The sequence below is a fragment of the Winogradskyella helgolandensis genome, from assembly GCF_013404085.1.
GTDB classification, from domain to species: domain Bacteria; phylum Bacteroidota; class Bacteroidia; order Flavobacteriales; family Flavobacteriaceae; genus Winogradskyella; species Winogradskyella helgolandensis.
This window is the reverse complement of the sequence record NZ_JABFHO010000001.1, coordinates 3,472,819-3,530,489: the sequence shown is the minus strand read 5'-3', so window position 1 is coordinate 3,530,489 and position 57,671 is coordinate 3,472,819. Positions and strand designations below refer to the sequence as shown.

57 protein-coding genes (2 of these 57 only partly in view) are annotated in these 57,671 nt (G+C 32.5%); 29 read left to right on the top strand and 28 right to left on the bottom strand.

Annotated features, from left to right (window positions below; translation table 11 throughout):
• The 5 genes from trmD to HM992_RS14930 form a co-directional block, all read right to left on the bottom strand.
• Positions 1–144, bottom strand: partial view of a tRNA (guanosine(37)-N1)-methyltransferase TrmD gene (gene trmD / locus HM992_RS14950; protein ID WP_179320252.1) — the 5' portion only. Its footprint begins 534 nt before the window's first position; the window shows 144 of its 678 coding nt (coding positions 1–144); its start codon is at positions 142–144; its stop codon lies off the left edge, out of view.
• A 106-nt stretch (positions 145–250) separates the two neighbouring features.
• Positions 251–790: a menaquinone-dependent protoporphyrinogen IX dehydrogenase gene (gene hemG / locus HM992_RS14945; protein WP_179320251.1), complete on the bottom strand. Its 540-nt coding sequence runs from the start codon at positions 788–790 to the stop codon at positions 251–253.
• 259 nt (positions 791–1,049) lie between these two features.
• Positions 1,050–1,673, bottom strand: coding sequence for a tRNA (guanine-N1)-methyltransferase (locus tag HM992_RS14940; protein ID WP_179320250.1), 624 nt, complete (start codon positions 1,671–1,673; stop codon positions 1,050–1,052).
• Between the two features lie 269 nt (positions 1,674–1,942).
• Positions 1,943–3,391 (bottom strand): glyceraldehyde-3-phosphate dehydrogenase, encoded by a 1,449-nt coding sequence (locus HM992_RS14935; RefSeq protein WP_178985757.1) that lies wholly within the window; start codon positions 3,389–3,391, stop codon positions 1,943–1,945.
• Between the two features lie 138 nt (positions 3,392–3,529).
• On the bottom strand, positions 3,530–4,939 hold the full coding sequence (locus tag HM992_RS14930; protein ID WP_179320249.1) for a trypsin-like peptidase domain-containing protein: 1,410 nt from the start codon (positions 4,937–4,939) through the stop codon (positions 3,530–3,532).
• 177 nt (positions 4,940–5,116) lie between these two features.
• Here HM992_RS14930 and dapF point away from each other — a divergent pair, with 177 nt between their 5' ends.
• The 5 genes from dapF (at position 5,117) to HM992_RS14905 (ending at position 9,138) form a co-directional block, all read left to right on the top strand.
• Positions 5,117–5,890, top strand: coding sequence for a diaminopimelate epimerase (dapF, locus tag HM992_RS14925; protein ID WP_179320248.1), 774 nt, complete (start codon positions 5,117–5,119; stop codon positions 5,888–5,890).
• Complete coding sequence (locus tag HM992_RS14920; RefSeq protein WP_179320247.1) at positions 5,884–6,408, top strand: GNAT family N-acetyltransferase; 525 nt, start codon at positions 5,884–5,886, stop codon at positions 6,406–6,408. The genes dapF and HM992_RS14920 overlap by 7 nt, the downstream gene beginning before the upstream one ends.
• Before the next feature lie 2 nt (positions 6,409–6,410).
• The gene (gene mltG / locus HM992_RS14915) at positions 6,411–7,454 is read left to right on the top strand and encodes an endolytic transglycosylase MltG (protein WP_179320246.1); all 1,044 of its coding nucleotides are present in this window, start codon (positions 6,411–6,413) and stop codon (positions 7,452–7,454) included.
• A 3-nt stretch (positions 7,455–7,457) separates the two neighbouring features.
• Positions 7,458–8,363 (top strand): DUF2279 domain-containing protein, encoded by a 906-nt coding sequence (locus HM992_RS14910; RefSeq protein WP_179320245.1) that lies wholly within the window; start codon positions 7,458–7,460, stop codon positions 8,361–8,363.
• A gap of 118 nt (positions 8,364–8,481) precedes the next feature.
• Positions 8,482–9,138, top strand: coding sequence for a peptidoglycan-binding protein LysM (locus HM992_RS14905; protein WP_178985751.1), 657 nt, complete (start codon positions 8,482–8,484; stop codon positions 9,136–9,138).
• Between the two features lie 8 nt (positions 9,139–9,146).
• On the opposite strand, the gene HM992_RS14900 is transcribed toward HM992_RS14905, so the two are convergent.
• The 4 genes from HM992_RS14900 to dnaA form a co-directional block, all read right to left on the bottom strand.
• Complete coding sequence (locus tag HM992_RS14900) at positions 9,147–9,863, bottom strand: SAM-dependent methyltransferase (protein ID WP_178985750.1); 717 nt, start codon at positions 9,861–9,863, stop codon at positions 9,147–9,149.
• Entirely contained in the window at positions 9,863–11,284 is a 1,422-nt protein-coding gene (locus HM992_RS14895) for a PQQ-dependent sugar dehydrogenase (RefSeq protein ID WP_179320244.1), read from the bottom strand. Before HM992_RS14895 ends, HM992_RS14900 begins: the two co-directional genes overlap by 1 nt.
• A 67-nt stretch (positions 11,285–11,351) precedes the next feature.
• Positions 11,352–11,807, bottom strand: coding sequence for a low molecular weight protein-tyrosine-phosphatase (locus HM992_RS14890; RefSeq protein WP_179320243.1), 456 nt, complete (start codon positions 11,805–11,807; stop codon positions 11,352–11,354).
• A 12-nt stretch (positions 11,808–11,819) separates the two neighbouring features.
• Positions 11,820–13,247 (bottom strand): chromosomal replication initiator protein DnaA, encoded by a 1,428-nt coding sequence (gene dnaA / locus HM992_RS14885; RefSeq protein WP_178985747.1) that lies wholly within the window; start codon positions 13,245–13,247, stop codon positions 11,820–11,822.
• Positions 13,248–13,447: 200 nt separating this feature from the next.
• Here dnaA and HM992_RS14880 point away from each other — a divergent pair, with 200 nt between their 5' ends.
• Positions 13,448–13,855, top strand: a complete 408-nt coding sequence (locus HM992_RS14880; protein WP_178985746.1) for an acyl-CoA thioesterase — start codon at positions 13,448–13,450, stop codon at positions 13,853–13,855.
• Here the strand turns inward: HM992_RS14880 and HM992_RS14875 are convergent.
• Positions 13,850–14,455 carry an IMPACT family protein gene (locus HM992_RS14875; RefSeq protein ID WP_179320242.1) on the bottom strand — a complete coding sequence of 202 codons (606 nt, stop codon included), beginning with the start codon at positions 14,453–14,455 and terminating at the stop codon, positions 13,850–13,852. The two genes, HM992_RS14880 and HM992_RS14875, sit on opposite strands and share 6 nt — an antisense overlap.
• 224 nt (positions 14,456–14,679) lie before the next feature.
• Between HM992_RS14875 and HM992_RS14870 the strand changes: the two genes are divergently transcribed.
• Positions 14,680–16,272, top strand: coding sequence for an aryl-sulfate sulfotransferase (locus HM992_RS14870; protein WP_179320241.1), 1,593 nt, complete (start codon positions 14,680–14,682; stop codon positions 16,270–16,272).
• 167 nt (positions 16,273–16,439) lie between these two features.
• Here the strand turns inward: HM992_RS14870 and HM992_RS14865 are convergent, their stop codons facing one another.
• Genes HM992_RS14865 through HM992_RS14850 form a run of 4 tightly spaced genes read right to left on the bottom strand, consistent with a single transcriptional unit; the run spans position 16,440 to position 19,355 of the window.
• Complete coding sequence (locus HM992_RS14865; RefSeq protein ID WP_179320240.1) at positions 16,440–17,291, bottom strand: EamA family transporter; 852 nt, start codon at positions 17,289–17,291, stop codon at positions 16,440–16,442.
• Complete coding sequence (locus HM992_RS14860; RefSeq protein WP_179320239.1) at positions 17,288–17,905, bottom strand: HAD family hydrolase; 618 nt, start codon at positions 17,903–17,905, stop codon at positions 17,288–17,290. The genes HM992_RS14865 and HM992_RS14860 overlap by 4 nt, the downstream gene beginning before the upstream one ends.
• Complete coding sequence (gene ribD, locus HM992_RS14855; RefSeq protein WP_179320238.1) at positions 17,892–18,896, bottom strand: bifunctional diaminohydroxyphosphoribosylaminopyrimidine deaminase/5-amino-6-(5-phosphoribosylamino)uracil reductase RibD; 1,005 nt, start codon at positions 18,894–18,896, stop codon at positions 17,892–17,894. Before ribD ends, HM992_RS14860 begins: the two co-directional genes overlap by 14 nt.
• Positions 18,897–19,355, bottom strand: coding sequence for an LEA type 2 family protein (locus HM992_RS14850; RefSeq protein WP_178985740.1), 459 nt, complete (start codon positions 19,353–19,355; stop codon positions 18,897–18,899).
• A 50-nt stretch (positions 19,356–19,405) separates the two neighbouring features.
• Between HM992_RS14850 and HM992_RS14845 the strand changes: the two genes are divergently transcribed.
• The 5 genes from HM992_RS14845 (at position 19,406) to HM992_RS14825 (ending at position 25,093) form a co-directional block, all read left to right on the top strand.
• Positions 19,406–19,897 carry a GNAT family N-acetyltransferase gene (locus HM992_RS14845; RefSeq protein ID WP_179320237.1) on the top strand — a complete coding sequence of 164 codons (492 nt, stop codon included), beginning with the start codon at positions 19,406–19,408 and terminating at the stop codon, positions 19,895–19,897.
• Positions 19,898–19,899: 2 nt separating this feature from the next.
• Entirely contained in the window at positions 19,900–20,778 is an 879-nt protein-coding gene (gene prmC, locus HM992_RS14840) for a peptide chain release factor N(5)-glutamine methyltransferase (protein WP_179320236.1), read from the top strand.
• Position 20,779: 1 nt separating this feature from the next.
• On the top strand, positions 20,780–22,234 hold the full coding sequence (locus tag HM992_RS14835; protein WP_179320235.1) for a hypothetical protein: 1,455 nt from the start codon (positions 20,780–20,782) through the stop codon (positions 22,232–22,234).
• Between the two features lie 15 nt (positions 22,235–22,249).
• Positions 22,250–24,244 carry an NAD-dependent DNA ligase LigA gene (gene ligA / locus HM992_RS14830; protein WP_179320234.1) on the top strand — a complete coding sequence of 665 codons (1,995 nt, stop codon included), beginning with the start codon at positions 22,250–22,252 and terminating at the stop codon, positions 24,242–24,244.
• Between the two features lie 102 nt (positions 24,245–24,346).
• Complete coding sequence (locus HM992_RS14825) at positions 24,347–25,093, top strand: hypothetical protein (protein WP_179320233.1); 747 nt, start codon at positions 24,347–24,349, stop codon at positions 25,091–25,093.
• A gap of 41 nt (positions 25,094–25,134) precedes the next feature.
• Here HM992_RS14825 and HM992_RS14820 read toward each other — a convergent pair whose 3' ends face one another.
• Together HM992_RS14820 and HM992_RS14815 are read right to left on the bottom strand one after the other, a co-directional pair.
• A complete protein-coding gene (locus HM992_RS14820) occupies positions 25,135–26,049 on the bottom strand; it encodes a bifunctional metallophosphatase/5'-nucleotidase (RefSeq protein WP_178985734.1) in 915 nt (304 codons plus the stop codon).
• 3 nt (positions 26,050–26,052) lie between these two features.
• Entirely contained in the window at positions 26,053–26,811 is a 759-nt protein-coding gene (locus tag HM992_RS14815) for a 5'-nucleotidase C-terminal domain-containing protein (RefSeq protein ID WP_178985733.1), read from the bottom strand.
• Positions 26,812–26,882: 71 nt separating this feature from the next.
• Between HM992_RS14815 and HM992_RS14810 the strand changes: the two genes are divergently transcribed.
• The 16 genes from HM992_RS14810 (at position 26,883) to HM992_RS14735 (ending at position 43,337) form a co-directional block, all read left to right on the top strand.
• Positions 26,883–27,401 carry a DUF6913 domain-containing protein gene (locus tag HM992_RS14810; RefSeq protein WP_179320232.1) on the top strand — a complete coding sequence of 173 codons (519 nt, stop codon included), beginning with the start codon at positions 26,883–26,885 and terminating at the stop codon, positions 27,399–27,401.
• Positions 27,401–28,285, top strand: coding sequence for a 4-hydroxy-tetrahydrodipicolinate synthase (gene dapA, locus HM992_RS14805; protein ID WP_179320231.1), 885 nt, complete (start codon positions 27,401–27,403; stop codon positions 28,283–28,285). Before HM992_RS14810 ends, dapA begins: the two co-directional genes overlap by 1 nt.
• Before the next feature lie 202 nt (positions 28,286–28,487).
• Positions 28,488–29,288 carry an outer membrane protein assembly factor BamD gene (locus tag HM992_RS14800; RefSeq protein ID WP_178985730.1) on the top strand — a complete coding sequence of 267 codons (801 nt, stop codon included), beginning with the start codon at positions 28,488–28,490 and terminating at the stop codon, positions 29,286–29,288.
• Between the two features lie 11 nt (positions 29,289–29,299).
• Positions 29,300–29,626, top strand: coding sequence for a DNA-directed RNA polymerase subunit omega (locus HM992_RS14795; protein WP_178985729.1), 327 nt, complete (start codon positions 29,300–29,302; stop codon positions 29,624–29,626).
• Positions 29,627–29,639: 13 nt separating this feature from the next.
• On the top strand, positions 29,640–30,851 hold the full coding sequence (coaBC, locus tag HM992_RS14790) for a bifunctional phosphopantothenoylcysteine decarboxylase/phosphopantothenate--cysteine ligase CoaBC (RefSeq protein ID WP_178985728.1): 1,212 nt from the start codon (positions 29,640–29,642) through the stop codon (positions 30,849–30,851).
• The gene (gene porD, locus HM992_RS14785) at positions 30,844–31,731 is read left to right on the top strand and encodes a type IX secretion system protein PorD (RefSeq protein WP_179320230.1); all 888 of its coding nucleotides are present in this window, start codon (positions 30,844–30,846) and stop codon (positions 31,729–31,731) included. Before coaBC ends, porD begins: the two co-directional genes overlap by 8 nt.
• Positions 31,732–31,865: 134 nt before the next feature.
• Positions 31,866–33,518, top strand: coding sequence for a DNA repair protein RecN (gene recN / locus HM992_RS14780; RefSeq protein ID WP_179320229.1), 1,653 nt, complete (start codon positions 31,866–31,868; stop codon positions 33,516–33,518).
• A 33-nt stretch (positions 33,519–33,551) separates the two neighbouring features.
• On the top strand, positions 33,552–34,061 hold the full coding sequence (locus HM992_RS14775) for a tetratricopeptide repeat protein (protein WP_179320228.1): 510 nt from the start codon (positions 33,552–33,554) through the stop codon (positions 34,059–34,061).
• A gap of 7 nt (positions 34,062–34,068) precedes the next feature.
• Entirely contained in the window at positions 34,069–34,887 is an 819-nt protein-coding gene (locus tag HM992_RS14770) for an enoyl-ACP reductase FabI (protein ID WP_178985725.1), read from the top strand.
• Between the two features lie 230 nt (positions 34,888–35,117).
• Entirely contained in the window at positions 35,118–37,781 is a 2,664-nt protein-coding gene (locus tag HM992_RS14765; RefSeq protein WP_179320227.1) for a T9SS-dependent choice-of-anchor J family protein, read from the top strand.
• 161 nt (positions 37,782–37,942) lie between these two features.
• A complete protein-coding gene (locus HM992_RS14760) occupies positions 37,943–38,944 on the top strand; it encodes a glycosyltransferase (RefSeq protein ID WP_179320226.1) in 1,002 nt (333 codons plus the stop codon).
• A gap of 7 nt (positions 38,945–38,951) precedes the next feature.
• Positions 38,952–39,914: a YbbR-like domain-containing protein gene (locus HM992_RS14755; RefSeq protein WP_229720508.1), complete on the top strand. Its 963-nt coding sequence runs from the start codon at positions 38,952–38,954 to the stop codon at positions 39,912–39,914.
• Between the two features lies 1 nt (position 39,915).
• Positions 39,916–40,503, top strand: coding sequence for a dephospho-CoA kinase (coaE, locus tag HM992_RS14750; RefSeq protein ID WP_179320224.1), 588 nt, complete (start codon positions 39,916–39,918; stop codon positions 40,501–40,503).
• Between the two features lie 72 nt (positions 40,504–40,575).
• Positions 40,576–42,147 (top strand): sensor histidine kinase, encoded by a 1,572-nt coding sequence (locus tag HM992_RS14745; RefSeq protein ID WP_229720507.1) that lies wholly within the window; start codon positions 40,576–40,578, stop codon positions 42,145–42,147.
• Between the two features lie 9 nt (positions 42,148–42,156).
• Complete coding sequence (locus tag HM992_RS14740; protein WP_092469772.1) at positions 42,157–42,864, top strand: response regulator transcription factor; 708 nt, start codon at positions 42,157–42,159, stop codon at positions 42,862–42,864.
• A 68-nt stretch (positions 42,865–42,932) separates the two neighbouring features.
• A complete protein-coding gene (locus tag HM992_RS14735) occupies positions 42,933–43,337 on the top strand; it encodes a VanZ family protein (RefSeq protein WP_179320223.1) in 405 nt (134 codons plus the stop codon).
• 4 nt (positions 43,338–43,341) lie between these two features.
• On the opposite strand, the gene miaA is transcribed toward HM992_RS14735, so the two are convergent.
• The 9 genes from miaA to HM992_RS14690 form a co-directional block, all read right to left on the bottom strand.
• Entirely contained in the window at positions 43,342–44,259 is a 918-nt protein-coding gene (gene miaA / locus HM992_RS14730) for a tRNA (adenosine(37)-N6)-dimethylallyltransferase MiaA (protein ID WP_179320222.1), read from the bottom strand.
• A 16-nt stretch (positions 44,260–44,275) separates the two neighbouring features.
• On the bottom strand, positions 44,276–45,187 hold the full coding sequence (locus HM992_RS14725) for an ion transporter (protein ID WP_178985718.1): 912 nt from the start codon (positions 45,185–45,187) through the stop codon (positions 44,276–44,278).
• A gap of 24 nt (positions 45,188–45,211) precedes the next feature.
• Positions 45,212–47,152 (bottom strand): DUF3857 domain-containing protein, encoded by a 1,941-nt coding sequence (locus HM992_RS14720; protein ID WP_179320221.1) that lies wholly within the window; start codon positions 47,150–47,152, stop codon positions 45,212–45,214.
• Positions 47,153–47,156: 4 nt separating this feature from the next.
• A complete protein-coding gene (locus HM992_RS14715) occupies positions 47,157–48,521 on the bottom strand; it encodes an exonuclease domain-containing protein (RefSeq protein WP_179321103.1) in 1,365 nt (454 codons plus the stop codon).
• A gap of 90 nt (positions 48,522–48,611) precedes the next feature.
• Entirely contained in the window at positions 48,612–49,271 is a 660-nt protein-coding gene (locus tag HM992_RS14710; RefSeq protein ID WP_179320220.1) for a YggS family pyridoxal phosphate-dependent enzyme, read from the bottom strand.
• Positions 49,272–49,348: 77 nt separating this feature from the next.
• Positions 49,349–50,587: a DUF1015 domain-containing protein gene (locus HM992_RS14705; protein ID WP_179320219.1), complete on the bottom strand. Its 1,239-nt coding sequence runs from the start codon at positions 50,585–50,587 to the stop codon at positions 49,349–49,351.
• 75 nt (positions 50,588–50,662) lie between these two features.
• The gene (locus HM992_RS14700; RefSeq protein WP_178985714.1) at positions 50,663–51,034 is read right to left on the bottom strand and encodes a four helix bundle protein; all 372 of its coding nucleotides are present in this window, start codon (positions 51,032–51,034) and stop codon (positions 50,663–50,665) included.
• 68 nt (positions 51,035–51,102) lie between these two features.
• Complete coding sequence (locus tag HM992_RS14695) at positions 51,103–51,993, bottom strand: 3-hydroxyacyl-CoA dehydrogenase family protein (protein ID WP_179320218.1); 891 nt, start codon at positions 51,991–51,993, stop codon at positions 51,103–51,105.
• 236 nt (positions 51,994–52,229) lie between these two features.
• Positions 52,230–53,189, bottom strand: coding sequence for a Gfo/Idh/MocA family protein (locus HM992_RS14690; RefSeq protein WP_179320217.1), 960 nt, complete (start codon positions 53,187–53,189; stop codon positions 52,230–52,232).
• Positions 53,190–53,422: 233 nt separating this feature from the next.
• Here HM992_RS14690 and HM992_RS14685 point away from each other — a divergent pair, with 233 nt between their 5' ends.
• A complete protein-coding gene (locus HM992_RS14685; RefSeq protein WP_179320216.1) occupies positions 53,423–54,064 on the top strand; it encodes a protein-L-isoaspartate(D-aspartate) O-methyltransferase in 642 nt (213 codons plus the stop codon).
• 78 nt (positions 54,065–54,142) lie between these two features.
• Here the strand turns inward: HM992_RS14685 and HM992_RS14680 are convergent, their stop codons facing one another.
• The 3 genes from HM992_RS14680 to HM992_RS14670 all read right to left on the bottom strand — a co-directional run.
• Positions 54,143–55,984, bottom strand: coding sequence for a Xaa-Pro dipeptidyl-peptidase (locus HM992_RS14680; protein ID WP_179320215.1), 1,842 nt, complete (start codon positions 55,982–55,984; stop codon positions 54,143–54,145).
• A gap of 14 nt (positions 55,985–55,998) precedes the next feature.
• The gene (locus HM992_RS14675) at positions 55,999–57,273 is read right to left on the bottom strand and encodes an alpha/beta hydrolase-fold protein (RefSeq protein WP_179320214.1); all 1,275 of its coding nucleotides are present in this window, start codon (positions 57,271–57,273) and stop codon (positions 55,999–56,001) included.
• Positions 57,274–57,437: 164 nt separating this feature from the next.
• Positions 57,438–57,671 carry the 3' portion of a TQO small subunit DoxD gene (locus tag HM992_RS14670; RefSeq protein WP_179320213.1) on the bottom strand. 780 nt of this gene lie beyond the right edge of the window, so the window shows 234 of its 1,014 coding nt (coding positions 781–1,014); its start codon lies off the right edge, out of view; it ends in the stop codon at positions 57,438–57,440.

Genomic DNA, 57,671 nt, shown 5'->3' with positions numbered 1-57,671 from the left:
AGATTTATAGCCACCTGTTGCGTAATCTCTTAAATTATGACAGTGGACTTCTACTAAACCAGCTTCAATAGCTCGTTTTAAAATTGACGCTTCAAACGGACTTTTTAAAAGTTCTGGTAGTACGGTTATAATGTCTATGCGCATGGCTTGTTTTAATTGAGTGCGAAGGTATAAATAATTGATGTGATTTTAAGATATGTAATTATAGAGATTAATTAATGAATCTTTATAATTAATAATGTAGGGTTTTTTATTGTGTTTTAAGGGTATTGCTTATTCTTAGTCCGAAATCGCTCACCTTGTTCCAATCTGTATATTCTATGGGTAAATCTGAATTTGTTGGCCCATGTGTTAGTTTCATGATTAACTTAATCATAATTCTGTCTAGTATGGGATATGACTTATAGTCTAATTTTCCTGCAAAGACTTCTAGCAAATCAGGTTTCCAAGGCGTCTGTTTTAGAAATTTAATCAGGTATGGATTTGTGTCAGCAGAATTTTTATCTTCTTTTCTTGCGACAAGATTTACTGAGAAAAAAGCGGTTGTTATTTTATTGAGAGCAATGATGTTGGTCTGAATAAAATCATATACGCTTTTATTGTGTTTTCCATACCGAATGCTAGCTCCAAGAATTAAGGTGTTGAATTCTGAGATATCACTATTAAAATCATTGATGGCGTAAAGCTCAGTTTTAATTTGTTTATCATTAAAAAAAGCATTTAATTTTTCGCAGATCTTTTTGGTTTGTCCATCTATAGAAGAATAAATTATTCCGATTTTTTGTCCCATAATTGTTGCTTTCAATACGTGTTTCTCCTATTTTAATACAATACCAGTAAAGATACTTATAGCCTCCTATTGTCTATTATAAAGATAATGATTTTTTGTGCGCGTCTTAAAATTATTCTTCAAGAATTGTTAATCTCTTATTATCCAAATTATTAATTTCAAGAATAAGAGAACCCTTCTATATATGCTTTAATTAGAAGCATAAAAAAATCCGTAATTTTTAATTACGGATTTATATAAGTATAAGCTAATAGTCTTTTTAAGACTTATGCTTATTTAATTCATCTTGTAACTGACGTCTTACTTTTTGCTCGCGTTCTAAAGCGTTACGTCTGTGCTCTTCAAATTCTGTTTCTACCTCTTGTAGTTTGTGTTTAGCTTCACGAGTTGAAGAGTTACTACCTTTAAATTTATAGATAAAAAATAATAAAAAGGCTAATAAAGCAGCTATAATAGACCACATAATAACATTGTAATTGGTCTTACTAGTCTGCATCCCTAATAATGCCATATTATTTTTTTCAGAGTCTGTCTGTTCTAAGTTACTTTCCGTATTTGCAAGTTTCGTTTTTAAATCTTCAATTTCTTTAATTTGATTTCCTACTACTTTTTCAGAGTTTTCTAAATCAGCGTAGGTTGTTTTTAAAGAATCTAGAACATGAGATTTTAAATCTAAAAGCCACGCATATTTCACAGCTTTATAATTCTGTCCATTGGTGCCTTTAAAATTGCCGGATTTTTGAAATACATATTCAAACTGGCTATCAATAGTACCACTATTAAGAGATAATTTATCTTCTTCGTCAGTATCAGTTTGTGCTATTACTGTTTGAAAACTAAATGTAACTAAAAGAATTACAATAACTTTGGTTAAGAACTTCATCTTAGAGGTAATTTTTGGTTGTGTTAGATTAATTGATTGCCAAGATAATAATTTTATGAGGATTTCATAAACAAATTTCCAAACAAATAGCCTTAGTTTTTACTAAGGCAATTTATATACGCTAGAAGTTTTGTTTTAGATGTTGACTTTTTAAGCTATCACTTGAATTGGGAATGAAACTCTACATAAGTAGTTTAAAATCAATCGACTTAATAACAAAAAAATCTTGCCATACGACAAGATTTTTCCTTTTTCCTTTTCAAAATGGTCTAATAATAAGCATAGCGTCTTACCTTAGAAATATACTTAGCTAAACGAATAACTTGTTGGCTATAGCCATATTCATTATCGTACCATATATATAGTATAGCATTTTTTCCATCTTTTCTAACGATGGTTGCTTTACTATCATAAATAGCGGGTGCTGAACTTCCAATAATATCGCTAGATACTAATTCGTCACTCATTTCGTATTTAATCTGTTCTACTAAATCACCTTCTAATGCATACTTTTTCATAATTGTATTTATACTGGCAACGGTAGTTTTAGTTTCTAATTCTAAATTTAGAATTGCTAGAGATCCATTAGGTACAGGAACTCTAATCGCATTAGAGGTTAACTTCCCTTCCAAAGTAGGTAAAGCTTTGCTTACTGCTTTGCCAGCACCAGTTTCTGTAATTACCATATTTAAAGCCGCAGCACGTCCACGTCTGTATTTACTATGGAAATTATCTACTAAATTTTGGTCGTTAGTATATGCATGGATTGTTTCCAAATGCCCTGTTGTAATTCCAAAAGAATCTTCACATGCTTTTAAAATTGGGGTAATCGCATTTGTTGTACATGATGCCGCAGAGAAGATATTTACCTTATCCGGATTGTGTTCTAAATGATTAACACCGTGCACAATATTAGGAATACCTTTACCAGGAGCAGTTAATAAAACTTTATCTACACCCTTTGATTTTAGATGTCTGCTCAGTGCTTCCTTATCTCTAAATGCACCAGTGTTGTCTATAACTAAAGCGTTATTTATGCCATACGATGTGTAATCAATATCCTCTGGAGCATTTGCGGAAATAACATTTACAGTTGTACCATTTATAATTAATGCAGAGTTTTTAACATCGATACTCACCATTCCTGAGAAATCTCCATGTACAGAATCGTTTCTTAATAAGGAAGCGCGTTTTTCTAAAACTGTTTCAGTTATTTCTCCTCTTGTAACAATAGCTCTTAATCGTAATTGCGTACCTTTTCCTGTTCGTGTCATTAATTCACGTGCCACTAAACGTCCAATTCTTCCGAAACCATAAAGGATCACATCTTTAGGCTCAATGGCTTTGTTGTCTTTAGCTTTTCCTAATTTAGAAGCTACAAAAGCAGTAGCGTTGCCATATTTTTGATCTTCTAAATGAAATTCATAAGTTAATTTTCCGATGTCTAATTTAGCAGGTGGGATGTTTAAAGTACTTATGGCTTGTGCAATTTCAACCGAATCAAAAATTGAGATTGGTTTCTGAACAAATTCGCCTGCGTACTCATGTAAGTTTAGAATTTCGCTCACATTTCTATCAATTAATTGATTTCTAAATATGACAAGCTCAATAGATTTATCATACCATAAATCGCTAATGATTTTAATGAATTCGACAGTTGCTCTGCGACGATCGGCTTGAAACGCTAACTCTTTTTCGTAAGTATCGTTAAATCCCATGTTTTTTTAGTTAAATTGATGTTTAATTTTTGCAAAAATAGCATATTTCAAACGTTTTCGTAACAACTTTTACCAAAAATAAAAACCCTTCAAAAAATAGGATTTTGAAGGGTTTAATTCAACTAATTAATCGTGAATTTATCTAAAACTATGAACGACTTTTTCACCTTGATTATTTATGATTTCAATTTGAAGTGGCTCTCTTAAATTTCTTGCTTTCATTGCATTTTGAGCATCTTCAACGGTATAAAGTTTTTTACCATTTATTTTGGTAACAATACTACCTTCTTCAACACCAACACGATTCCAACCGGCTTTATAATTGTCATCAGCAAATTTTGAAATTTTAACACCATATTCTGCGTTATAATTTTTTAATTCTTTTTTTGAGGCATTTTTTACAAAACCGATAGTTTGAATTACCGTAATTGTCGGTTTTAGTAAAGTGACTGGCAATACTTCTTCATGTCCGTCTCTTAATAGGGTGACATCAACTACATCTTCAGGACTTTTAGTTTTTAAATAGCCCGTTAAATCTGAAAACTTATTGATGCGAACATTATCGATTTTATTAATTATATCACCAGGTTTTATACCTGCTTTTTCCGCTCCTGTATCTTCTTGTACTTCGCTAACATAAAAACCTTCGGTAGTAGTTATGCCAAATTCTTTCGCAGCTTCACTATTTAGAGCTCCTCCAGAGACACCAAGAATACCATTTTGTACATTACCGTATTCCATAATGTCATTCACTATTTTTCGGGCAATATTACTTGGTACAGCAAATGAATAGCCTATATAAGAACCCGTTTGAGAAGATATAGCTGTGTTAATGCCTATTAAATCTCCATTTACATTTACCAATGCTCCACCAGAGTTTCCTGGATTTACAGCAGCATCAGTTTGTATAAATGATTGTGAGTGTTGTCCGGATAAATCTCTAGATTTTGCGCTAATAATTCCTGCGGTTACAGTAGAATTTAAGTTGAAGGGATTTCCAACGGCCAAAACCCATTCACCAACTTTAGCATTATCAGAATCACCAAAAGCCATAAAAGGTAGGTCTTCATCAGTTTCAATTTTTAATAAAGCAATATCAGTTGTTTCATCTGTGCCAATTAATTCTGCGATATAAGATTTGTTATTATTTAAGGTAATACTAATTTCGTTAGCGTTTTTAATCACGTGATTGTTAGTTACAATATAACCAGATGGAGAAATAACAACTCCACTACCAGTTCCAACTTGCGCACGTTGCGACTGACGACCAAAGAACAAATCTTGCATTGAGGTTGGTGAACTCACTATCGATGTGTTTTTTACATGGACAACAGCATCCAAAGATTTATCAGCAGCTTCCACAAAATTTGGTGTACTTACCATCTTATTATATGTGTTTGTAGTATTTGTAGGGACAAACACAGGGAATTCAGATGATTGTTCAACGGTTAAAGGTTGTGTATCATTCTCAACAAAAAGTTTATAACCACCTAAAGTCAATAGACCACCTAATGCAGAAACAAATATCAATGTTATTATCTTCTTCATAATTTTCAGATTTAAGTTTTACTATTTTAAAATTATTTTTCTTTCAACTAACGATTAAAATTAGAAATTTATTGAACTCATTTTTCAATTTAACGACTTTTTAACGTCAAATTTAACGCCTTATTAACACCGCAAAATACAGTCTAATATTCTTATATTTGCTCCATAATTAAGACTATGACATTTTATAAATATCAAGGAACAGGTAACGATTTTGTAATTGTAGATAATCGTTTACAAACTATAAACAAAAATGATACCAAGCGTATAGCGACTATTTGCGACAGACGTTTTGGCATAGGAGCCGATGGTTTTATTCTGTTAGAAACTGATGAAAAAGTAGATTTTAAAATGGTCTATTACAATGCAGACGGTAACGAGAGCACGATGTGTGGTAATGGTGGACGTTGTATTGTGGCCTTTGCTAAGTTTTTAAATATCATTGAAAACGAAACTGAATTTATAGCCATTGATGGGCTGCATAAAGCCAAAATTGAAAACGGTTTGGTGCATCTTCAAATGCAAGATGTTTCTGAAATTGAAACTTTTGATAAGCATTTATTTTTAGATACAGGCTCTCCACATCATGTAGAACTTGTTTCAGATTTAAAGGATTTTGATGTCAAAGTCAATGGATCAAGAATTAGGAATGGTGAACCTTACAATGCTGCAGGTAGTAATGTTAATTTTGTAGAACAATTATCTACAGAAAATTTCGCTGTTAGAACTTACGAACGTGGAGTAGAGGATGAAACGCTATCGTGCGGGACAGGTGTTACAGCGGTTGCTATTGCCATGCATGCAAGTGGGAAAACTCAAAATGAAAAAATAAGTTTACAGACACAAGGAGGGGAACTCAACGTTACTTTTAAAAGTGATGGTAGCGGTTACAATAATATTTGGCTAGTTGGACCAGCTCAGCAAGTTTTTAAAGGAGAAATTGAATGGTAAGTCTCAAAGGAAATCATATCTATTTAAGAGCTTTAGAGCCTGAAGATCTAGATTTTGTGTATACTATTGAAAACGATACGACGCTTTGGGAATTAAGTGATACCCAAACACCTTATTCAAGATTTTTAATTAAACAGTATCTTGAAAATGCTCAGCAAGATATTTATGAAGCGAAACAACTTCGGTTAGCCATTTGCGATGCTAATGACTTTACTATTGGTTTGATTGATGTGTTTGATTTTGATGTTAAAAATAAAAGAGCTGGTATCGGAATTCTTATTCAAGATGAGGAAAATAGACATCGAGGTTACGGAAAGGAAGCGCTACAATTATTAGTGGATTATTGTTTTGAAACATTGCTTTTACATCAGGTTTATGCTAATATTTCTGAACAAAATCAAGCGAGTTTAAAACTCTTTGAAACTAATGGTTTTCAAAAAATAGGATTAAAAAAAGATTGGAGTTTCGATGGTAAAACTTATGCCAACGAATTTATTTTACAACGAATTAACGATTAACTATGTATATTAAAAAGATTCTTTGGGCTGTAGCTCTTATTGGTTTATTAGTCTGTGGAGTATTTGCGTATTATATATACGGAACGATGTTTTCACCGAACACCAATTTTGAGAATGACGAGGCCTATATTTATGTGCCAACTAATGCATCATATACCGAAGTAAGATCTCAACTAGAGCCATTACTAAATGATATGGATGCGTTTGATGCCTTAGCACAGCAAAAAAAATACACTACCAATATTAAGGCAGGTCGATATGTCATTTCTAAAGGCATGAATAATAATGAAATTATTAATTCAATTCGAAGTAAGAATCTTCCAGTCAAAATAGCATTTAACAATCAGCATAGTATAAAAGATTTGGCAGGACGAATAAGTATGCAGATTGAAGCTGATAGTTTAACCTTAGAAAAAGTGATGTTAGATGACACTTTTTTAACTAAAAATGGTTTCAATAAAGCTACGGCTCTTGGAATGTACTTACCAAATAGCTATGAATTTTTCTGGAATACATCAGCCGAAGCATTTAGAGATAAAATGTTAGTTGAATACAATCGGTTTTGGACGGACGCTAGAAAAGCAAAAGCTGAAAAATTAAATTTAACTCCTAATGAAGTTATAACATTAGCATCAATAGTACATGAAGAATCCAAACAAGCAGACGAGCAACCAAGAGTTGCAGGTGTGTATTTAAATCGCTTACGAATAGGCATGCCCTTACAAGCAGATCCGACTTTAAAATTTGCAGCCTATCAGTTACCGCAATACCAAAACACAATTATTAGGCGTGTTTTAAATATTCATAAAGACATTAGCTCACCTTATAATACGTATCAAAATACGGGTTTACCTCCAGGACTTATTGCCATGCCAGATTTATCTGCCATTAAAGCCGTTTTAAATCCGGAATCACATAGTTACCTTTATTTTGCTGCAGATGCTAAACGTATCGGTTACCATAAGTTTGCAAAATCATTAGGGCAGCATAACAATAATGCCAGAGAATATCATAGATACTTATCGTCTCAAGGTATTAATAAATAAGGTTTGAAGCGCACTTTTGTTTATATACTAGGTTTTTTTTTAGCAAGTGCTTCGCTCTTTTCACAATCTAAATTCGATCAGTTTTTAAAACCTAGCGATACTTTAAACATCTCACTAAGAAATACTGTTGTGGTAACAGAGGCTGCATTGGCGACAACCACATTAATTGGGTTAAATCAATTATGGTACGCTGATTATCCACGTTCTAATTTTAAAACATTAAACGATAGTGGAGAATGGTTACAGATGGATAAAATGGGTCATGTGTTTTCGTCATATCAATTAGGTAGACTAGGTGCAAACACATTACATTGGGCAGGAGTGAGTAAAAAAGATCAATTGCTTTATGGTTCTACTTTAGGTTTTGGATTTTTAACTGCCGTGGAAATTATGGATGGTTTTTCTGAGGAGTGGGGATTTTCGTGGTCAGATATGGCAGCCAATGCTACAGGAACAGGATTGCATGTTGGACAAGAATTACTTTGGGAAGAACAACGGATTGTATTAAAGTATTCATTTCATAGAACACAATACGCAAAGCAACGACCAAATAAGTTGGGTAGTGGTTTGGCAGAAGAGTTTTTAAAAGATTATAATGGACAAACGTATTGGTTAAGCGCTAATATCAATTCATTTTTAAAAACCGAATCAATTCCCATTTGGTTGAATTTAGCTTTTGGGTATGGAGCAGAAGGCATGCTAACTGGCGATGCCTATGATCCTCTATTTTTAAATCAAAACAGAACACGTCAATACTACCTAAGTTTAGATATTGATTTAACCCGAATTAAAACAAATTCTCACTTCTTAAAAACAGTATTTGACGTTTTCAACGTTATTAAGGTACCATTTCCAACATTAGAACTGAATGGCAATGGTCGTGTAAAATGGCACTATATCTACTTTTAGGTGGATAAACAAGCACTTAATCGGTTGATTTTCAGTTATTGTAAAAATGTTGTATATTTGCACGCGAATTTTGTATGATAGTTTGGGGAAACTATTTTACTGTAAAAATTTAGCTGTTATGATTAAAAGTAGCGTTAAGAATATAGTAATACCATTTTCAATTTGTATACTTATGGCATTAGCCTTGTATCCAGATTCTTCTCTTAATCCTGATACGTATTCAACGAAAGGATTAGAGCTTGATTATAATATTTCTGAAGAATTAGGGATGGTTTCTCAAGACCATACCGTGAAGTACAATTTGTTTACACCACATTTAGGTAAATCTTTTGAAGGATTTAAAGAGGCATTAGCTTTTAAAGAATCTAGAGGAAACTATTTTACGGTAAATACTTTAGGATATTTAGGTAAATATCAATTTGGTACTGAAACCTTAAAATTAATTGGTATTTATACTCCGAATCAATTTTTATACAATCCAGAATTACAAGAGAAAGCATTTATTGCAAATGCAGAGCGCAATAAATGGGTGCTTAGAAAAGATATTAAGCGCTTTGAAGGCCAAAAAATTGCAGGTGTAAAAATCACCGAATCTGGTATTTTAGCTGCTGCACATCTAGCAGGTCCTGGTAATGTTAAGAAGTTTTTACGTAGCTATGGTGTTAATAACCTTTCTGACGCTTATGGTTCTTCTGTAAAGTATTATATGAAAAAGTTTTCAGGTTATGATACCTCTATGATTACTCCAGATAAAAAGGCTAGAGTAACACTCTAACCTTTCTTTTAATTTTTCTGAATAATAAATATTGCAGGTCTCTTGTGAAGATCTTCCTTATTATGCTTCCAATCATTAACCGTCATTGTTTTAATAAACTCTGTTGGTAAAGTTAAATCACAAGCCACACAAAGTCTAGTGTTTGGATGTAGTACATTGATTAAATCTTCAAGCATTTTCATATTCCTATAGGGTGTTTCAATAAAAATTTGTGCCTGATTTAATTCTAACGACAAACGTTCTAATGTCTTTAATTTAGACTTTCGTTCAGATTTGTCAATAGGTAAATAACCATTAAACGTAAAACTTTGTCCATTCATTCCAGAAGCCATTAAGGCCAATAATATAGACGAAGGACCAACAAGTGGCACCACTCTAATATCCATCTGGTGTGCTAAAGCCGCGATATCAGCGCCAGGATCTGCAATTGCTGGACAGCCAGCTTCTGAGAGTAAACCGATAGAAACCCCTTCTAAACAAGGATTTAAAAAGGTATTGCGTTCTGCTTCTGTAGTGTATTTATTAAGTACCTGTAGCTTTAATGATGGTTGTGATTTTCCTGGTGAAATACGTTTTATAAAACGGCGTGCCGTCTTTTCGTTTTCAACAATGTAATAATCAAGATCCTCAACTATTTTTTTTATAGAAATTGGTAAAACCTCAAGAGGTGGATTATCACCTAATCGTGTAGGTATGAGGTATAGTTTTCCTTTGGTATTGCTCATTAATGTATTACTAGTTTATGTGTGCTTTGTTTTCCGTTTTCAATATTTATTTTTAAAATATAAATACCGTTAGATAATTTGGTTGTGTTTATAGTTTGAATAGTTTCGGTAGTCCGATTAATTGACTTTATCTTTTTACCCTGTATATCGTAAATAGCTATTTTGGTTAAGGCATTTGTATTGTTATTTGAACCAAAATTGATATGAATGACGTTATTCGTTGGGTTGGGGTAGACTGTTATTGCTGATAATAAATGATCATTATTGCTTAGAGTTGTGTCTGTAAGTTTATAAATATGACCTCCTGCAAGGTCTGAAACATAAATATCTCCATTCACATCTTCTCCGAATGCAGACCATTGTCCAGAAAATTGCTGAAATGTTCTACTCCAAACGTCATTAGCTTCATCGTAAACCAAATATCCGATTTCTTGACTACATAAGTCTGCAAAGAAATACCAACCATACAAATTAGGATAAGTAGTTGCTCTGTATCTATAACCTCCGGTAATTGAGCATTTAGGATCACCATCTCCAAAATGGCTATAACCATTAATAGGAAACGTATATGTGCTCTGATCTGCACAACCAGACGTGTCATAAGAATTATTACCTTCGTAGCATTTCCAACCGTAGTTTAGTCCTGTTGCTGCATCTTCAGCGGAAACTCTATTGATTTCCTCGTAAGTACCTTGACCAACATCAGCAATCCATTGATCTCCATTAAGACGGTCAAAAGAAAATCTCCAAGGATTTCTAAGTCCGTAAGCCCAAATTTCGGGTAAAGCATCAGAATCATCAACAAACGGATTATCGGAAGGAATGCTGTAGTTTTCAGTTTCAGTTGGAATATCAATATTTAACCTTAATATTTTTCCTAAAAAGCTTAATTTATTTTGTGCTCGATTTTGAGGATCTCCACTAGAACCTCCATCCCCAGAAGATGTATATAAGTATCCATCGGTGCCAAATGCTAAATCTCCACCATTATGATTGGAATACGGCTGATCGTAAGAAAGTATTATAAGTTCAGAATCGGGATCGGCTATTTCTGGGTTGGTGGCATCCATTGTAAATCTAGAAATTACAGTGTCTCCAGAGTTATTAATATAGTTGACGAAAAAGTAACCGTTGTTTGCATAATCGGGATGAAAGGCTAGACCTAAAAGACCTCTTTCGTTTCCCGAATTTATTACAAGACTATTAATATCTAAGAAAGGTGTCGTTTGTAAGGTGCCTGAATTATCAATTATTTTTATAACACCAGCTTGTTCTACGATAAACAACCTATCATCACCTGCGTGTTTAATGCTAACCGGTTTGCTTAAATTAGAAGTGATCAGTTCTAACTCTAATTCTTGAGCATATGTATATTGAAAAAATATGAAGGCTGTAAAAAAAAGTGTTATAGTCGTTTTCATAATTTACGGAGTAGTTAAGGTACTAATTTACAAAAAAAGACGTCTATAGTATTGAAAATGTTCAGTATTAGTCAATTAGTTCTTTAACTAATGCATCGCATGTGTCATTAATAAGTTCAAAAACATATTTAAAACCGTCTTGGCCTCCATAGTAAGGATCGGGTACGTTTTTGTTTTGGATTGAAGAATTCGCTTCAAGAAACATTTTTACTTTTTTAATATCTCTCGTGTTTCTAGCTAAGCTAACGATGTTATTATAGTTTGATTCGTCCATGGCGTAGATTATATCAAAGGCATCAAAATCGGATACTTTAAATTGTCTGGCGCTTTGTGTACTAATATCTAATCCATTTTGTTTTGCAACGTTAATGGAACGTTTATCTGGTGCATTTCCAATATGATAAGCGCCAGTGCCAGCGGAATCAACATAAAAAAGATCATCAGGAAGTTTAGATTGCATGATGCCATGAGCTAATGGCGAACGGCAAATATTACCTAAGCACACCATTAAAATACTAATCATACTAAATTGTAATTAAAGGGCTAATTTTTTAGACAAATCTTCAACATATTTTCTGAATTGCTTATCTGTTGAAGATAAGTTATCTACAGTCTTACATGCGTGTAAGACTGTGGCATGGTCTCGTTGTCCTATTTGAGAACCTATACTAGCTAAAGATGCTTTTGTGTATTTTTTAGCAAAAAACATAGCTAATTGACGTGCTTGTACAATATGACGTTTACGTGTTTTAGACTGAAGTGTATTCACATCCATTTGGAAGTAATCTGAAACTACTTTTTGAATATAATCAATAGAAACTTCACGCTTCGTGTTCTTTACAAACTTCTCTACAATATCTTTTGCTAGATTAATTGTAATTTCTTTTTTGTTGAAAGACGATTGCGCTATTAATGAAATAATGGCTCCTTCTAGCTCTCTAACATTAGTTTTAATATGTTTTGCAACATATTCTATAATGTCATCTTGCATTTCAACACCATCTCTGTAAAGCTTGTTTTTTAAAATAGAAACTCTTGTTTCAAAGTCAGGAGTTTGTAATTCTGCAGAAAGTCCCCATTTAAAACGCGATAATAAGCGTTGCTCAATATCTTGCATGTCTACAGGAGCTTTATCACTTGTTAAAATAACTTGCTTTCCGTTTTGGTGTAAATGATTGAATATATGGAAGAAGACATCTTGCGTACCTGTTTTACCAGACAAGAATTGTACATCATCTATAATAAGGACATCTATAATTTGATAGAAGTGAATAAAATCATTTCTATTATTCTTTTTTACAGAATCTATATATTGTTGTGTGAATTTTTCAGCAGAAATATATAAAACTGTTTTTTCAGGGTATTTATCTTTAATATCAACACCAATAGCATGGGCTAAATGTGTTTTTCCTAAACCAACACCACCAAAAATTAAAAGCGGATTAAATGAGGTTCCTCCGGGTTTGTTGGCAACTGCAATACCTGCATTTCTTGCTAAACGGTTAGAATCACCTTCTAGGAAATTTTCAAAACTATAACTTGGATTAAGTTGCGATTCGATTTTTACATTTCTAATTCCAGGAATTATAAACGGATTTCTTAGTTCAGGACTTTTATTATTGAAAGGTACATCTACATCTTGAGATTTTAAAGCAGAACGGTTTGCACTTGGAATCTTTTCTGTAAAAGGTTGTTTGTTTCCATAGGTGTTTTCCATTTTAATAACGTACACCAATTTAGCTTCTGCGCCTAACTCTTTTGTAAGTGAAACCTTTAAGATTTTTACATAATGCTCTTCTAACCACTCGTAGAAAAATTTACTTGGAACTTGAATACTCAATGCATTACCCGAAAGTTTAACAGCATCTATAGGTTCAAACCAAGTTTTATAGGCTTGTGGTTGTATATTATCTTTTATAAAAGCGAGACAATTACTCCATACAGATTGCGCTGTGATCTCCATTCGTTAAGTTAGATTTTTCGTTGTTAGTTATATTAGCAAAAAAAAAGAGAATTGGAATTCTCTAGTAGTTTTCAAGAGGACAAATATGTGAACAAAATTCTTAATAAAAAAATCAAATAACATTGAATATTTAGAATTTTTTCCTCATGTTTAAAACAATTGAAAATTACAAAATTTTTTCTTAATCAAACCATTTATTTATGAATTATAATGAAACAAGTGTTAGAGTACGTTATGGAGAGACTGACCAGATGGGAGTTGTGTATCATGGTAATTATGCAGTGTATTTTGAAGTGGGTAGAACAGAGTGGTTACGTGAATTTGGGCTGAGTTACAGCGGGATGGAGGCTGATGGAATTATGTTGCCAGTAGTTTCTTTGACTATAAATTACAAAAATTCAGCACGTTATGATGATGTGCTTAAAGTAAAAACGACATTGAAAAAGATGCCAACAGCTACCATTGAATTTGAATATGAATTACGAAATGAATCTGACGTTTTATTGGCGACTGGTAGTACGATTTTAGCATTTGTTAGCATGGAAAGGAATAGACCAACGCGTTGCCCAAAATATCTTTTAGACAAACTGCAAGATTATTCGTTATAATTCTTTGATTTCAACTCCGAAAAATTGGTTGAATAGTTCAAATAATTTTAGGCTGTTGTTTTTTCTGACAGATATTTCTAACAAACAATCGAGTTCGAGAGTTTGATTAATAATTTCAACATCATTTTCTTTTAATAAACGCATCACTTTACTCATGTTTTTATATTCGAAATTGAGTTGAAATTTTTTATTTATAGTGCGTTCAACAATTTCTGAAGCTTCTAATGCTAATTGTGCTCCTGTTCTGTAAGCGTTTATTAAGCCACCAACACCAAGTTTTATACCACCATAATACCTAACGACTATGATTAGAGTATTGGTGACATCAAAAGATTGAATTTGACCATAAATTGGCATTCCTGCAGAATTGTTAGGTTCTCCATCATCATTGGCTCTGTATTGAAAGGTTTCAGTTCCTATCTGATAAGCATAGCACCAATGCCTAGCAGCATAATGTTCTTTTTTTAAATCGTCGAGATGTTGCTTTATCTGCTCTTCATTTGTTACCGGAAAAGCAAAACCATAAAACTTACTATTCTTGTCTTTAAATATTTCGCCTTGCGCTGGTTTTGTTATTGTTTTATATGTGTCGATTTCCATATTGTTAATTTGTAAAAATAAACCTGTAGAGTTTCTATTTATAAATTTTAAAGACTCAGTTTTCTATAAAACAAAACTAAAGGTATTATCTTAAACTTTGAAACAATTCAACTAGGCATTAGTAACTCTTAAATATTTTGGTTTTATGTGTATAGTGATTTATTAACAGGTAACTATTGAAAATAATTATCTTATATTATTAATTATATTTGTTAAAAAAAAAGATGAGGAAAATTCTATTTTTAATTGTAATAATCACCTTTAATTTAACAAAAGCTCAAGAAACGGTTGGCTTAATTTTTAATGATTTCAGTGAAATAAAGTCAAATGGATATACCTTATTTAATCCTTCTTCTGATAATAGGGTATTTCTAATTAATAATTGTGGTGAAGTTGTAAATCAATGGGAGTTTGAGAGTCTTGATAGTAGAAATGGTTATCTCTTAGAGAATGGTAATCTTTTAGTAGGTAGTGAGTTGACCACCGAAATTAAAGATTGGGATGACAATTTAATTTGGAGTATTAATTACCTAGATTTTCTTGGGACTTCAATTCATCATGATATTGAGCCACTACCCAATGGTAATTATTTAGTATTGGTGAGAGATGTGTATAGTAAGTTAGATTTAATTGAAGAAGGTTTAGATCCTACGTATTTTTTGGACACCATGGTGCTTGATAAGGTTTTAGAAATTGAACCCGTAGGTACAAATTCAGCTAATATAGTATGGGAGTGGAAGTTATTTGATCATTTAGTTCAGGATTATGATAGTTCTAAACCTAATTATGGTGTAATCTCTTCAAACCCTCGATTATGGAATCTTAATTATGATGGTGGTCAGGGCTCCAATCCCATACACGCTAACGCAATTGACTATAATGCAGAATTAGATCAAATAGTAATTTCATCTAGGCACTTAAGCGAAGTGTTCATTATTGATCACAGTACGACAACAAATCAAGCATCAACGAATAGTGGTGGTATATATAATAGAGGGGGTGATTTTTTATGGAGATGGGGAAATCCTCAAGTATATAATCAGGGAACAGCTTCTGATCAGAAGCTTGGTAGACAGCATGATATTAAGTGGATTACTGAAGGACCTAACCAAGGTAAGTTGTCAGTATTTAGTAATGATGGCTACGGTAGTAATCTATCTGCTTCTTCTGTTCATATCATTGATCCAAACGCTATTAATGGTGTTTACAGTCTAAGTTCAGGTACGTTTTTGCCACAAAGTTATTTTTGGTCATGGGATGGTATCATTATGAACGAAGTTATGCATGGAGGAGCACAATGTGGTGTTCAAATTATGTCTAATGGAAATGCTTTAATTAATGAATCTGATATTGGGAGACTTTCAGAAATTGATAGCTCAGGTAAAGTGATATGGGTTTACATGATTCCTGTTAGTAATAATTCTAATTTCGACCAATTTGAACAACCAATAGGTAATGGTTCTTTTAGAGCTCATCGATATCCTGAAGATTACAGTGGTTTTGATAACTTAGTTTTTAATACTTCCGGAATTATTGAAGATGTAAATTCAATCTCTCAAGAGTGTATAGATTTAGAGATGTTATCGGTTGATGATACAAATTTTAATATCCTAAATGCTTACCCTAATCCTACAAGAGACGTTTTAAATTTTAATATTCCTATTGATCATATTAAGGTTTATGATTTGTCGGGAAAAATGGTATTAAGTAAAGAACACTCTGAAAATATAAATTTAGAGAATCTAGCAAATGGATTATATATTGTTAGTCTATTAAATGCTGAAAATTCTAAATTTATTAAAATATCAAAAAAATAACATTAAAGGATACCGCTTAATTTATCCTATAGTTTTATTTCGATAGTTATGTTTTGTCGATTTTTATATAATTATAGGATGTATTAAGTAATAGGTGATACTCTTTTTATTAGATAAAATCTTGTTAATCTAGTATGACAATTGTTTTTTATAAACGTCTTCTTCTATTATGCTAAAGTTACTAATACTATTGAAATTAGTGCTAAGATAATACCTATCCAGTTTTTCCTAGAAATATTCTCTTTAAATAAGACTAATCCTATTAATGTAGATAGTGCTAAAATTGCAATATTATTAATGGTGAATATGGTTGAACTCTCTGTGTTTTCTACTCGTAAAGCTAACAGCAGAAAATACATAGAACCATAATTGGCAATACCTAATAAGATTCCAAAAGGGACGCTTTTTATTTGAAATTTTTTTTTCGTAGTAATGTATTTGTATGCAATTAGAGAAATTCCAATTAGTGCTGCTATACCAAAAATAGAGGATAAAAATAAAGGAATATTACCTTTTGGAGCAAAATGATTAACAGAAGTATCTATTATACCAGAACCGAAGAAAAGAATGATTGGTAAATAGATAGATTTTGTAACAATGGTATTATCTTTTTGTTTAATAGAAGTTAAGTAAACGGCAACTAAAGCTAAAGCAATTCCTATTAATTTTTGAGTTTCAGTGCTTTCATTATTTGCATAAATACCAAATATTACTGGAATAATTAAACTCATTTTACTAGCGACAGAAGCTACCGAAAGCCCGTTTTTTTGAGCGGTTAAAGCCATAACATTGAATATGGCAATAAACAGAAAGCCTAATCCAATAGCCGCAATAAACCAATGGGTTTGTATAATTTCTGAAATGTTAATTTTTGCATCGTTGAATATCAATCCAAAACCAAAAGCCGTTGCGTAATTGATTACAATAGCTTGAAGCGTGTCAATTTTATACTTGCTAAAAAGTTTAAACAACACGAAAATTGCCGTAGAAGACAATACGCTTAATAGTAAATAAATCAAAAGAGCTCTTTTTTAGTTTTAAAAAGTGTCACAATGTCTTCTTTGGTTTCGTCGATGTTCCAAGTGTGGAATCCCATTCTATCTGCTGTATCAGTATTGTCTTTGGTGTCATCAATAAACAAACATTCATTAGCAATAAGATTGTTTTCAGTTAAAACGAATTCAAAAATATCTGTATTTGGTTTTCTAAAATGAATTTCTTGAGATAGGTAAAAGACATCAAAACAAGCTTTAAACTCATTAAAGAAAGGAACTGTTTCTTTTACATAATCAATATGCATATCATTGGTGTTACTCAATAATATGAGTTTGTATTCTTTTAGAAGTGCTAATTTTTTAATGAATTCTAATCTATGCTCAGGAAAATCTTTAATGATACAATTCCAGGCATAAATAAGTTTGGTTTCACTTATTTTTGGAAATTTCGATTTATAAAACTGAATAAATTCAGAAGTAGAAATTTTACCGACTTCATATAATATATTCGTTTCAATCATATCAGCGTCAAACGTCTTAAGATTGAATAAATCTAATGCATACTGCATAGCACCTGGCTTATCTAGGTTGATAAATACATCACCAAAATCGAAAATTAGTGTTTTAATCTTTTGCATAAATTCTTAATAAATCAGTTTTTATTTGAGACTCAGAAATTAAAGTTCCTTCTAATTTCGGTGACTTTATACCGGTTTTAAAGCTTGTGTTACCTGTAAAAACGCGTGCTTCATCCCAAAGATTTTCATTTATAAAAGTTTGAAGCGTTTGTGAACCGCCTTCAATAATTATAGAGTTGATATTTTGTTTGAATAATAAATCCGCAATTTGAATTGCTATCGGTTTTTCAAAATCAATATCTTCATTTGTAACTCGTATGGTTTTCTCTTCATTATTAAAAACGGCGTAGTTAGCGTTTAATTTTGAAGTTTTGTCTAATACCACTCTAATGGGATTCTTGCCAGACCAATCTCTAACCGTTAAACTCGGATTGTCTTCAATAACCGTATTGGTTCCTACTAAAATTGCGTGTTCTTCGGCACGCCATTTATGTACTAATTGACGTGAATATGGATTAGTTATCCAAACTGGTTTTTGTTCATCCCTTTTAAGAGGAGCTATAAAACCATCTTCAGTTTCAGCCCATTTTAATATAATATAAGGACGCTTTTTATTGTGAAACGTAAAAAAACGCTTGTGATGTGCTTTACATTCCGTTTCTAAAATACCAACCGAGACATTGCATCCTGAAGCTCTAAGTTTTGCGATGCCTTTGCCTGCAACGTCCGGATTATCATCAACACAACCAATAACCACATTCGGAATTTTATAAGAAACAATTAAATCGCTACAAGGAGGTGTTTTTCCAAAATGGCTACAAGGTTCTAAGGTAACGTAAAGTGTACTATCTAATAAAAGCGCTTTGTCCTTTACTGAATTTATAGCATTTACTTCTGCATGACTATCTCCATATTTACTAGTGAAGCCTTCTCCTATAATTTTGTCATTATAGACTATTACAGCCCCAACCATAGGATTTGGTCTTGTGGTTCCCAATCCGTTTTTTGCAATTTGTAAACAGCGTGTTATGTAGGTTTCGTGGTTGGTCAATTAGAACTTTATTTTTACGTCTTGAATTTCATCTACCGAATATGTTGACGAATATCCCATTATCTTATATTTTATATCCCCTTTGATGTGCACTTTTAAGCTTTGTGAAAGTAAACTACCTAATAGGCTTCCGAGATTTTCATCATTCATTATACTTTCGGTTGCTACTTTAACGGTTAGTGGAATAGTAAATCTTTCTCTTTTAGGCACATCAAATTCATCAGATACTACTGATGCAAGTTCTAAATCATTAATATAAACTTTAAGGTCGTCTGTTTTTAAAGTACCACCAACATCATTTTTATTTAGAAATAATGCCTCTGTTCTTATGGTAATGTTTTTAGCGTTTGAATCAATCACCTTAAAATTTTCTAGTCTAACAAACTCCGGTTTTTTTGTAAAAGAACAGTTAAAAAGTAATGTAAAACTTAGAGAAAACATTAAGAGTCTTTTAAACATAAAATTGTTTTTATATGTATTTTTGAATTTGCTAAAAAAGTAATTATTCAGTGTGTAAAGATACTATTGTTATTCGAGAAATTGAAGCCAAAGACAACCCTAAAATTGCTAAGGCCATTCGTTCTGTTTTAATAGAAATGGGAGTGCCAAAAGTGGGAACAGCTTATGAAGATGTTGCTTTAGATCGTATGACGGCAACTTACAACGAACCTAAGAAAGCTTATTTTGTTGTTGCCAATGGCGATGACATTATTGGTGGAGCTGGAATTTCACCATTAGATAATTACGAAGGCAATGTGTGCGAATTACAGAAAATGTATTTTATGCCAGAAGCAAGAGGTAAAGGCTTAGGGTCTAAAATGATGAAAAAATGTTTGGACTTTGCCAAGCAGGCTGGTTTTGCGCATTGCTATTTAGAAACCTTGCCTTATATGGATGATGCACGTAAACTCTATAGAAAAGTAGGTTTTAAAAATTTAGAAAAACCTATGGGAAATACAGGTCATTATTCTTGCACGGTTTGGATGCTTAAAGATTTGTAATTATGCTATTAAAAGATCTTCAAAATATATTTCATAAAGAATTAGATACTATTTACGGTAAAGATGAAGTTGATAGCTTTTTCTATTTGTGTACGGAACATTATTTAAACGTTCCGAGAATTCAATTGACTTTAGAACCAGGGTTTACAATAATTAAATCTGAAACAGATACGTTTTTTAAAACCTTAGAAGATTTAAAACAACAGAAACCAATTCAGTATATATTGGGGGAAACGGAATTTTACGGTTTACCATTTAAAGTGAATGACAATGTATTAATTCCACGACCAGAAACGGAAGAACTAGTTGATTTAATAATAAAATGTCACACCAAGCGCAGTCGAAGTGCTCATGAAAATCTTAAGATCCTAGATATCGGAACAGGTTCTGGTTGTATAGCTATTTCTTTAGCTAAAAACTTGCCCAATGCCAAAGTTTATGCTTTGGATATTTCAAAAGAAGCTCTGAAAGTGGCAAAACAGAATGCTGAACTAAATAAGGTTAATATCAATTTTATAGAGGCTAGTATTTTAGATAATACTTGTCATTCCGCACTAGATGCGGAATTTAATTTTGATGTCATTGTATCCAACCCACCATACGTTAGAAATCTAGAAAAACAAGAAATTCAACCCAACGTTTTAGACAACGAACCACATTTGGCTTTGTTTGTTGAGGATGATAATCCATTACTGTTTTATAAAGCTATTACCAATTTTGCTATTAAAAAGCTAAATGATAAAGGGAATCTATATTTTGAAATTAATCAATATCTTGGCGAGGAATCAAAAGCATTATTAACTGATACTGAATTTGAAAATGTTGAGTTGCTTAAAGATTTGAATGGGAATGATAGGATGTTGAAAGGGAAAAAGTTGTAGAATGAGGAATTTAGTTTGTTTTTTTGTTTTGATGGTTTATTTTTCTTGTAAAAACAAAAATGGGGCAGAATTGTCGCCTCAAAAAGAAATGATTTCTGAATCTGAAGAAATATTAGAATCCAAGGAAACTGAAACTATAGATTATAGTAATGTTATTAAAGATACATTGATTGTTTCCGGGAAAGAAATAGTGTTTTTAATGCCGTCGAAAGAAGAGCTTAAAGCTATGGGGAAAAGAAGAGATATTTCGAAACTAGATTCGACCTTTAAATATAATAGCGCTCGCGTTAAAGAATTTTTAAAGTTCCCTGAGGATATTAAAATCAGTTATTCAACTAAAAGAATTATAGGTGTAAATTATGGGAATAGAATAAAATATTACGATAAGTTAGATTACTTTAAGTGTAATTTTGGTATGCTAATGATGTTTAATATATCTTTTAATATGGTTAAAGGAGTTAAAACAGATGAAGATTATTTTTCTTTAATTGTTGAATACTACAGAGAAAATATAAGATTAGAAAAAACAATTGCCTATAAATATGTTATTGCAAAAAACGGTCTGAATGTAAGAGAAGCTGGAGGTGAAATAAGTGATAAATACGACTATGGAGAGTTTGTGGAAATAATAGGTTATTCGAACGATACAATAGAAGTTAATGACAATGGGAAGATTATAAAAGATGTTTGGGCATCTGTAAAATGGAAAAGAAACGGCTGGACTTATAAACGTTATGTCTTTAATGGTTTTTTAGGAGATCGAGAAGATATTATAGTGTTTAAAGACCAAATCTGTTTAGGTTATTACTATTCTCAACCAACTTTATATAGTAACAATGCAGACGCACAATTTGACTGTTTAACCAAATATTTTGATTTTGAACTAATTTCAGAAAAACACTTTAATGCAATTAAACCTATTCATGAAACTTTTTTAAAGAAAAATCCATTGGTAAAGATTGAAGAGAATGAGGATAAATCTCAGAATATAATACTGCCAATAAAAGACAGTACTATAGTTTTTAGCAGTAAAATAGATTATAGTGGTTCATCACATAGCTATTATGGAGATGTAGATTTTTTAAATCAATATTTAACTAGTCACATCTATTATAAAGCTGAAGAAGGAAATTATAGCTATATAGATAGAACCTCAGGTAAGGAGACCTTTGTGTTTGCAGATTTTCCTTTTATTTCGCCAGATAAAAAATATATTATTTGTTTTTTTTACGATGTTTATGATGAGGTGTTTTCTTTAGAAAAGTATGACATAAACGAGAATAGAGAAATCAGTTTTAAGAATGGTTTTGCGTTTGAATATTGGGTAAAACCTTCGTCAAAAAACCTAAAATGGATTTCTAAAAACGAGTTTGCCATAGAAATCACAAATAAAAAGATATGGAATGGTAGTGCTGATTATAAGTCGCAATATTTAAAAATTAAATTAAAACATTAGACGTTTAAATTCATTATGAACACACAACAACAAATAGAGTCACTTAGAGAAGAATTGCGTCAGCACAACTACAATTACTACATTTTAGATGAAGCCACGATAAGTGATTACGATTTCGATATAAAACTAAAAGAACTTCAAGCTTTAGAAGAAGCGCATCCCGAGTTTTTTGATGCGAATTCGCCAACACAACGCGTTGGAGGATCTATTACCAAGAATTTTAAAACAACGGTTCATGATTCTAGAATGTATTCATTAGATAATTCGTATTCTAAAGAGGATTTACAGGATTGGGAAACGCGAATTAAAAAAATGGTTGATGGAGATGTTAATTATACTTGTGAATTAAAATACGATGGAGCATCAATAAGCTTAACATATGAAAATGGTAAATTGTTAAGAGCTGTAACACGAGGAGATGGAGTACAGGGTGATGAAGTTACAGCCAATATAAAAACCATTAACACAGTTCCATTACAATTGAAAGGAGATTTTCCTGAACGTTTTGATATTAGAGGAGAAATTGTTCTTCCAATAGAAGGCTTCTTAAAAATGAATGCCGAACGCATAGAAAACGAAGAAGAACCCTATAAAAATCCAAGAAACACAGCATCAGGAAGTTTAAAGCTTCAAGATAGTTCAGAAGTAGCTAGGCGTCCTTTAGAATGTTTATTATATAGTATCGTAGGAAATAATCTAAATATTACTTCGCAATATGAAGGTTTAGAAAAAGCCAGGGCTTGGGGTTTTAAAGTGCCAAAAGAAGCCCAATTGGTGAATTCTATTGATGAAGTCTTAGAGTATGTAGACTATTGGGATAGAAATAGACACAATTTACCTTATGAAATAGATGGAGTGGTGGTAAAAGTTAATAATTTGTACCAACAAGATGAATTAGGGTTTACAGCCAAAGCACCACGTTGGGCAATGGCTTATAAGTTTAAAGCAGAACAAGTTTCTACACGTTTAAATGAAATTACATATCAAGTAGGTAGAACAGGAGCTATTACACCAGTAGCCAATTTAGAGCCAGTGCAATTAGCGGGAACCATTGTAAAGCGTGCGTCGTTACACAATGCAGATCAAATTGAAAAGTTAGATATAAGAGAAGGGGACGAAGTATTTGTAGAAAAAGGAGGAGAGATAATACCGAAGATTATTGCTGTAGATTTATCCAAGCGTCCTGAAAATTCTGTGCCAACTCAGTATATAACACAATGTCCGGAATGTGAAACAGAGCTCGTTAGGTTAGAAGGTGAAGCCAAACATTACTGTCCTAATTATTCAACGTGTCCACCGCAAGTGGTTGGGAGAATTCAACATTACATATCTAGGAAAGCCATGAATATTGATGGTTTAGGTGGTGAGACTGTTGCTCTACTAGTTAAAGAGGGTTTGATTCATAATTATTCAGATTTATACGAGTTGACTGTAGAGCAAGTTATTCCTCTTGAACGGATGGCTGCAAAAAGTGCTGAGAATTTAGTGAAAGGTATTGAAGCTTCAAAACAAATTCCATTTGAACGTGTACTATTTGGATTGGGAATTCGTTATGTAGGTGAAACTGTAGCTAAGAAATTGGCCAAACATTATAAATCTATTGATGCATTAATGTTTGCTTCATTATTGGATTTGGTAACTGTAGATGAAATTGGTGAACGGATTGCGGAAAGCGTTGTTGAGTTTTTCTCTTCGGAGGAAAACAAACATATTATAGAGCGTTTAAGGTCTTTTGGTGTGCAATTAGAAATATCAGCAGAGAAGTTAGCGAATCAAACTGAAAAGTTAAAAGGGTTGTCTATTGTTGTTTCAGGTGTTTTTCATAGCATTTCTAGAAACGAACTAAAGAAGCTTATTGAAGATAACGGAGGTAAAGTATCTTCTTCCATATCTTCTAAAACCTCTTATGTGGTTGCAGGAGATAAAATGGGACCAAGTAAGAGAACAAAAGCAGAAAATTTAAATATTGAAATACTTACGGAAGAAGCGTTTTTAGGCTTATTGAAGTAAATTCTTACATTAAAACAGCTATTTATTCGACGAAATGCTTGATTCATACGTTTATATGTAAAAAAAATGTTTATATTTGCTTTAATTAATAAGGGAAGATTAATGTTAGTAAATAAAATTTTAAAGATCGTATTGGTGCTTTTGGGCATCAGTTACATCATATTACAAGGCTTTGCTTTGCAAATAGAAGGTGATGCTGTAAGTGCTGTAGCTTTTGTTTTGCTTACATGGCTCTATATAGGTTGGACAAAACATAAATCTAAATTATTTATCTTGTTTTTAGTTGTTTTTACAGCGGCACAAGTGTTAGGTTTTTTAGCTTGGTTTCGTACTATAGTCCCAGCAGGTCAAATAGATTACTTATATTTTTTAGTAAACATTCTTAGCATTATTTCTTATGCTTTGCTTATTGTTAAGATGTTCATGCAATTAAATTTTAAAGCAGTTTTCTCACAGTTAACTATTCCTATAATCATATTAGTAATTTTAGATGTTTTTTGTGTGACTTTAATATCTAGCACTACAAAAAGTTCGTTTACTTATTATGAGTATGCTTTAGAATTCACCTATAATGCTGTAGTTATGATACTGCTGTCATTAGCACTTATTAATTATATGTATCGAAATAATTATAAGTCTATGTTGTTTTTATTAGGGTCTATTTTTATTCTGTTCTCAGAGATTATACAGTTAGCATATTACTATATTTTAATCGATACTACTAATTCTAATTTGGGTTATATTTATTCTTTCTTTTTAGTTGTGGCATTTATCTTTTATTACTTGCAATCGCAACATGCTGTAAGTGACCCTATTCCGGCGTATACAGACGATCCTATAGAAGCTTAAAATTTTATTAGCAAGTATTATATTGTGATTTTAAGGGCTTATTAAACTATAATTGAAGCTCCTTCAGCCGTTACCTTTTTACCAGGTTCGAAATAAAAATCAATTTTACCAAGATATAAACCAAAGCAACCCACTTGGTTAACTAATACGTTTTTACCTACACTGTTTTTTTCTATAGTTGGTTTAGGTAAAAAGGTATGAGTGTGTCCACCAATAATTAAGTCAATATCTTTTGTCGCTCTAGCTAAAGTAATATCACTTACTTTGTCCGGATTATTCTTGTAGTAATAACCAATGTGCGATAAACAAATCACCAAATCACAAGACTGTTCTTCTTTTAAAATACGAGACATATCTTGTGCAATTTCAATAGGATTATGATAAACGGTCTCTTTATACATGCCTTTATTAACCAAACCATCAAGTTCAATCCCTAATCCAAATATGCCGATTTTAATACCATCCTTCGTAATAATTTTATAAGGCTTTACATGCGTATCCATTACAGTATTGGTAAAATCATAGTTGGCCGAAACAAACTCAAACTTCGCATGCGGAATCTGTGCATACAATCCATCAATACCATTATCAAAATCATGATTACCAATAGTAGCAACATCATACTTTAGCATACTCATTAGTTTAAATTCTAATTCGCCACCATAGTAGTTAAAATAAGGTGTGCCTTGAAAGATATCTCCTGCGTCTAATAACAAGGTATTTGGATTATCCATTCTAATAGATTCAACCAAAGAGGCACGTCTTGCAACACCACCTTTATTAGCGTTTCTGCCATCCTCTGGTCCAAAAGGATCAATATGGCTATGCACATCATTTGTGTGTAGAATCGTTATTTTTTTCGTTTTAGCCGGACTAAAAGATTGTAAACTTAGACCACCAACACCAGCTAAAACTGTTGCAGCTGTAGATTTTTGAATAAATTGTCTTCTTTTCATGATTTAATCTTCTAATTGTATAAAACGTTGATCGCGTACAGGGTTTATGGTATCTCTTTTTTTGAAATTATCTATAAGAATATTTCTTATTTTATAATCTAAAACATACAATCCTTCATTTGGTTGAAAGAATGTCATTCCGTCTCCACCATCATACAAATAGTCGTTGGTTGCAACATAATAGGTTTTATCAACATCTATAGGTTCTCCTTTAATTGTTGCAGAACTAATAGCTGAGTTTTTATCTAAAATTAATTGTACTTGATGAGACAAAGGATGGGCACGTTTTGATTTAGAAAGATACTCCATCATTAAGTTAACCTGTGTACCTTTTAATGCTGCAACAACAATAGAATTTTCAAATGGCATTACTTGAAACGCTGTTCTAATAGTAATATTCCCTTTTGAAATGATAGAACGAATACCTCCATGGTTAAGTAGTACAAAATCAATATTTTTTTGAGTTCGTTGATTAAACACAGGATTACCTTCGTTGTAAACAGCATCTGCCATCAAATTTCCAATCGCAGTGTTGAAATTTCCATCAGATTTAGAAAAGGTTTCTGGTGCATATGAAATTATACTATCCATATTTTTATTCACATGTGTCCTGTAGGGAGCTATAAAATCTTCAATTTCTTGATTGGTTTGTAGGCTATCGTCAATGTCGATTCGTTTGCCTTCAATTTTAGAAAGATTTGATGATGCACAAGAGAAAATGAGCAACAATAAACAGAGTTTTAGAATATGTTTAATAGTCATTGAATAACTTATAAGAAGTTTATAATAAAATGTGAGTGCTTTTATTAAATTTGCACAAAGGCTAAAGGTAAATGATTTTAAAAGCATTTAAAGAAAAATCTAATCGAAAATATGTCAATAATTTATTGACAACACGTCAACCTGCCGTTAATAATAATAAAGTAAAGACAATTGCTGTATTACTTAATACTAGCGAATTTCATGAATTTGAAGTATTTAGAGTCTACTTTAAGGAGTTGAACTTAACATCACCAAAGCATAAAATAGTAGCCTTTACAATAGATGATAAATTAGAACATAATAAATGGAACACGCATTTTAGTCCAAAAGATTTTGGATGGAAAGGCACTATAAAAAATCTTGATTTGCAAGCTTTTATAGAAGAACCTTTTGATATGTTGATTTGCTTTTATAAAAATGATGTTTTGCAATTAAATATGATAACGGCTGCGTCTAAAGCTAATTTTAAAGTTGGAATATCTAGAAATGACGAACGTCTTTACGATTTAATAATAGATGTAGATTTAAAGGATATCAACATTTTTAAACAAGAATTGAAAAAATACTTAAATATTTTAAATAAATTATAATGACCAAATTTATAGGAACTGGTGTGGCATTGATTACACCTTTTAACGCAGACTTAACTATCGATTTTGATGCGTTAGAGCGATTGGTAGAATATAACATTGCTAACGGTACAGACTATTTAGTAATAAGTGGTACAACAGGAGAAAGTGTAACGGTTACACCAGAAGAGAAGAAACAATTAATTACGTTTATTTCTAAAATTAATAACGGAAGATTACCATTGGTTTTAGGAATAGGAGGAAATAATACGGCTAGTGTTATTAGTGAAATTGAAGCGACAGATTTTTCAGGTATTGCTGGTGTTTTGTCAGTATCTCCTTATTATAGTAAACCAACTCAAGAAGGTATTTACCAACATTTTAAAGCCATTGCAGCAGTAACACCAAAACCAATTATTTTATATAATGTTCCTGGTAGAACGTCATCTAATATGTCACCTAAAACAACGCTGAGGTTAGCAAAAGACTTTGATAATATCGTTGCAGTTAAGGAAGCAGGTAATAATGTCCACCAATATTTAGAGTTATTAAGAACTAAACCTGAAGACTTTTTAGTGCTCTCTGGTGATGATGATTTAGCTCTGGGAGTTGCCTTAGCTGGTGGGTCTGGTGTTATTTCTGTTATTGGACAAGCCTTACCAAAAGAGTTTTCTGAAATGATGCGTTTAGGAATAGCAGGTAAAGCTAAGGAAGCTTATAATATTCATTTTAAGTTAATGCCAATTACAGGACTTATATTTTCTGAAAATAATCCTTCAGGAATCAAAGCTGTTTTAAGTGCGTTAAATATTTCAAAACCACACGTGCGTTTACCACTTGTGGAAGCTACAGATCAATTAAAGGAAACTATTAAATCTGAACTAAAAATTCTAGGAAAAAGTTAAACTTAATATAAATAGCTATTTCGCCTAGATACAACTCTTAATTTAGCGGATAATATTTGTTTTTTAAATCCGTTAATAATGCTTACTTTTGCATTCTGTTTAAAATTTTATGAAATGAGCTTAGTCTATTAGTTTCTAAGAAGCTGAAATACTAAAATGCGAATTCCATACTGACAGATGTAAAAGCAATTAAAGTGACCACATGAAAAGAGGACTTTACATATTACTTATCAGTATTCTATTTATTTCTTGTACTGACTTTCAGAAAACATTAAAATCTGAAGATACAGCCAAGAAATTTGAAATGGCAACAGAATTATATGACGCTGAAAAGTGGAATAAATCTTATAGATTGTTGGATCAAATTCTTCAACAATATAGAGGTAAACCACAGGCTGAAAAAATTACATTTATGCACGCTATGTGTTCTTATAAGTTAAAGGACTATTATATTGCAAGTTTTCATTTTGATAAATTTACAGATGTTTATCCTCAAAGTGAAAAAGCAGAAGAGGCAGCATTTTTAGCAGCTAAAGGGTATTATCATAATTCCCCTGTGTATTCTAAAGAACAGAAAGAGACGATTGAAGCAATAGAGAAATTACAATTATTTGTAAACCAATATCCAGAATCAGAGTATTTAGGTGAGGCTAATGAATTGGTTAAAGAATTAGATTTTAAATTGCAGAAAAAATCTTTTGAAATAGCAAAACAATACAACACAATTAGTGAGTATAAAGCGTCTATTAAAGCGTTTAATAATTTTATGCTCGAGTTTCCAGGAGCTACTTTAAGAAATGAAGCTTTTTATTACAGATTTGATTCAGCTTACAATTTAGCAATATTAAGTGTTGATTATTTGAAAGAAGAACGTATAAATGAAGCTATAGCTTTCTATAAAGCTTTACAAAAAGCATATCCAAATTCAGAGCGAATGGAAGCGGCTACGATAATGAATGAAGAATTACAACAACAATTAAATACCTTGACTACTAAAAGTTAAACATTATAACGATGGATTTAAAAAAGACAGATGCACCAGTAAGTACAATTACTTACAACAGAAACGAAATTGATGCTGCAACAGGTAATATCTATGAAGCTATTTCAGTAATTTCAAGACGTGCAGAACAAATTAATACTGACATCAGACGTGAGTTAATAGACAAATTAGAAGAGTTTGCTACTTATAATGATAGTCTTGAAGAAATTTTTGAAAACAAAGAACAAATTGAAGTTTCTAAGTTTTACGAAAAATTACCAAAGCCACACGCTTTAGCGGTTAAAGAATGGTTAGATAATAAGATTTATCACAGAAATACTGAGGATCCTCAGCCATAAACAAAAGCCTTAGATGTCTATTCTAAAGGACAAAAATATTTTATTGGGCATTACTGCTGGTATTGCCGCATACAAATCTGCCAGTTTAGTCAGATTATTCATAAAAGCAGGCGCTAACGTTAAAGTCGTTATGACGCCTGCTTCTAAAGAGTTTGTAACTCCACTCACGCTTTCCACATTATCAAAAAATCCGGTATATTCTTCTTTCGTAAATGAAGAAGATGATAACGAAATATGGAATAACCATGTCGATTTAGGCCTTTGGGCAGATCTCTTTGTGATAGCTCCAGCCACAGCCAATACCATGGCTAAAATGGCAAATGGAGTTTGTGACAATATACTTTTAGCTGTTTATCTTTCTGCGAAATGTCCAATATATTTTGCTCCTGCAATGGATTTGGATATGTATATGCATAATTCTACTAAAACATCCTTTGAAAAGCTTACATCTTACGGAAATAAACTTATACCTGCAGGAACAGGTGAACTTGCTAGTGGATTAGTTGGAGAAGGTCGTATGGCAGAACCAGAAGAAATTGTTGCATTTATTGTAAATGATATTTTAGAGCAACTGCCATTACGAGGAAAACGTGTATTAATTACAGCAGGACCAACTTATGAAGCTATAGACCCTGTACGTTTTATAGGGAATCATTCGAGTGGTAAAATGGGTTTCGAAATAGCTAAGGCAGCTGCAAAATTAGGTGCAGAGGTTATTTTAGTTACAGGTCCAACACATCAAAAAGTTTCAAATAATTTTATCATAGTGAAACCTGTAGTGAGTGCTGAAGATATGTACAATGAAGTACATAAGCATTTTAATACATCAGATATTGCAATACTTTCTGCAGCAGTTGCAGATTATAGACCTAAGAATGTCGCTACTCAGAAAATAAAAAAGAAAGATACAACGTTAACTATTGAGTTAGAAAAAACTAAGGACATTTTAAAATCTCTTGGAGACATTAAAAGGGATCAGTTTCTTGTCGGTTTTGCATTAGAAACCAACAATGAATTAGAACATGCCAAAGGAAAACTGAAGTCTAAGAATTTAGATCTTATTGTGCTCAACTCATTGCAAGATAAAGGTGCTGGTTTTGGTGTGTCAACAAATAAAGTTACATTTATAACGTCTTCTAACGACATTATTGAAAATGAATTAAAATCGAAGGCAGATGTTGCTCAAGATTTAATGCACTTAATATTAAAACAAACTCATGCGTAACCTATTTTTTATATTCGCTTTTTTATTAACGTCTGTCACCTTTTCTCAAGAGTTAAACTGTACAGTAAGTGTTATTGCACAGCAAACCGGAAATGAAAATGATGTTATATATAAAACCTTAGGAAAACAACTCACCGAGTTTGTTAATACTACTAAATGGACAAGTAAGTCTTTTAATCCACAAGAGCGTATTAATTGCAGTATGGTTATTAATGTATCCCAACAAAGTAATAACTTGTTTTCAGCGTCGATTCAAGTGTCTTCTTCAAGACCTGTTTTTAATTCTACGTACAGTTCTCCTGTTTATAATTATAACGACAGGACTTTTAATTTTGAGTATTTAGAATTTCAAAATTTGGTGTTTAATGAAAATCAGTTTGAGTCTAACTTAATTTCGGTGTTATCATTTCATGTATATATGATTTTAGGAATGGACGCAGATACCTTTGAGCTTAATGGAGGTAATGCGTATTTTGAACAAGCACAAACTATTGCAAGTTATTCACAACACCTAAGCGGACAAGGTTGGAAATTAGAAGATGGATTACAATCGCGTTTTGCCTTAATTGATAATTTAATGTCACCTTCATTTAAAGACATGAGATTAGCCATGTATAACTATCATTTAGAAGGTTTAGATATTATGAATGAAGATCCTAAAAAAGGAAAGTCGCAAATAATTTCTGTGCTAGACGATTTGCAAAAGGTACACAGAGTAAGACCAAATTCTTTTTTAATGCGTGTATTTTTTGATGCTAAAGCAGACGAAATAATGGATATTCTTTCTGGTGGTCCAAGCGTTAATATTACTGACGCAATAGATATCTTAAATAGAGTGGCTCCAATGCATTCTCAAAAGTGGAGAAATATTAAATTTTAGATTTTCTTCAATAGGCTGTGTTTATAGTGTTATTGTTTCAAGCTGAAACGCATTAATAACTCAAATATTTTCCAAGATAATTTCAGATAAGTTAGCCGTAAAAACTTAATTTTGTAACACATAATTATAAGCGCTTGTTAACATCACTTCATATAAAAAATTACGCACTCATTGATGAGTTAAACGTGTCATTTAATAATGGTTTAACTATTATTACAGGCGAAACAGGAGCTGGTAAATCTATCTTATTAGGTGGTTTATCTTTAGTTTTAGGGAAACGTGCCGACTTAAGTCAGGTGAAAAACACTGCCGAAAAATGTATTATTGAAGCCGTTTTCGATATTGCGAATTACGATTTAAAGACGCTATTTCTAACTTTGGATTTAGATTATGATGTACAGACTATTATTAGAAGAGAGATTTTACCTTCCGGAAAATCTAGAGCCTTCATTAATGATACACCTGTAACCTTAGAGAGTTTGGTGGCTTTGAGTAGTTATCTAATAGATATTCATTCACAACAGCAAACCCAACAGTTAACACAAGACGATTATCAGTTTAAAGTTATAGATGCTTTGGCGGATAATAAATCGAATTTAGAAGATTTCTCTAAGCAATTAGGTGCTTATAAAATACTTCGTAAAGCTTTAGTTGAATTAAAATCATCTAAAGCCGAATTGATAAAAGAGTACGACTATAACCTGTTTCTCTCTAATGAATTAAATGAAATTAATTTAGATAAAATAAATCTTGAAGACTTAGAAACGCAGTACGAAGAACTTAATAATGTAGAAGTCATAGGAGAAAAGCTAAGTAGTGCGAAAGCCATTTTAAGTGAAGAAAATCTTGGTGTAATAGATCAGATAAATTCAGTAAAACAAGAGTTATCTAAAATTGCTAGTTTTGGTAAACCTTATGAAGTATTAAAAGAACGTATTATAAGCGTAGGAATTGAATTAGATGATATACTCATTGAAATTGATAGTCTTGAAGACAACCTTACTACAGATCCTCAAGAATTAGAACGCATCAATAGCAAACTTCAAATTATAAATAACTTATTCCAAAAGCATTCGGTTTCAGAAATAGAAGACTTAATAGGAATTAAAAAGGATTTACAATTAAAGATTGATAATACAGAAAGTTTAGATCAATCGATATTAGATAAAGAACAGGAGATTTTAAAAGCAAATGATAAACTAAATCAAATTGCTTTAAAGATAAATAAAAATAGAAAAAAAGTAATTCCTGTTTTTGTTTCAAAATTAGAAGCAATACTGTCAGACTTAGGGATGCCAAATGCCAAGTTTAAGGTTGAATTAGAACCCACAGAGCAGTTTACTAAAAACGGAAAAGATAGCTTGCAGTTTTTATTTATGGCCAATAAAGGCTCTAGTTTTAATGAGCTGAAAAAGTCAGCTTCAGGTGGAGAATTATCGCGTATAATGTTAGCTATTAAATCTATTTTAGCGGAATACATTCAGTTACCATCAATAATGTTCGATGAAATAGATACTGGAGTTTCAGGTGAGATTTCTAATAAAATGGGAGACATTATGAAGCAAATGAGTAATAGTATGCAAGTATTTTCTATTACACATCTACCGCAAATAGCAGCGAAAGGCAATTCGCATTTCAAAGTATTTAAAACCGATATTGAAGATATAACACATACGCAGCTCAAAAAACTTAATGAGGATGAGCGTATTGTAGAAATCGCACAAATGCTAGGTGGTTTAACCATTACAGATTCTGCTATGGCGCATGCGAAGCAATTATTGAATTAATAGTATATTTGAATTCATAAAAGCGTTGATTTAATGAATGATATAGAGGGTTTATTCTTTGAAGCAGATAAGTTACTTGTTGATAATAAAATAATTGAAGGGAGAGATTTACTACTAGAGATATTGATGGATTACCCTGATTACGGAAGGGCTCACAATCACCTTGGCTGGATTTATCATTATAAATTAGTGGATTTTGTAAAAGCTCAGAAACATTATAAGCTCGCTTTGAAATATGAAAAAAATTATTATTCCACATACACAAATTATGCCTATTTCTTAATAGATATAAAGAGCTATGACACTATGCTGAAATTTGGTGAAGATACTCTCAAAATTAATGGCGTTGATAAAGGCATAATTTATAATCAGATGGCAAAAGCATACGAACTTAAATTTAAGCTAAAAGAGGCATATCGTTATTATAAGACGGCTAAAATGCATTCCACTGCAGGAAATTATATTGAGGAAATTAATGCATCATTACAAAGAATTCAAGGGAAAATGAATTTTTTTCAAAAAATATCAATAATATTTAAATAATTTAAACATGTCATACAACTTACTAAAAGGAAAGAAAGGAATCATATTTGGAGCTTTAGATGAAAATTCTATTGCTTGGAAAACGGCAATCCGTGTTCACGAAGAAGGTGGTACGTTTGTATTAACCAACGCACCTGTTTCTATACGAATGGGCCAAATAGATGAATTAGCAAAGCAGACAGGTTCTCAAATTATTCCTGCAGATGCAACTTCTGAAGAAGATTTACAAAACCTAGTAGAGCAATCTATGGAAATCTTAGGAGGTAAAATTGATTTTGTTTTACATTCTATAGGGATGTCTATAAACGTTAGAAAAGGAAAACATTATACCGATCAAAATTATGCTTGGACGCAAAAAGGAACCGATGTTTCTGCGATGTCGTTTCATAAAGTGATGCAAACGCTTTACAAAGCAGATGCTATGAATGAATGGGGAAGTATTGTAGCCTTAACCTATATGGCAGCGCAGCGGGTTTTTCCAGATTATAATGATATGGCAGATAACAAAGCCTATTTAGAAAGTGTTGCACGGAGTTTTGGGTATTTCTTTGGTCGAGATAAAAAAGTACGTGTGAATACCATTTCACAATCGCCAACACCAACAACTGCTGGCACTGGAGTAAAGGGCTTTGATGGTTTTATTGCATATTCAGAAAAAATGTCTCCTTTAGGAAATGCGACAGCTATGGACTGCGCAAATTATACCATTACGTTGTTTAGTGATTTAACCAAACGTGTAACGCTTCAAAACCTTTATAACGATGGAGGCTTTAGTAACATGGGAGTCAGTGATGCAGTTATGGAAACTTTTGTAGAAAATCAATAAAGAACGCAATTAGCAAGAAACAAAAAGCCGTTATGTAAAACACATAACGGCTTTTTGTTTCTTTTGGATTTCATGAATTTTAAAAGCTTATATGAAATCAATTATCAATATGTAATATAGATGTTTCTTGTCGGTATTTTCTACATTTCAACGATTTGAAAGTTAAACCTTACTATCTTCTATAGATTTAACATATTTTTAAAGAATTACTAACTTAAATATATATTTATATGAAAAAAATTACATTAATGTTATTTGCATTGGTTGCCGTTTGCTGGCAGTCTAATGCGCAATTTGCCGAAAGTTTTGATACAGAAATTCCAGCTACATGGACAGTATTAAATGAAGATACTGGTTCAAATACTTGGGTACATGTAACAAGTTATCCACAAGCAGGAGCTGGACATGCAAGAATTCAATGGGAATCTGTAGCTCATCAAGATTATTTAATCACTCCACAGTTTACAGTAACAAGTGGCACCAGTGATCGCGTTAGTTTTTATGCAGGAACCGATGGTATTTACTTCACAGAAACTTTTGAAGTAAAGGTGTCTACGACAGGTACTGCAGCTGCAGACTTTACTGATTTAATTGCTAGTGAAACGGCTGAAACATCAGCAGCAGATGGCGACTACACGTACTATGAATACGATTTGTCGGCATATAATGGTTCTGATATTTATGTAGCTATAGTTGCTACTGATACAGATAGGTATTATCTTGCCGTAGATGAGTTTGTAAATGACGCACTTCCTAGTTGCTTGAAACCTATAAGTTTAAGTGCGTCAGTTGTAAACGCAACTGAAGCTGAATTATCTTGGACTGAGAGTGGGGCGTCAACAGTATGGGACATTGAAATTGTAGATGTAACAGCAAGTGAGACTGTAACTGGTGTAGCTACAGCAACAAGTGTAAGCAATCCTTATACAGCTATGGGACTTACTGAAGGCAATGATTATGAGTTTTATGTAAGAACTGATTGTGGTACAGACGGCATTAGTGCATGGGCTGGTCCTTTTGCTTGGTCTCAAAATGTTCCACCAGCAAATGACGAGTGTGGAGCTGCAATAGCTTTAACGGTTAATGAAGATTTAGACTGTGCAGCTGTAACAAGTGGTACTGTTTTAGCAGCTACTGACTCGGGAGTTGATACTTGCGGTGGAACAGAAGATGATGATGTTTGGTATAGTTTTGTTGCTACTGCAGATAAGCATAGAGTTTCCTTAATAAATATTGCAGGTAGTACAACAGATATGTATCATGCCGTTTATGACGCAACAGTTGGTTGTGGAGCATTAGAAGACGCTATAAGATGTAATGATGGAAATACAAGTAATCTTACTGATTTAGTTATAGGTAATACGTATTTAGTGCAAGTTTATACTTGGACAAGTAATCCTGGTCAAACTTCAACGTTTGATATTTGTGTAGGTACACCATGTTTAGCAGAAGCGGGTACATTAACTGCAGATGAAGCATCAGTAGTCCTTGCTGGTACAGCAACAATAAGCGCAACAGCTAATGGTGACATGTTTGTACCAACTGATTACGAAGTAACTTATGTTTTAACTTCAGGAGCTTCTTTATTGATTGAGCAGACATCTGCAACTCCTAGTTTTGTTGTAGATGCAATTGGTGACTATACGATTCATACATTAGTAGCAGAGACTTCTGATGACATGGATTCTAACTATGTAGATTTAAGTGTAATTGAATTAGGAGTGACTACTGGAGCTGATGTTTTAGCTTTATTTTCTTCAGGTGATATATGTGCAGATTTAGATGCTGTTGGAGCATCAATTTCAGTAAATGATGGTTCTGAAATGGATTTTAATAATGTACAATGGGTAACAGATGGTACTACTGGTAGTGATGTCTCTTTAACTGTTGGCGTTACTACTCCAATTACAGTATTTGCTAAAGGTTATGAAGCTGGTGTTACTGATGCTGAAGGGCAAGGTGCTGGTGTAGAATGTTGGATTGCCATTAATGATGAGAATACAGATCCTTCTACATGGGATAATGCTTTATGGCAGGTTGCTACATTTGAAGGTGATGCTGGTACTAGTGATGACCAGTATGAATATACGACTTCAACAACACCAGTAGGTACAAATTACGTCGCAGCGAGATGGCGTTTAAATAACGCAGGATTTACTTATGCTGGATATAATGGTACTTGGGACGGAACGACAAATATAAGTGTAGAACTTGTAGTTGAACCAATAGCTAATGATGATTGTGCAGGAGCACAAGTATTAACTGTTGAAAATGAAATCGCTGATTTAGCGTCTGCTACTCAGGTTGCAGGATCTATAGCGGCAGCTACAGACTCAGGTGTTTCAGCTTGTGCAGGTAATGCAAATGACGATGTTTGGTTTAGCTTTGTTGCAACTTCTACAGATATAAATATTGATGTAACTGATGATTTCGATGGTGTGGTTGAAGTATTTTCAGGAGCTTGTGGTAGTTTAGTAGCAATTGAATGTGATGACTATGACGGACCATCTTATAATCCAAGTATCAGTCGTACTGATTTTGTTGTCGGTGAAACTTACTTTTTAAGAGTTCATAATTATTATGCAGCTGTAAGTACTGCACCTGATTTTACAATTGCATTATGGTCTTCTGAAGAAGTTTTAGGAATCAATGATTTCGAAACAGAAGCAGCGTTCTCTTACTATCCAAACCCAGTTAAAAACACATTATCATTAAATGCTCAAAATACAATAGAGCAGGTGGCAATGTATAATATGCTAGGTCAAGAAGTATTAAGAGTAATACCTAATACAGTTGATAGTGATTTAGATATGTCTCACTTACAAACAGGGACTTACTTTGTTAAGGTAACTATTGCAAATGTGACTAAAACAATAAGAGTGATTAAGCAATAAGTCTTAGAAACTTTTTAAATACAGAAAAGCCGCTAATTTTAGCGGCTTTTTTTTGCTCTAAATTCAGCAGAACGAAATAGATTGGTCTTCTAAATTTAAACTTTATTTTAAGCGACAGTAACTGTTAAAAAATGCGTTTGGTTTATTTACCTTTGTAACTTATGAAGGCCATTAATTTTTCATTTATTATTCCTGTCTACAACAGACCCAACGAAATTAAAGAACTATTGAATAGTTTTTTAAACATTGAAGGTCAGCATGTTTATGAAATTGTAATTATTGAAGATGGCTCAACCGAAACATCAGAAATGGTGGTTAAGCAATTTAATAACCGATTGAATATTGCATATTATTCTAAACCCAATTCTGGTCCAGGAGATTCTAGGAATTATGGCATGCAAAAGGCAAAAGGTAACTACTTTATCATTTTAGATTCAGATGTATTGTTGCCTCCTCATTATTTAAATGAAGTTCAACAGTTTTTAGAAGCATCATACTACGATTGCTTTGGTGGTCCGGATGCAGCTCATAGTTCATTTTCTAATCTTCAAAAAGCAATTAATTTTGCCATGACGTCTTTTATTACCACAGGAGGTATACGAGGAGGAAAACAACAAGTCGAAAATTTTCAACCGCGAAGTTTTAATATGGGTTTGTCTAAAAAAGCATTTTTAGCTTCTGGTGGTTTCGGAAAAATTCATCCAGGTGAAGATCCCGATTTATCTTTACGATTACATGAATTTGGTTTTAAAACCACACTAATTGAGTCTGCTTTTGTCTATCACAAACGACGTGTATCTTGGTCTAAGTTTTATAAGCAAGTTTATAAATTTGGTATGGTCAGACCAATTCTTAACCAATGGCACCCAAATTCTAAAAGTATAGTCTATTGGTTTCCTACATTATTTAGTTTGGGCTTCATAGTTTCAATAGTATTAGCGACTTTTCAGATTAACTTAGTGTTATATGGTTACGCGTTTTATTTCACCTTAGCTTTTGTATTGGCGTTAATTTTAAATCGAAGTCTAAGTGTGGCATTGCAAGCTGTATTCGCTATAATTACTCAATTTTTTGGATATGGCTATGGTTTTTTAAAATCAACATTTAATTTAGTTATCTTAGGAAGAGATCCTAAAGAGGCATTTCCAGAACTATTTTTTTAAATTCAAAATGGATCAAAAGAAGCGTTTGAACATACTAGATCATTTAAAGAAGAAAAACGTTAAGCTGTTTATTTTATTCTTTATAATCGCATTTGTGTTTTTAATTTTTTCTAAATTATCTAATGACTATAAGCAAACGATAAAGTTAAAAGTTAATTTGGTTAACGTTGATGATGAAATCTTATTAAAAAACGATTCTGCAAATTATATTCAAGCTTATGTAGAAGCCAAAGGGTTTTCTTTGATGCCTTTTGTATTTAGCAATATTAAAGAATTAGAGGTTAACGCGAAGAGTGATGTTACAATGAAATCTAACAGTTTTATTTTCGATGTTGCTAAACATAAGTATCTTATAGAGGATCAGCTTGGTAATGCTTATGACCTAATTTCTATAATGCCGGACACGTTGTTGATCTCCTACTCTAAAAGGGCATCAAAACTAGTTCCGATTACTTTTAATAGTGCCATTAATTATGCTGTAGGATACGATTTAAAAGGCGAGTTCAATTTTAATATAGATAGTGTAAAAGTTGTAGGATCGTTAGAGGAAGTGGAAAAAATTAGTTCGGTAGCTTCAGAGTCATTGGTTTTAAATGATGTAAAAAGCGATATTGGAAATATTGTGAGGCTAGATATATCAGACTATGATAATGTTGATGTTTTTCCTAAAACTATAGAGGTCTCAGGAGAAGTTGCACGTTTTACAGAAGGCATTATAGAAGTGCCTATTATAATAACCAATCAGCCAGGAAACGTGGTTATTAATTACTTTCCAAAAACGGTGACACTTTCTTATTATGTAGATTTAGAAAATTACAATGCCATAAAAGCTTTAGACTTTAAAGTAGAATGTGATTATGCCGAATTAGAAGACAATCAAACATTTTTAAAACCAAAAGTGGTTAAGAAGCCCAATTTTGTAAAGCATGTTAATATTAAGCAAAAACAAATAGATTTTATTGAATTGTAATATGGTAGTAGGATTAACAGGCGGAATAGGAAGTGGTAAGTCCACTATTTTAAAGTGTTTTCAATCTTATGGAATTCCGGTATATATTGCAGACGATGAAGCCAAGGCGTTAATGAATCGTTCAAAAGTTATACGTCGTAAGCTGATACATTTGTTTGGCGAGAAAGCTTATGAAAACGATACGTTAAACAGACCATATTTAGCGTCTAAAATTTTTAATGATAAGACATTACTTGCTAAAATGAATGCTATTGTGCATCCAAAAGTAGCCACACATTTTAAACAGTGGCTTAACAAACAAGATGCAGCATACGTTATTAAAGAAGTTGCAATAATTTTTGAAAACAATCTTCAGAATCAATATGATTATATCATCACAGTCGTTGCAGATAAAGATTTACGCATTAAGCGTGTTATGCAACGCGATGGTGTTTCACGAGAAAAAGTGGAGGCAATTATGAAGAACCAATGGTCAGACGAAGACAAAATTAAAAAGTCAGATTTTGTTATTGTCAACGATAATCTCAAAGAAGCTCAGAAACAGGCACTTAAAATTCATAAAAAACTGCTTAAAAAGTTAAATTCCTAAATATTCACTTTGATTTGTTAACGTTAGGTTAAACCTAATTTATACTAAATGTTAAAATGTTAAATTTGACTGATGGGCAAAAAACTATTTGTGTTATTGGTGATCCTAATGAGTTTATCGCTTATAGGTATAATTTTTGTACAATTATTTTTTATAAATAATAGTTTAGAAAATGAGAAGAAGAATTTCACCTTTAGTGTAAAACGATCGTTAAGTTTAGTGTCTCAGGCTATTGAAGAGTACGAGTATCGCGATTACTTTATGAAACTTCAGCCTTATTTAAGTAATGATAATAAGGCGGATTCTGCAATAATTAAACAATTATTTGTAGCCACTGAAGACGAAGGAGATGATAAGACCATAATACATCGTAATACGGTTTTAGAAGAACGTTTTAAGGTGCCATCATTGTTCTTTGAAATTGATGCAGACAGTTTTAATATTAGTAAACTATCTAGTGAACGCATTACTGAAACGTATAATAACACAAGTATAGATGGTATTAGACGTGTAGATCCAGAAACACGATTGAGAGAATATTCTTCTTTAAGCGCGTTAGATAAGCAAGTTTATGAAGATACGTTTAAAACGTTGTTAAAAGACAAACCAGTTTATAAACGGGTTTCAGCGGCACAAGTTGAAACCTTACTAAAAAGAGAATTTAGAGCTGAAGGTATTGATCTTAATTTTGAATTTGCTATTTATGATGATGATTTAGCAACTAAGATACGAACCGAAAATTTTGAATTAGTAGACGAAAGTGCTTATGGTGTTTATGTCTTTTTAGATAATAATAAGGAGAGTAGCTATAAACTCTATGTAGATTTTACAGATAGAAAAAAGTATTTGTTAGAATCTATATTATGGATGATAGTGCTTTCAATAGTTTTTACGAGCATCATAATTATTGCTTACGCAAGTGCTATTTATCAGTTAATTAGACAACGACAAATATCACAGATTAAGACGGATTTTATTAATAATATGACGCACGAGTTTAAAACACCAATTGCAACAATTAATTTGGCATTAGACTCTATAAAAAATCCTAAAATAATCAATGATCAAGAAAAGGTATTGCGTTATTTAGGCATGATAAAAGAAGAAAATAAGCGTATGCATGCACAAGTAGAAAATGTATTGCGTATTTCAAAATTAGATAAAAACGAATTAAATATAAGTAAGGAGCGTTTAGACGTAAATGAATTGATAGAGGATGCTGTAACCCATGTAGAATTAATTGTAGAAGACAGACAAGGTTACGTGAAAACACATTTAGACGCAGAGCACACATCAATTTTAGCAAACGATACACATTTTACAAATGTGATTGTTAATATATTGGATAATGCTATTAAATACTCGGATGATATACCTAAAATAGATGTATATACCGAAAATGTAGGAAATAGCATTCTTATAAAAGTTACAGATCAAGGTAATGGAATGTCTAAGGCAGTTGCCAAAAGGGTGTTTGAGAAATTTTATAGAGAACATACCGGAAACGTACATAATGTAAAAGGACATGGGCTAGGTTTAGCTTATGTAAAGAAAATAGTAGAAGACCATCAAGGTCATATATCAGTAGAAAGTGAAAAAGGAAAAGGCAGTACTTTTATTATAAAGATGCCGTTAATATCATAAAAACGAATTATGGAAGAGCAAAACAAAAAAATTCTTTTGGTAGAAGACGATCCAAATTTTGGAACTGTTTTAAAAGATTATTTAATGATGAACGATTACGACGTTGTCCACGCTAAAAACGGGATGGAAGGTTTTGAAAAGTTCAAAAAGGATGATTACGATCTATGTATTTTAGACGTAATGATGCCTTATAAAGATGGTTTTACATTAGCCAAAGAAATAAGAGAAAAAAACGAAGATGTGCCAATTATTTTCTTAACGGCTAAGGCCATGAAAGAAGATGTACTTAAAGGTTATAAAGTTGGTGCAGACGATTACCTTAACAAACCGTTTGATAGCGAAGTATTGTTAATGAAAATAAAAGCTATAATGCAACGTAAAGCTAAAGATACAGTTGCAGATAGTAAGCAATTTGAGTTTAAAATTGGTCGTTTTGATTTAAATTCTAAACTACGTTTTCTGAAGTTTGATGGTGAAGAACCTTCTAAACTATCACCAAAAGAAAATGAACTATTGCGTTTATTAGCGTTGCATGAAAATGATCTAATGCCAAGAGAATTAGCGTTAACAAAAATCTGGAGAGACGATAATTATTTTACCTCTCGTAGTATGGACGTGTATATTGCTAAATTGCGTAAATACTTGAAACCAGATCCTAATGTTGAAATTTTAAACATACATGGAGAAGGCTTTAGATTAGTAATTAACAACAAATAAGTTATACTTTACAACTATAAAATCCAGTTCAATGAACTGGATTTTTTATTTACTATAAGCTACTATTTATGAATAAGTTGTTTAAGGGAATTACAGTCGTGTTTTTACTCTTTATCCTGTGGATTATGTATTCGGCTGATATTGGTAAGCAAAATATATTTTTCAATATCACAGATGGGCTCCCTTATGGCGATAAATTAGGACATTTTTTTCTCTTTGGTTTCTTAACTTTATTCTTAAATATAGCATTGCAGTTTAAACGGTTTAAGTATTGGCAAAAGTTACCGCTAGGAACGTTTTTGGTTTTAGTATTTGTGTTTTTAGAAGAATTGAGTCAAGGCTATTTTCCAAATAGAACTTTAGATATATTGGATCTTATTGCAGATGGATTAGGTATTTTGACCTTTACCTATATGGGAAATTTAGGTTTTAAAAATAGAGTAGTGGGTTTACGTAAAGCTTATAAAGACTAAGTTTTTAATCTATTTGTAAGTTGACATAGTTTATTATAGCATCAACATCAGTTTCATAATCAAACCACGTAATAGAATTGTCTTTTCTAAACCAAGTAAGTTGTCTTTTAGCAAAGCGTCTGGTATTTTTTTTGATTTCAGAAATAGCAAATTCCAGAGTAGATTCTCCTTCAAAATACGCAAATAACTCTTTGTAACCAACGGTGTTTAATGCATTAAGATTTTTATAGGGTAACATAGCTTTTGCTTCTTCTAGTAACCCGTTTTCAATCATTAAATCTACGCGTTGGTTAATTCTGTCATAGATGATAGCACGTTCTGCATTTAATCCAATCTTAATAGTCTTAAATGCTCTGTTCTTTTCAGAATTAGTTAGAAAAGAAGAATAGGGCAAACCTGTTCCGATGCAAATCTCTAAAGCTCTAATCACACGTTTAGGATTATCTATCGCAATGGTATTATAAGAAATGGGATCTAAGTTTTTAAGTTGTTCTTGTAATGGTATTAAGCCTTCTGTTTCAAATTGAAGATTAAGCGTTGTTCTAATATTAGAATCAACCTCAGGAAAATAATCTAAACCATTAGTGACTGCTTTAACGTATAATCCAGAACCTCCAGCCACAACGACAATAGGATTTTTTTGGTGTAATTCTTCAATTTTAGAGATAGCATCACGCTCAAAATCACCAACATTAAAAGATTCCTTAACCGATTTATGCTGAATAAAATGATGTGGTGCGGCACTAAGTTCTTCTTGAGAAGGCACAGCTGTACCAATAGCCATTTCCTTAAAGAATTGACGAGAGTCAGCAGACACTATTTCAGAACTATAATGTTGCGCCAACTTTATACTTAATGCGGTTTTACCAATGGCAGTAGGACCAACAATAGTAATTACGTAGTTTTGGGAAAGTTTAGACATTTATGATATCTGCAAATTAATGATGAAGTTGGTTTCCGCAATTATAACAGAAATCAGCATTATCTCTATGATCAGAAGCATGACAATTAGAACAATGTTGCGAATTGAGATGAATAGTGATATTATCCGAAGGTTCATTTGAATGCTTATAAGCATATGCTTCTAAAGCTTCATTTTCTGTTGCATCATTTCCTAAATCGGTCTTTCTACCAGCTCTAACATATTCCGCGGAAACAATTCCTGTAGGCACAGCAATAATACCGTAACCTAAAATCATAATAAAAGTTGTAATAAATTGGCCTAGAGGAGTTTGTGGTGCAATATCACCAAACCCAACAGTGGTAAGTGTTACAACACACCAATAAACGCTCTTAGGTATATTGTCAAAACCATTCGCTTCTCCTTCAACTAAATACATAATAGTACCAAAAATGACAGAAGTAATCATTACAGCAAATAAGAAAACCATAATTTTTACACGACTTGCTACTAATGATGCTTTTAGGTGATTTGAAGCCCCTAAATATCTCGCCAGTTTTAAAATTCTAAAAACCCTAAGTAATCGTAATGCTCTTAAGGTGACTAAAGCTTGGGAACCAACAAATATGAAAGATAAATACATTGGTATGGTGGATAAGAAGTCGATGATTCCAAATGAACTAAATATATATTTAAAAGGTTTTTTAACTGAAATTATTCTTAAGATATATTCAATAGAAAATAATATAGTTACAACCCACTCGCCAATATATAAGAGCTCGTGGTATTGTCTATCAATACTAACGACACTTTCGAGCATCACTAAAAGGATACTAACTAATATGAATATTAACAATAATATGTCAAAAAGTTTTCCGGAAGGAGTGTCAGCCTCATAGATAACTTCATGTATTTTGTTTTTCCAATTATGCTTTTGATTCGATATCATGTTCTAAATGTACGAAAAGTTAAATTATTGCTTTTCTAAAGTAATTATAGTATTATTTTGAAGTTCGACAACTTTATCCATAAACGACTTTAAATACGGATAATAATCTGGTGGATAAATAGCTTGATTAAATTTAACTAGAAAATAAAGTAAAATTTCATTATTCTTTGACTCTATATTAAATAAAAGACTTCCCGATTTGTTAGGTAAAGCATAATTAACTGATTCAGGTATATCAATAACTTGTAAATTATCATTGAGTTTTATTATCATGCTGTAATTATAAATGTCTTTGTAACCAAAATCAATTGGATATGTTCGTTCTTGAAGTTGAAAGGGATTTTTATCAAAGAATTTAATGATAAAAGGATTGAAATAAATTTTATTACCAATAAATTCTGGTTGAATACTAATATCCATCGTTTCATTAAAAGTGGAGGTATCTGTGTCTAAGACTTCATGATCTTCAATGGTGATGTTAGTATAATCATTTATTTTTTTCTCTAAATAATCATTAGGATTTTCATTAAACTGACGTTTAGATTTATGAGAATGATAGCCTTGAAATATACTTTTTATAGTACCGCCAAATTGATCATCTTCAAATGAAGATAGTTCTACACGATGTATGCGTCCAGAAAAATTATTGACATTAATATCTTCCCAATAACTACCTTCTTCAAAATTTATGAGTCTTCCGTACTGATTTAAAGCTTTAAAGGGTAACTCGCCAAACGAAAGATATGGGTCAGTAGCATCCAAATAATAGCTTTTGTCATCTATTAAAGCTTTTAAAATCACATAATTAAAATCTGAAAGTACAGGGTAAACTTTAGTCGCCAAACCATTATTTCTAGTAGACATTAAAATAGGAAACACTTTGATACCCTCATTAGATAAAAGGTTTTCTAGTAATAAATTTATTTCAAATGCACTACCAACTTTATCTTTAGTAAGGGTTTTTATAGACACATCATAACGTTCAGATTTTCCATTCCATTTATAATTATTAAGAACATACTTGTAAATCGCTTTTGCTTTTTTGAGTTGATCTGAAATTGATGAAATGGAGTCTGGTAAAATATCTTTTACAAGACTCTTTTTACTGATTTGTCTTCCAAAATCAGAATCTGTTTTCAGTTCATGATCAGCATCTTCCCATGTTTTAGTGATTTTATCTGTTCTTCCGTCAAACGTTTTAAAGACACTCATTTCATATTCTACTCTAGACGTGTAGTTTAAGGATGTAGTAGTATAATCTTCAGGTTTGTATGCCGGTATGTTTTTCATAATGTATTTAGAAATACTACAATCTGCACTTGCACCATTCCCGAGGACTAAACATTGTTTTTTTAAACTGATATCATGAGTGTCTAAAGGAATGCCTCCTACTAATTTTATGTGATATTCGTAATTTGCTGGTATACTAGTATTGTACTCACTGTACAAAACGGGATCTTCACCTTGGAAATACCAAGGGTGGTATTTAGACATAAATCGGGATTGTGTTTCGTAACTTACTGTTATTACACTTCCTACTTTAACATTAGGCAATACAAATCTAACAAGTGTATACTTTTCGTTTTCCTCTTCAAAAATAGCTGCTTTTGTTAAGTGTGTTTTTCTAATTTCACCATTTTCTAGGTTATAGGTTGTGCCTTTAATATTTTCAATTTTTTCTTGAGATGTTTTTCCTTTGTATAATTTAACCTCAAATTGACCTCTATCGATACCATCAGTTCTTAAAATTTTAATCTTTTGCTCATTTTGTACCCGGAGCCAAAAGGTTTTGTCATCTACAAAACTGTTTCCATAATCATATATTACTAACGCATTAGCTGTAGAATCTTTAGAATAGGAGGTGAGTTCTAAATCACTTTTAAGAACTTCCATAGCCACATTATAATCTTGTGAAAAACCTAAAAAAGTCACTAATAGTGCTACAATTAAAAACCTATAAATCATGTTATTATTTTAAATCAACAATTTTGAGCCTTTTATTTCGCCTCATATAACTTTGAATAATATGTTGCGTATCTCTATTGTTGTCCATTGGTGTAATGAGCGATTTTAAAATGGCTCTATTATTTATTTGATGGTTTAAATCAAAAAATCCCATGCCTTTAAAAATCCCATTTTCTATTAAAAACACGCTTTTTTCCTCTATTGTACGACCTTTGTCAATGATAAGCATATCTTTATTAGAGTAGCTGAATTTTTCAATAAGTGAATTCACCCTTTCATTATAAGCCGCTATAGGCTCTTCATTAATGCATGCACCATTACATTCTTTTACGTCATATTTAAAACACGTTGTTTTTGTGGTGTATAAATCGGTAAGCTTTTGACACAACCTATAGTCTTCAGCAGCTTTAAACATAAAATTTTTCCCACTCGCTCTTGTATTAAAGGTAGTAATAGGTGTTTCTTCTCTGCTAGATTTATCAATATAAAGATTTATATAACCGTTTTTATCTGTAAAACTGTATAATGCATGGGTGAAAATGGTTCTTCGTAATGCTCTATTGAAAATGGGTTTGTTTGCTTTTATTTCTGCACTTTCTTTTAATAATGCAGCAAGCTCACTTCCTGTTTTCTCATACGTTACAGTACTCACTAATCTTTGAATTTTCTTGGATTTAGAATTAGTACCTGTAAAATGCTGAAGTATTCGTTTTCTAATGTTCTTACTTTTGCCAATGTAAATGATTTCTCCGTTTGCATTATGAATATAGTAGACTCCAACATCCGAAGGTAGTTCGTCTATAATATCTAATAGATTTGGAGCCATTTTAGATTTTTGTTCAACCTTAATGGCGTCCTTAACAATAACTTTATCTAGGTCTTTATTGAGTAGTAATTTAAACAACTTTACGGTAGCCATTGCATCGCCATTAGCTCTATGGCGTTCACTCATTGGGATACCTAGAGAGCGTGTTAATTTACCTAAACTATAGGATGGCATATCTGGAATGAGTTGTTGAGACAGCTCAACCGTGCAAAGTGTTTTTCTTTTAAATGGAAATCCTAAACGTTTAAATTCGGTTTTTAGGATTCTATAGTCAAACGAAGAATTGTGAGCGACTATGATGCAATCTTCAGTGATTTCAACAATGCGTTTGGCAACCTCATAAAATTTAGGTGCATTTTTAAGCATGTTAGAATTTATGCCTGTAAGATTCACTACAAAAGGTTGAATATCACGTTCTGGATTCACCAAAGAAATAAATTGATCCGTTACCTTATGCCCATCAAATTGGTAAATTGCTATTTCTGTAATGCCCTCTTCATTGAATTTCCCACCAGTGGTTTCTATGTCTAGTATTGCGTAAATGTTGTTTGTTGTTTTACGTCATTGCGAACAGTGTGAAGCAATCTGTTTTAGTGATAATAAAGCTTCGATATACCGTATGGCAATGCTATGTTAATTATAATTCCTTGAACCAAAGATACTACTTCCTACCCGAACCATAGTACTTCCGCAGTCAATTGCTAGCTTATAGTCGCCACTCATGCCCATACTTATAGTTTTAAATCCTGGGTTTATGACTTTAAGTTCTGTGAATGTGTGTTTTAGGAATTTGAATTCGTTTTCAACTTGTATCATGTCATCTGTAAAAGTGGCCATACCCATAACACCAATAACTTTGATGTTCTTTAAATCTGAAAATTCATCGGATTGTAAAAGGGTAGAAGCATCCGAAGCAGACATACCAAATTTACTATCTTCTTCAGCAATTTTAATTTGAAGTAAACAGTCTATAACTCTATCATGCTTTTTAGCTTGTTTGTTAATTTCATTTAATAATTTGAAGCTTTCAACACCATGAATTAAACTCACAAATTCAGCCATATATTTTACCTTGTTCCGCTGTACATGACCAATCATATGCCATTCAATATCCTTTGGCATTTCGTCATATTTATCTGCCATTTCTTGAATTTTATTTTCTCCAAAAATGCGTTGACCAGCATTATAAGCTTCCATTAAATCCGATACAGGTTTGGTTTTTGAAACCGCAACTAAAGTGACATCTTTTGGTAAGGTTGATTTTATATTATTTAAGTTTTCTTGAATGTTCATTTGTAATGTTTGTTGTTAAGTTACTTGTTATTTAGTTGTTTGACTCAACAACTAATCGACAAACGAAGCAACTTTTTTTAATACTCAAATATAGTAATACCACTTCTTAATTTAGGTAAAATATAAGTGCTCTTTGGAGGCATTGTTAAACCTTCGTCTGCAATTTGCTTCATTTGTTGCACATTAGAAGGACACATACCAAAACCAACACTAAACTCTCCACTATCTACACCACTCTTAATGGTAATCATTTCGTGTTGCCCATTAACATACGAAATTCTATTATCATGTCTTAAATCATCAATTCCTAGGATAGATTGAAGAATCGTTTTATAAAGTAAATACGCATCTAATTGGTCTAATGCTGTGTTAAATTCAAAAGCTGTTTTTCGTAAAAGAAGTGAATAAAATTCACCATCCAAATACATACTAAAATGATGTGGTTTAGAGGGCTTATAAGGCATTGAGCCTCTGTTTTCAATGCGATAAGAAGCATCTAGTTGTATTAAAAATTCTTCTTTCGTGAGTCCATTTAAATCTGTAACAAGTCTATTGAATTCGTGAATCACTAAATCCGATTCCGGAATTAAATACGACATAAAAAAGTTATAAGACTCACTGCCGTTATGGTTAGGGTTCTTTGCTTTTTCATCTTTGTATAAAAGGTAAGATGAAGCCGATCTATGATGACCATCAGCAATATAAACGGTTTTCATTTTTTCGAATTCTTTTTGAATGGTTGCAATAGTATCATCAGTATCTATTTTCCATAAATAATGCGTGTCTCTATAAGTCATCGTGAATTCAAACTCAGCATGTCCCTTTTGAGTGTCTTTAATAATCTCAGCAATTACAGTATTATCAGGATAAGTTAATAAAACAGGTTCGGCATTAAATCCAACGGTTTGTAAGTAGCTTTTAAAGGTTTCTTCACGTTTGGCAATCGTATCTTCATGCTTTTTTATGAGGTCATTTTCGTAATCTTCTGCACTTGTAGCTGCAATAATACCATTGAATTCTTGGCCATGACGATTCACAATTTTATACGCATAAAACGATGGTTTTTCATCTTGAACAAACACACCATCCTCCTTAAATTCTGAATATCTGTTCTTAACCAATCTATAGCGCTCTTTTCCAGTCACTTCTTGATCGTATTTATAACCAGGATTCACAATATGAAGAAAACTATAAGGATTATAAGCCATTCGAGATTCACGTTCATCAATTGTATAGCTTTGATAAGGACGCGCAGCAACGAGGCCAACGATTGCTCTGGTTGGTCTTACGGCTTTGAATGGGATTATTTTGGGCATTTAAAAGTATTCAGTGGTCAGTGTTCAGTAATCAGTGTTCAGTAATCAGTGTTCAGTAATCAGTATTCAGTAAATTTAGATTTTTTGAGATCCAAATTTTTCTGGATTTCGAATCATGTAATTTATAAGTTTTCCTACTTCAATACTTTGTTCTGTGAGTTCATTAAATTGTTCTGTACTAATATAATTTGATGCTAAAGAAAATTCTAACCATGTTTGCGTTTCTGAATTTTCAGCATCACAATCTGTTAATTTACTTATGAAATGTTTTGGATAAAGGCGTTTTCTATATGCTTCTGCCATATTTGCACAAACACTTCGTGAAGAACGTCTAATTTGATCAGTTAATGAATAGGTCTCTTCCTTAGGAAAAGATTTCGATACATTCAATATTTTCATAGCCAAATCAAATCCTTTCTTATAAGCAAGTAAATCTTGAAATTTCATAATGTTTTATTGTTCAATAAGCATATCTTCAATTTACTGACCACTGACCACTGACGACTGACCACTGTTTACTTAAAGAATTGCTTAGAGACCTTCTCAGCCTTCCGACTTTCAGCATAATCATAAAACCCTTCTCCAGATTTCACACCTAATTTTCCTGCCATTACCATATTAACTAATAGAGGACAAGGTGCGTATTTTGGATTCTTAAAGCCATCGTACATCACATTAAGAATAGATAAACAAACATCTAAACCAATAAAATCAGCAAGTTGTAACGGTCCCATTGGATGTGCCATTCCTAATTTCATTACGGTATCAATCTCTTCAACACCTGCAACTCCATTGTAAAGGGTTTCAATAGATTCGTTGATCATTGGCATTAAAATACGGTTGGCAACAAAACCTGGATAATCGTTAACTTCTGTTGGTACTTTACCTAAAGTTTTTGAGAGCTCCATAATAGTTGTTGTGACGTCATCACTAGTGCTATAACCTCTAATGATTTCTACCAATTTCATAATTGGTACAGGGTTCATAAAGTGCATGCCTATAACTTTTTCTGGTCGTGATGTTACGGCTGCAATTTGAGTAATTGAAATAGAGGAGGTATTAGTTGCTAAAATGGTGTTTTCATCACAAACCTCGTCGAGTTGTTTAAATATTGTTAATTTTAAATCGATGTTTTCTGTGGCTGCTTCAACGACTAAATCAGCATTTTTTACACCGTCTTCAGTACTTGTGAATGTTGTAATGTTTCCTAAAGTAGTCGATTTATCATCCTCGCTTATTTTTTCTTTAGCGACCATTCTATCTAAATTTCGAGAAATGGTATCCATCCCTCGTTTTAGGGAAGCTTCACTAATATCAATAAGTTGAACGTTAAATCCAGATTGTGCAAAGGTATGCGCAATACCATTTCCCATGGTTCCTGCACCTATAACTGCTATGTTTTTCATAATTTTAAAAAGCCCATCCTAACCTTCCCAAAGGGAAGGAATTCTTACTCGGGCGAAATGAGAATTTTGTTTTCTATCCTTAATCCTTTCTACTTCGACTGCGCTTAGCACAGGCTACGAAAGGAAAATGTTATGTTAATTTATGTCTAATTTACTATTTCTTTTAAGGGTTTGAGTGATTCGTACGAGTATCTCCTTCCTTCTGGGAAGGGATAAGGAAGGGCCTCTTTTGGATTTTAAAACTGATTAATAATCATGTTGGCTACACGTAAGGCCTCAGTACCATCATGTAACGTTACAATCGGTTTTGTGTTGTTAGTAATGGCATCAGCAAATGTTTCGAGTTCATCTAAAATAGCATTATTGTTGGCTATATCTGGATTATCGAAATAGATTTGTTTTTTAATGCCTTCTGCATTTTGAAGAATCATATCAAAATCACCAGGTTGTTCTGGAGCATCTTTCATTTTAACCACTTCACATTTCTTTTCTAAAAAATCGACTGAGATGTACGCATCTCTTTGAAAGAAGCGTGTTTTACGCATGTTCTTTAATGAAATTCTACTCGCTGTTAAATTTGCTACACAGCCATTTTTGAATTCTATACGTGCATTCGCAATATCTGGTGTTTCACTTACGACTGAAACTCCACTTGCAGAAATATGTTTTACAGGTGATTTAACCACCGAAAGAATAATATCTATATCATGAATCATTAAATCCAAAACCACAGGTACATCTGTACCTCGAGGATTAAATTCAGCAAGTCTGTGACATTCAATAAACATCGGGTTTTTAATCTGATCTTTCACTCCAATAAAAGCAGGGTTAAAACGCTCTACATGACCAACCTGACCTTTTACTCCGTGTTCTGCCACCAAAGTTCTAATAGTTTCGGCTTCCTCAACGGTATTTGTAATTGGCTTTTCTATAAAGATATGTTTCCCTTTTTTAATGGCTTGTTTCGCACAATCATAATGGGAAAGGGTAGGAGTGACAATATCAACAATATCTACAGCATCGATTAAATCATCTATGGAATCAAAATAGGTATACCCAAATTCTTCTACAACACGTTTTGCATTTTCAGCATCTGCATCGTAAAAACCGACCAGGTCATATTTATTGGATTGATTAAGTAATCTTAAATGAATTTTACCAAGGTGACCAGCACCGAGAACTCCCGCTTTTAGCATGTTTTTCTGTTTTTAACAAAAATAGTCGTTTTCGCTCAGAAATTGAAAAAAGAAAATATAAAATACTGCGAAATTGATAAGTGAATATTTCAGAAGGAAAACAGATACTGATCCCTTAAAAGATTGTTTCTAAGATATAAATTAGAATTTGAAATTTTGTTTTAATAATTTGAACTTTTTGAGGTTGGATTTTGCTTTTCTTTGAGCTATTTTTACGGAAACTAAACTACGCTTTGAAAGATACATTTAAGCATCAAGGGATGCGTCTAAAACTTGTTGATACACTGATTAATAAAGACATTAAAGATAAAGGTGTCTTAAAAGCCATTGGTAAAATTCCTAGACATTTCTTTATGGATTCTAGTTTTATAGATCATGCTTACCAAGATAAAGCGTTTCCTATTGCTGCAGACCAAACCATTTCTCAACCCTATACGGTAGCGTTTCAATCTGAATTATTACAAGTAAAACCTGGTGATAAAGTTTTAGAAATAGGAACTGGTAGTGGTTATCAAACCGCTGTGTTATTAGAATTGGGAGCAAAGGTGTATAGTATTGAGCGTCAACAAGAACTCTTTAAAAAGACGTCTAAATTTTTACCTAAGTTGGGTTACAGAGCAAAAAGTCTCATATTTGGCGATGGTTATAAAGGTTTGCCCGTTGAGGCTCCGTTTCAAAGTATTATTGTAACAGCAGGTGCACCTTATGTACCTAACCCTTTATTGAGTCAATTAGCTATTGGAGGACGTCTTGTGATTCCTGTTGGAGATGATGTACAAGTGATGACGATGTTTATTAGAAAAGGACCAAAAGAATTTGAAAAACATGAATTTGGTGATTTCAGATTTGTACCGATGTTAGAGGACAAAAATTAGTTTGTGATCTAACATTGGTTCTCGATACAAATTTTCTTCGTGCCTCTTAAAATTCACTCGAACTGACGCCAGGAAATGCTAGTCCGTAGCCTTCGTATAAGCATCATCTCCACCAACAATTGGTAATTTCAATTGAGTACTTCCTAAATGTATCATCAGTTCAGTACCTGGTTTTGGATGTAATGTAAATTCTTTGTCGCTTGAAAATATCATTAAGCCAATTTGTTGTCCTGCTTTTATAATTTGATCATCAGGTTGTAAATCGAAAGTTATCGTATAATCTTTTCCTATGACTAAATTTTCCTCTTTAGATAGCGATTTATGATTTTTAGGGTCTGCCCAACCTCTTGTAATGATGTTATCCGTAATCTTTACATCTTTCCCTTCTTGCCAAGGTAACGAGACCAACCAAACCGATAAATTGGCTGCTGGTTTACTGCTGGCTAATGTAATGGTGACTTGTGGGACACCAGAAATGTGAAGATCTTCTTTCAATTTAGGAGTAACATATAGTAATCTGTTTTTTGAATTTGTAGCTTGTGCAAGTTCACTTCCTGAAATTGAGGCGTCATCTGAAAGCATTTCGCCTGCCACCGGAACTTTGTTCAGTGTTAAGCCACCAATGGATGTGCCGCCATATGTTAAATTTAAAGAAACATCTGAAGCTTCAGGATTTGGATAATCTTTATAAGCTGTTGGTTCTTGTGGATCATCATATTCTCTAACAATATAAGATTTATTCTCCGCGTTCTCAACACCATTGTCAATACCATGAAGATACTTTGTAAACCATTTATTCATCATAGACGTTGGAGGTGGTCCACCATGGCCATTTTGGTGATAGTAAATCTGAGTTGGTAAGCCTTTTTCTTTTGCGGCTTTGTAAATGCGGTAACTATGCACAGGCATCACATTCCAATCGTTAAAACCATGAGACATCAATAAAGCAGCTTTCATGTTATCCATTTGGTTTAAGTAATCTCGTCCTTCCCAAAATTCATTATAATCGCCAGTTTCTCTATCCATACCGTTTTTCATTTCGGTATCTCTTATGGTTTCGTTATTGTATGGCCTGTTTTCTTCTTTCCCACTATGTACAAAATCATAAAGGACATCAATATCTTCACCTAAATAACCACCAGGCGAACGTACTAAGCCATTAGAACGGTAATAATGATAATACGAGGTATTTGGCGCAATAGGAATAATAGCTTCTAAACCTTCAACTCCTGTCGTTGCAGCTGCTAGAGGTAAAGTGCCGTTATAGGATGTGCCAGTCATTCCCACTTTTCCTGTAGACCAATAAGCTTTAATCTCTTCGCTACCTTCACGTTCGGTGTAACCTTTCGCTCTGCCACACAACCAATCGATTACTGCTTTTGGAGCTAAAGATTCATTTTCTCCTCCTATAGTTGGTGCTCCATCAGATAAACCAGTTCCTGGTGATGAAGAATGAACTACGATATAACCTCTAGGTACCCATTTTCTTAAGTGCGAATTAGAAATAATTGGTCGGTGACCTCTTCTGGTGACTTCAGGATGAACGCGTTCTTTTGCCGATTCTCCTAATTCTATTTCAACATCCCACATCACTCCTGGTAAATCTGCAGCAACTCCTGCAAAATAAGGGCTAGTAACATAGATTATTGGTAGTTTTAGATCTTCAGTTTCTGTTTGCTCTGGTCGCGTTACGGCGACATGCATACGATCTGGTTTGCCATCTCCATCAGTGTCAAATTCTGTTTCGACCCATAAATCGTGTCGAATCCATTTATTGGTATTACTAAAAGCTTCAACAATTTGAGCTTCTCCATCTTTAAAAATAGGTGTTGTTTTTTCTGTGGTGTTTTGGGCGCAACTTATGATTGAAATTGACAACGCAATAATTAAAGTTGAAATGGATTTTGGTGAGATGATCATAATTCAATGGATTTTTAATTTTCTAGTGCTGTTAAGATACTCTGAACATTAGGATTATTTTCTAATTCAAGAGTTTTAGTATAGTATTTTTTTGCGTGAACAGTATCGTTTTGTAATAAGTAAAAGTCAGCTAAATCTTTAAAAACGCTCGGTCTATTGGGATAATATTCAATATTAAGTTCATAATTTTCACGTGCTTGTTCAGGTAATTTATGATAGTTAAGCAGCATACTAGCATTACTACTAACCCAATTTTTATCAGGTTTAAACGTATAACCTAAATTTTGTGATACCCTATTAAAATGTTTTTTTGTTAAACTAGCAAAGTGATCATCACTAGTTTCGGGTACAAAAAATTTGCTACGGTATTTGTGCTCTTCTTTAAATTCAAACCAAGAATAAAAAAAACGTAAACCGTCTAGTTGAGCTAAATATGCCGTACTTCCGTGAGTATCGTTATTATAATATTTCCAACCCATATTCAAGTTCGTATCAGAATAATTTATTTGATCAACAAGGTCTAAGGAATGACGCACATATTTATTAGCGTTAATGGTGTCTTTTTTTATACTTTCTAGATTACTTCCATAAGTGGCCGTATTTGCAATAGCTATATAAAGATTTTTATTTTGAAAATGCTTTCCCTTTAAACTATAAGTTGGATTGTTTAGGAAAAGGTTATTGTCAAAATAAAGACTGCCATCTATCAATAAATAATTATCAAACATTTCGGGATGCTTGGTTAGCGCATGCATAACGACTAAACCTCCAAAAGAGTGTCCAATAATTGTTCGGTGTTGAGCACCTGAATAATTTTGCTCTATATAAGGAAATAGTTCAGTTTTTATAAATTCTAGAAACTGAGATCCTCCTCCAAACTGTTTTGGTTTTCGGGCTGTAGTTGGAGAGAAATCCATCATTCGGCTTTCATTATTAATATTAGATATGCCTACTACAATCATTTCAGGTAGGATTTTAGTATCATGCATTTCACTATACTGTTTCAGCATTCCCACAAACGGAACAAAATTATAACGACCATCCAACAAATAAACTACTGGATACTGTTTTCTTTTCCTGTTAGGGTCTTTTGCGCTCTCCGGAATATAGATAATAAGTTCTCGCTCTTGGTTGAGCATTTTGGAATATATTGTATCTATTATACCTAGTTGGAGTCCCGAGTTTGAAGTCGCAGATGATTTTTCTAATATATCTTTCTTTTTATGTTGTATACATGAAACACTAGCCAAAACTAAGATAATAAGGATTTGATTTTTAAATTTCGGCATGGAAGCTTGGTGTCATTTAGTGATTGCCATAAAAATAAACACTTAAAAATAAACATCACTTAAATCTGAGATTTGTTTTTTGAAAATAAAACTCCTAAAACTCCTAAAACTCCTAAAACGAATAGCGAAAAGCCACAATTTTAGGAGTTGTTATTTTAAATTTACTATTTAGTTATTTGACGTTCCCAGCTAGCTCCACTAATATCAGTCATTTTTAAAGTGTAAGTCCCTCTTGGTAAATTCAGAATGGTAGACGTATTCAATTTTAGTTTAGCTTTTGCACCTAAAGGCACAATTAAACTGTGCTTTCCGGATTTAATTTTTGCGATATAATAATTATCTATAACATGTTCAGGTAAGTTGGCCAACTGATTTTGAGTATAGTTTGTAACCACATT

Excerpts from the sequence above, each read along its gene's own strand:
- HM992_RS14775 (WP_179320228.1), top strand. The coding sequence starts at position 33,552 with ATGAATGATATAGAGGGTTTATTCTTTGAAGCAGATAAGTTACTTGTT.
- prmC (WP_179320236.1), top strand. The coding sequence starts at position 19,900 with ATGCTATTAAAAGATCTTCAAAATATATTTCATAAAGAATTAGATACT.
- HM992_RS14705 (WP_179320219.1), bottom strand. The coding sequence starts at position 50,587 with ATGCCCAAAATAATCCCATTCAAAGCCGTAAGACCAACCAGAGCAATC.
- HM992_RS14820 (WP_178985734.1), bottom strand. The coding sequence starts at position 26,049 with ATGAAAAGAAGACAATTTATTCAAAAATCTACAGCTGCAACAGTTTTA.
- HM992_RS14815 (WP_178985733.1), bottom strand. The coding sequence starts at position 26,811 with ATGACTATTAAACATATTCTAAAACTCTGTTTATTGTTGCTCATTTTC.
- dapA (WP_179320231.1), top strand. The coding sequence starts at position 27,401 with ATGACCAAATTTATAGGAACTGGTGTGGCATTGATTACACCTTTTAAC.
- HM992_RS14850 (WP_178985740.1), bottom strand. The coding sequence starts at position 19,355 with ATGTTTAAAAGACTCTTAATGTTTTCTCTAAGTTTTACATTACTTTTT.
- HM992_RS14675 (WP_179320214.1), bottom strand. The coding sequence starts at position 57,273 with ATGCCGAAATTTAAAAATCAAATCCTTATTATCTTAGTTTTGGCTAGT.
- mltG (WP_179320246.1), top strand. The coding sequence starts at position 6,411 with ATGTATATTAAAAAGATTCTTTGGGCTGTAGCTCTTATTGGTTTATTA.
- HM992_RS14835 (WP_179320235.1), top strand. The coding sequence starts at position 20,780 with ATGAGGAATTTAGTTTGTTTTTTTGTTTTGATGGTTTATTTTTCTTGT.
- HM992_RS14745 (WP_229720507.1), top strand. The coding sequence starts at position 40,576 with ATGGGCAAAAAACTATTTGTGTTATTGGTGATCCTAATGAGTTTATCG.
- HM992_RS14700 (WP_178985714.1), bottom strand. The coding sequence starts at position 51,034 with ATGAAATTTCAAGATTTACTTGCTTATAAGAAAGGATTTGATTTGGCT.
- HM992_RS14905 (WP_178985751.1), top strand. The coding sequence starts at position 8,482 with ATGATTAAAAGTAGCGTTAAGAATATAGTAATACCATTTTCAATTTGT.
- HM992_RS14890 (WP_179320243.1), bottom strand. The coding sequence starts at position 11,807 with ATGATTAGTATTTTAATGGTGTGCTTAGGTAATATTTGCCGTTCGCCA.
- coaBC (WP_178985728.1), top strand. The coding sequence starts at position 29,640 with ATGTCTATTCTAAAGGACAAAAATATTTTATTGGGCATTACTGCTGGT.
- HM992_RS14800 (WP_178985730.1), top strand. The coding sequence starts at position 28,488 with ATGAAAAGAGGACTTTACATATTACTTATCAGTATTCTATTTATTTCT.
- HM992_RS14940 (WP_179320250.1), bottom strand. The coding sequence starts at position 1,673 with ATGAAGTTCTTAACCAAAGTTATTGTAATTCTTTTAGTTACATTTAGT.
- porD (WP_179320230.1), top strand. The coding sequence starts at position 30,844 with ATGCGTAACCTATTTTTTATATTCGCTTTTTTATTAACGTCTGTCACC.
- HM992_RS14825 (WP_179320233.1), top strand. The coding sequence starts at position 24,347 with ATGTTAGTAAATAAAATTTTAAAGATCGTATTGGTGCTTTTGGGCATC.
- HM992_RS14860 (WP_179320239.1), bottom strand. The coding sequence starts at position 17,905 with ATGCAAAAGATTAAAACACTAATTTTCGATTTTGGTGATGTATTTATC.
- miaA (WP_179320222.1), bottom strand. The coding sequence starts at position 44,259 with ATGTCTAAACTTTCCCAAAACTACGTAATTACTATTGTTGGTCCTACT.
- hemG (WP_179320251.1), bottom strand. The coding sequence starts at position 790 with ATGGGACAAAAAATCGGAATAATTTATTCTTCTATAGATGGACAAACC.
- HM992_RS14920 (WP_179320247.1), top strand. The coding sequence starts at position 5,884 with ATGGTAAGTCTCAAAGGAAATCATATCTATTTAAGAGCTTTAGAGCCT.
- HM992_RS14725 (WP_178985718.1), bottom strand. The coding sequence starts at position 45,187 with ATGATATCGAATCAAAAGCATAATTGGAAAAACAAAATACATGAAGTT.
- HM992_RS14755 (WP_229720508.1), top strand. The coding sequence starts at position 38,952 with ATGGATCAAAAGAAGCGTTTGAACATACTAGATCATTTAAAGAAGAAA.
- HM992_RS14690 (WP_179320217.1), bottom strand. The coding sequence starts at position 53,189 with ATGCTAAAAGCGGGAGTTCTCGGTGCTGGTCACCTTGGTAAAATTCAT.
- HM992_RS14770 (WP_178985725.1), top strand. The coding sequence starts at position 34,069 with ATGTCATACAACTTACTAAAAGGAAAGAAAGGAATCATATTTGGAGCT.
- HM992_RS14810 (WP_179320232.1), top strand. The coding sequence starts at position 26,883 with ATGATTTTAAAAGCATTTAAAGAAAAATCTAATCGAAAATATGTCAAT.
- HM992_RS14870 (WP_179320241.1), top strand. The coding sequence starts at position 14,680 with ATGAGGAAAATTCTATTTTTAATTGTAATAATCACCTTTAATTTAACA.
- HM992_RS14735 (WP_179320223.1), top strand. The coding sequence starts at position 42,933 with ATGAATAAGTTGTTTAAGGGAATTACAGTCGTGTTTTTACTCTTTATC.
- dapF (WP_179320248.1), top strand. The coding sequence starts at position 5,117 with ATGACATTTTATAAATATCAAGGAACAGGTAACGATTTTGTAATTGTA.
- dnaA (WP_178985747.1), bottom strand. The coding sequence starts at position 13,247 with ATGGAGATCACAGCGCAATCTGTATGGAGTAATTGTCTCGCTTTTATA.
- HM992_RS14875 (WP_179320242.1), bottom strand. The coding sequence starts at position 14,455 with ATGGAAATCGACACATATAAAACAATAACAAAACCAGCGCAAGGCGAA.
- HM992_RS14765 (WP_179320227.1), top strand. The coding sequence starts at position 35,118 with ATGAAAAAAATTACATTAATGTTATTTGCATTGGTTGCCGTTTGCTGG.
- HM992_RS14720 (WP_179320221.1), bottom strand. The coding sequence starts at position 47,152 with ATGATTTATAGGTTTTTAATTGTAGCACTATTAGTGACTTTTTTAGGT.
- HM992_RS14880 (WP_178985746.1), top strand. The coding sequence starts at position 13,448 with ATGAATTATAATGAAACAAGTGTTAGAGTACGTTATGGAGAGACTGAC.
- HM992_RS14900 (WP_178985750.1), bottom strand. The coding sequence starts at position 9,863 with ATGAGCAATACCAAAGGAAAACTATACCTCATACCTACACGATTAGGT.
- HM992_RS14710 (WP_179320220.1), bottom strand. The coding sequence starts at position 49,271 with ATGAACATTCAAGAAAACTTAAATAATATAAAATCAACCTTACCAAAA.
- HM992_RS14760 (WP_179320226.1), top strand. The coding sequence starts at position 37,943 with ATGAAGGCCATTAATTTTTCATTTATTATTCCTGTCTACAACAGACCC.
- ligA (WP_179320234.1), top strand. The coding sequence starts at position 22,250 with ATGAACACACAACAACAAATAGAGTCACTTAGAGAAGAATTGCGTCAG.
- HM992_RS14795 (WP_178985729.1), top strand. The coding sequence starts at position 29,300 with ATGGATTTAAAAAAGACAGATGCACCAGTAAGTACAATTACTTACAAC.
- HM992_RS14930 (WP_179320249.1), bottom strand. The coding sequence starts at position 4,939 with ATGAAGAAGATAATAACATTGATATTTGTTTCTGCATTAGGTGGTCTA.
- HM992_RS14895 (WP_179320244.1), bottom strand. The coding sequence starts at position 11,284 with ATGAAAACGACTATAACACTTTTTTTTACAGCCTTCATATTTTTTCAA.
- HM992_RS14935 (WP_178985757.1), bottom strand. The coding sequence starts at position 3,391 with ATGGGATTTAACGATACTTACGAAAAAGAGTTAGCGTTTCAAGCCGAT.
- HM992_RS14740 (WP_092469772.1), top strand. The coding sequence starts at position 42,157 with ATGGAAGAGCAAAACAAAAAAATTCTTTTGGTAGAAGACGATCCAAAT.
- HM992_RS14680 (WP_179320215.1), bottom strand. The coding sequence starts at position 55,984 with ATGATCATCTCACCAAAATCCATTTCAACTTTAATTATTGCGTTGTCA.
- HM992_RS14695 (WP_179320218.1), bottom strand. The coding sequence starts at position 51,993 with ATGAAAAACATAGCAGTTATAGGTGCAGGAACCATGGGAAATGGTATT.
- coaE (WP_179320224.1), top strand. The coding sequence starts at position 39,916 with ATGGTAGTAGGATTAACAGGCGGAATAGGAAGTGGTAAGTCCACTATT.